Source organism: Streptomyces sp. NPDC058469 (assembly GCF_042721125.1).
Lineage (GTDB): Bacteria > Actinomycetota > Actinomycetes > Streptomycetales > Streptomycetaceae > Streptomyces.
In genome coordinates, this window is record NZ_JBHXME010000084.1 from 1 (window position 1) to 45476 (window position 45476).

Below are 45476 nucleotides of genomic sequence, written 5' to 3' on the forward strand. Positions count from 1 at the left end.
GGCGCCGCCGCCGCCGCGCCCCCCGGCGGCGGCGGGGGCCCCCCCGCCCGCGGGGGGGCGCCGGGGGGGCCCGGGCGGGGGGGGGGGGGCGGGGGGGGCGGGGCGGTCGGGGGGTTGTCCCTGCCGCCGTAGCGCTCCGCTGCGGTGGCGAGGATGCGGAGGCAGGCGGGGCCGTCCAGGGCGGTGTGGTTGACGGTGAGGATGAGGACGGTGCGGGTGGGGGTGCCTGTGGTTGTGCCGGTTTCTTGGGGGAGGGGGACTGCTTCCAGGCGGATCGGTGGGGATGCGGTCAGGGGTGGGGTGTGGGTCAGGGAGCGGGTGCGGGCTTGGGCGAGGGCGTCTCTTGTGGGGGGTGGGAAGGTCACTGCCTCTATGTCCGGGGTTTTGGTCAACTCCCATTCGTAGCGGCGGCGGTACCAGGGGCCGGGGGCCTCGCGCATGAGGATGCGGGGGTGGTGGTGGAGGGCTTCTGCGAATGCGGTGCGGAGCCGTTCCGGGTTTAGGGGGCCCGGGAGGTGGACCTCTATGTGGACGGTTTCCGGTTCGGCGGTCTGGCTGCAGTGGCGGGCGATTTCGTCGACCGTGGGGAAGGGGATGCGGGGGTTGTTTCCGGCGCGGGCGGGGTGGTCGAGTGCGGTCATTCTGGGTCGTCCCTTGGGTGCGGGTCGGTGGGGGCTGGTCGCGCAGTTCCCCGCGCCCCTGTCGGGTTGGCGCCGTACGGCGTCGGGGCGTTGCCGTCCTCCGGTCCGGTGGGGGTTGAGTGCGCCGTTCCCCGCGCCCCTGTCGGGTTGGCGCCGTGGGGCGTGGGGGCGTTGTCGGCCTTCGGTTCGGTGGGGGTTGAGTGCGCCGTTCCCCGCGCCCCTATGGGGTTGTCGCCGTGCGGCGTCTGGTTGTTGTCGGCCTCCGGGTCGGTGGGGGTTGAGCGCGCCGTTCCCCGTGGCCCTGTCGGGTTGGTGCTGTGGGGCGTCTGGTTGTTGTCGTCTGCGGGCTCGGTGGGGGCTGGTCGCGCCGTTTCCCGTGCTCCTTCGGGAGCGCCTTCTGGTGCCGGTGGCCGTGAGGCTCGCCTGTGGAACGGGGTGCGGGTGGTCGGAGTGTCGAGGTCCTGGTGGCCCGGGGCCCGGGCGGAGATCGTCGGGCCTGACTCCACTGCCTCTGGCCTCTCCTCGGCCCCCGTTCTTTCGCCCAGTGCGCTCGTCCCGCGCTCCCGCTGAGGCAGTTGGCCCGGCGACGGCGGTGGGGGCGCTTCCGTCGTCCTGAACGGTGGTAGTACCAGCGTTGAGTCCGGGGCGCCCGGCCCTGACCCTGGATCGCTCCCCTCCCGTACGCTCACCAGACCCGCGAACAAGCCGATCAGCGCGAGGAGTTGGGCCACGCGGCTGAATGGTCCCTCGCCTGCGCCTACCGGTTCCCCCGCTCCCGTCGCCGCCGCGATACCCGCCCCCGCCAGTGCCGCGAACGCGATCGGTACCAGGAGTGCGTGGCGGCGGTGGGCCAGGAGTGCCAGGGCCGGGATCAGAAGGGCGAACCAGCCCGCTATCACCACTCCGACCAGCGTCAGTGCCACCGTGCCCAGCCACACGCCGGGTAGTGGTGGGGGTGGTTGGACCTCGTCGGGGTTGGGTTCGTGGCGGCGCCAGATCACCAGGGACAGCAGGATGGCCAGTGCGGCTCCACTGCCGATCAGACCGGCCTCGTAGGTTGTCGCCGGTTCGTAGGAGAGTTTGATCGTGCCGCCTGCGCCTGACGGGATGCGCCAGCCCTGTTGCCAGCCGTCCAGGCGTACCGAGGACAACTCCTTGCCGTTCAGGGTGGCTTTCCAGCCGGTGTTGTAGTTCTCGTACGTGGTGAGGTACGAGGCTGCGCCTGAGGCGACCGCCGCCTCTCGGCGGTCGCCCAGCCAGTCCTGGATCGTCAACTCGCGGGACTGTGCGGTGGGTTCGGTGATCGTTCCCCGGGTCAGCGTCACGTCCGTGAGGGTCAGCGGGCCCGCGTCTCCCGCCTCCACCCTGTGTGCTCCCGACGTCAGCTCCAAGTCGGTGCCACCCCGGCCCTGTTGACAGAGTGTCACCTCCACCTCCCGCCGTTCCGTCAGGTCGCCCACCGTCCCCTTCACGCTTGTTCCGTACAACTCGCCGTCCACCGCCACCACCGGGCCCTTTCCGCAGGGCAGGGTGAAGGGGCGGGACGGGTTCGGTTGGGGGGTGCGGTACTGGTCCAGGGCCGGGATGTAGGCCTCCGTCAGGCCTACCGGTAGTTGGAGGCTGTCGTCCGCTATCGGGTTGTGGAGGGTCAGGGGGGCCGTCTTCGTGATCGTGATGTTCAGGTGGTCCGTGGTGATCGGGTCGAAGCGGGCCACGCCGTTCTCGTCCACGCCGGCGATCGTCGAACCGTCCGGTGACGTGATGTCCACCTCGGTCGGGCGGGTCGACAGGCCGCCCGCGGGGGCCAACACCACTTCGCCCACCGGCTGTTTGCCGGTCCAGGTGAGGTGGATCGTTGGGCGGTCGCCCGCGATCCAGCCCGTCGTCAGGTCGCCGTCCGTCAGGTTGCGGGCGGAGAGACCCGTGCCCAGTGCCGCCGTGGAGTCCGCCGTCGCCGTGATGCGGTGCTGTTGCGCGGGGGCCACCTCGTAGAGGAGTTTGTCCAACTCCTCGCCGGGCGTTGCCACCGCGCTCGCCTTCATCTCGTACGTTCCCGCCGTCGACGTCGAGAACGTGCGGTGCAGGCCCGCCTCCGTGCCCGTCGGGGAGAGGCCCGTCGGGTCGGCCGTGCGGTGCAGGGAGATGATCTCGGCGGACGCGTCGGTCGTGTTTGCGTCGGTGGGGAGCTTGAGGAGTCGGGTGACCTGGATGTGCGGGAGGGCGATCTCGGAGAAGCCCGCGCCGGTCAAGCCGGTGTGGCGGGCCACTGAGTCGACGATCGTCAGCTTCATCCAACCCGTCGCGCCCGGTGGGGATTTGATCGTCTGGGGCATGCCGCTCGGCTGGAGGTGGCTGGTTGCGGTTCCCTTCGCCGTCTCTACCCTCACCTCCGTCGCCGCCGCCCGCACGCTCTCCTGCGGAAGCGGTGTGACCTTGAACGAACCTGGCATGTCGTACGACCCGCCCGCGAAGGCGATGCGCAGCCACTGGCCGTTCGCTGAGCCCGCCGCGCCCTCCGCCCACGCGGTGTCGGGGTTGCCGTCGAAGGCGTTCACCGGGTCGAACTGAGGCAGGGAGAACAGCCAGTTGCCGCTGGAGGACGCCGTCACCGAGCGGGCGCCGCGCAGCTGCGCCACCGTCTGGTGGGCGATGCCCTTCGTCGGCAGGATCTGTTTCGGTTTCTTGCCGGCGTCCTGGACCGCGTCGGGCGCGTTGCGTTCGGCGGGGGTGTATGTGTACGACGTGTTGGCGTCCACCAAGCCGAATCTGGTGTCTGCTCGGCGTAGACCGTCGCCGAGTATCTGGAGGGAGGGGGAGCCCAGGCCCGGGTGGTTGTCACCCGTCAACACCGTTGCCCTTCCCCGGAGTTCGGTGGCGAGGGGGAGTAGGGACTCCGGGCCGCCCGAGACCACCGCCGTGTCGGCCACCGGCGTCAGGGCCGCCTGGCCGGGGCGTTGTACGTCCTTGCTCGTCGGTTCGTAGATCTCCACCGCCCGCTGGCGCGGGTACAGGCCCTCTACCTGGAGCGGGGTGTCGTTGGCGATCCGGCCGCCGGTCATGATCGGGCCCAGGCCCGTCACCCGTTGGTAGCCGGACTGCTCCAGGGTGCGTTTGACGGTGGTCGTCGGGACGTAGCCGATCTGGTCGGGGTCGAGGTCGTTGCGTACGACGACGTAGTAGATGCCCGCCCGGCTCAAGTAGTCGGCCAGGCCCGGGACTTCGCTGCCGCTGGCCAGGGCCTGTTCCACCGCGTCCATCGCTCGGCGGTTGCCGGGGGTGCCCATCGGGACGTAATCGCGTTCCGCCCAGCGGGAGTTGGCGAGGACGTCGAGGGGCTCGTCGATGGGGGAGCCCCAGGTGTAGATGCCGTGCGCGGTCGCCGGGACGACCAGGGCGCGGGAGTCGGGGGAGTACTTGTGCAGCCAGTCCGCCGTGGACTGCCAGTACTTGGGGAGCTGCTGGAACGAACCCGGGTTCAGGATCGACCCGTTGAGATACGGCCAGGCCAGGCCGGGGAGCACGAGGATCACCGCGATCAGCGGGGCGAGCCGGCGGCCCGGGACCTCGCGGGCTCCGCGTGGCTCGGCCGCCACGCCCACCAGGTGGGCCAGGCCGAGGACCAGTGCGAGGGCCAGGCCCGCCTGGAACTTGTAGATGTTGCGGAAGGGGACCAAAGGCCCGTTCAGCCAGTCCTGCACCAGCCCGTGGAAGGGCGCGCCGAACGCGCCGCCGTATCCGGCGAACAGGATCAGTGCGACCGTCACGGCGGTCAGTACCAGCCAGCGCCGTTCCGGCATGTCCCGTCTGGCCAGCCCGGCGAGGCCGAGTCCCGCCGCGAGTGCCGAGCAGACGATCACGATCACCGAGGAAGCGACCGTCCAGCCGGCCGGTATCCAGGCCTCCCCGAGGTGCAGATAGGCGACCCAGTCACCGGCTCCGCGCAGGCCCTCCGTCGCCGACATGGTGTCGGTCGTGGTCTGTGAAGTCTCCACGTAGGGAAGGAAGTTCTCGCCGTAGACGCCGAGCATGAGGAGCGGGATCCACCACCATGCCGTCGCCAGGATCACCCCCGGCACCCACCACGCGATCAGCTTGCGCTGCCTTGGACCCGATGGGCGGGAGAGCAGATACAGGCCGACGGGGAGGAGCGAGGCGAGCGTCGCCGCCGCGTTCACGCCGCCCATGAACGGGACGATCAACGCCGACCGCAGGGCCGCGATCCGGGCCGTGTAGCGCTCGTTGGTCAGCGGCAGCAGGACCCACGGGAGGAAGGCCCCCGGAAGCGCGGCTGCGGACGTCGAGCCCACGACGATCGTGAACACCGGCCACAACGCGTAGGTCACGGCGGCCAGGAGGCGGGACGCGGGACTGCCGACGCGCAGCCGTTCGGCCAGGCGCAGGGCGCCCCAGAAGGCGACCGAGATGATCAGGGACAGCCAGAGGCGTTCCGCCAGCCAGACCGGCAGATGTACGGCGTGGGCCAGCCAGTAGAACGGGAGCATCGGCCAGAGGTAGCCCGCGTACTGGTCCTGGATGCCGCCGAACGAACCCCGGTCGTGCCACAACTGGCCCAGGTCGGACAGGAATTGGCCGGGATCGACGGTGACGCCGAGCTTGGTGTCGAAGGTCTGCCGGCCCGGGTGCACGGCGAGGAACAGCACGAACACCACGGCCCAGAACCCCAGCAGCCAGCGCCATGACCTCGGGCCCTCCGGGGGGCCCGCGATGGTCGTGGTGGTGGGGTCGGCCGCCGGGGGCGGGGCCTGGACCGTGGTCGCCGTCATGGTGGACACCGCCGGAGGATGAGGAGGAGGTTCCAGGTGGCCAACTCCCTTATCCCGGGCGCCTTGACGACGGCTCGGTCCAGGAAGGGCCAGTAGCGGGAGCGCGCCGCGACGACCATGACGTCATCGCGGGCGCGGACCTGCCGCAGGGTGGCGCCGATGTGCACGGCGAACAGGTTCTCGCCGAGGGTGTGCTTGGCCGGCTTTCCGGTACGGCGCCGGTAGCGGGCGCGGGCCCGTTCGGCGCCGAGGTAGTGCCAGGGCGCCCACTCGTGACCGCCCCACGGGGACAGCCAGTTGGTGAACGACACATAGATCAGCCCACCGGGCCGGGTCACCCGAGTCAGCTCACTGAGAAACGTCTGCGGATCGGCCACATGCTCAAGGACGTTGGAGGAGAAGGTCACGTCCGCGACCCCGTCGGACAGAGGCAGCAGATAGCCGTCGGCGATCACGGTCCCGTCCGTCGGCTTACGCCCCAACTCCCTTACGTCCGGCTCGAAGAGATAGGCGTGGGCGCCGCGCCGCCGAAACTCCTCGGTGAAGTACCCGCTGCCGCCGCCGACATCCACGACGGTACGACCGACGACGGGACCGTCGTAGGCCTCGACTTGGTCGGCGGCATCACGGGCAAGCAGCGAGTAGCAGAACTCCGGGTCGTCCTGTTCATGCAGGAAGGCGCGAAACAGGGCGAGGGAGCGCCGGAGAGAGGGATCCTTGAAACCCCGGCGAGGTGAAGGGCCCCTCAAGGGGCGCGGGGCTGTATCGATATGCGGCTCCGCCGCGGGGCGCGACCAGCCACGACGGCCCTGCAGTCGCCCACGGAACTCACCGAAACGGCGCTTAGGCGTCACGACCCCCAGCCCCTCACCGCCTCAGCGGCAACCGCACGAAACTGTCTGACAGTTCGGTGCCACCGGTAGCGCGCCGCGAGGTCACGCGCCGCCTTGCCCATCACCTCACGCCGCTCCCCGGACAGAGCCAACGTGCACCAGGCGGCGGCGAAGGAGGACTCGCCTTGGGCCAGTACGCCGGTCTCGCCGTCAACGACCGAGTCCCGCAGCCCAGGCACGTCAAACGCGATCGCCGGCGTCTCGCGAGCCGCAGCCTCCGTCACCACCAGGCCCCACCCCTCCAACGCGGAAGGATGCAACAACAGCCAGGCCGCACAGAGCAGTTCGTGTTTCCGCGCCTCCGAGACGTGCCCGGTGAACTCCACACCCGGGCCCGCGAGTTGCTCAAGACGCCCGCGCTCAGGGCCGTCCCCGACGATCAGAAGCCGCCCGCCGGTAACGGGACGTACCCGCTCCCACAGCCGCAGCAGCAGATCGATCCGCTTGTACTCGACCAGTCGCCCCACCGCCACGAAGAGCGGCTCGATGGAACGGTCGGCACGCGGCCCCGGTTCCTCAACTCCGTTGTGCACGACCCGGATCCGGTCCCGCTCGACGCCGATCCCGCGCAGCGCGTGCGCGGTCGAGGGCGAGACCGCGACCAGCAGGCCACGATGCTGCGCCCCGGTGAGCGCCCAGTGTTCGAGTCTTCGGCCGATCCGCGCGGCCGGTGCCATCGGCCCGCCGAACCGCATCTTCCACAGGTCCGTGTGGACGTGGTTGACCAGGCACAGGGTCGGGCCGTGATGCCACACGGGCGCGAAGTACGGCATGCCGTTGCACACCTCGACCAACAGGTCGCAGTCGCCGATCTGTTGGGTGAAGGCGGTACGGGCGCGCAGGAAATGGCCGTAGGCACCGCCCGCCGAGATGACGCGGTAGTCGCGATAGGCGGCCGGGCCGCCGCACAACAGAGTTACCTGGTGGCCCAGTCGGGTCAGGCCGTCGGCGAGTCTGTCCACGAGGAGTTCGGAACCGCCGGCCTGGGGATTGTCGAGGTCCCGGTGGGCGAGGAAGACGATTCGGCGCGGTTGCGGCACCGGCGCCGGGGCATGCTGCGCGACCAGGGGAAGCGTGGTGCGGTGGGGGTCCCCCCGCCCGAGTGAATTCGAGGGTGGGGGAGAGTAGGGCACGTGCTGGGGCATGGGTGCTCCAACTCGTCTCAGGGTGCGGAACTCTGCGGGGTGAGGGCGGGAAGGGCGGGGCGCGGTGCGGAGTTCTGTGGGTGGGCTGTGCCGGGGTGGGGTGGACAGTTTTCGCCCCGGCGTTCCTGACGGCTACTCACCCGCATGACAATTTTCGGGGTTATTAGAACTGACGTCACGTCACATCGTGGGTGGATACTCGGGTGAAGTGGCGGATTCCGGGCGCCGGCGGCCTCGTAGCACCAAAACGCCACCCGCCACGGCGAGGACGAATCCGGCCACAGCGGTACCGATCGGCAACGACTGCCCCACCAGGCGCAGTTGGCCGCTCTCCTGCTTCGCCAGTCTGACCTGTTCCCGCTGCGTGGCCGTGGTGAACGCGAGCTTGTCGGCGTCCAGGAGGAGGACCGAGTCGTAGGCGTGGCCGGGGGCACGCAGGGTGCGGCGGGGGCCGGTCTGGGCGTAGATCACCCGGCCGGTGCGCTGGTCGACGATCAGCTCGATGCCGTGGTTGGAGTACCACTCCTCGGCCAGTATCTGGGGGGAGCCCGGCTGGTCGACGAGGCTGCCGGGGACCAGGCGGGTGCCGATCTTCGTGGCCGGGACCGTGCCCTTGAAGACGTAACCCGAGTAGCCCTGCACCTTCTTGGTCCCCGTGTAACGCAAAGTCACCGTCGCGCCAAGGGAGTTGTCCCACCACTGGTACGGCTGTTTCCGCACGTCGAAGGGGAACTTCAGGAAGGCGTCGCCCTCGAAGTACGGGTTCTCGTGGCAGCAGTGCACCGGCTTGTTGGTCTTACGGTCCGTGACCCAGCGGTTGGGGAAGAACTCCAGCGCGTCGTGCGGATCGGCGGCCGGCAGCGACTTGTCGGTGTCGACGGTCGTGGTGACGTCCCAGACCGCGTCCCCGCTCTTCTCGCTGTCCGCGACATCGCCGCGCACCTGCTGGGTGACGGTGATCCGCTGGTCGTCCACGGTCCGCAACTCGCCGGTGTCGAAGTAGCTGCCGGTGCCCCGGTAGACGGCGGTCGTGTCGATGTCGATCGGGGTCACGGCGGCCCGCGGCTCGACGTACCACGCCAGCATCGGCGCCAGGACCAGCAGAAACGTGCCAAGTCCCAGCAGGATCAAGGAAAATGGAGAGGTCGTACGGCGCATCCGGGCACTCCAGTGAAGGTTGGTGACGGAGTTCGGGCCGCTCTATGGGCCGGGAACCGTAGGCGCCCCTTGACGGAGTGTCAATGTCTGCCGACACTGGGCCGACGGGCAGGGGCGGGGCGCACGGACCTCAGGACAGAGAGGCTGACCCTGCGATGTCTAGACTGCTCGCCGCCGCACTCACCGTGGTTCTGGCCGCCGCCCTCGCCGTGGGCGCCGCGTTCGGCATCGTCGCGCTGCTCGACGCCAGACCCGAGCAGCCGAACACGCCCCTGGTCACGTACGAGCAAGCGGGCCAGGGGAGTTGACCCCGTGGCGGCGCGACCGGCGACCGCTCGTCCGGCGACCGCACCACCGCCGACCGTGACCGCGCGCTCGGCGTGGCACGACGTACCGCTCCTGAAGGTGCGGGAGTTCGCGGCGATCGCCATGGCCGAGGCACCAGCGCTCGCCGAGGAGATCCTGCGCGAGATCCGCCGTGAGCACCCCCAACTGCCCCTGGTTCTGGATGAATCGGGCGAATCCATGGCCCTGGTCGGCATCCGCCGTGCCATCGAGGTCTTCGTCCAGCACCTGGAGACCGCCGAGGGCCGGCCGACCGTACCGCCGGGCGTCTTCCAGGAGTTCGGGCGCGGTGAGGGCCTGCACGGCCGCAGCCTCGACTCGCTCCAGGCGATCTACCGGATGGGCGTACGGCTCGCCTGGCGCCGGCTGGCCGAGATCGGGCAGCGCGTGGAGATCCCGCCGCCCGCGATGTACGCACTCGTCGACGCGGGTTACGAGTACCTGGACGGGCTGGTCGACCAGTCCGTGCGGGGGTACGCGGAGGCCGCCGCACGGCAGGCGGGGGAGCGGCTGCGCCTTCAGCGGCGGCTCATGGAACTCCTCCTCGCCGAGCACCACCGCGGCGACCCGGGCGAGGCCCTCTCCGAACGCGCCGCCCGTATCGGCTGGCCGCTGCCCGACAAGGTCGCCGTGGGCGTCCTGCTGCGCCCGGCCCGCGAGGCCGTCGCCCCCGCCGTAGGGCAGGAGGTCCTGCTCGACATGGAGTACGAGCAGCCGCGCATGGTCGTGCCCGAGCCGGATGCCGCCGGCCGGCCCGAGCTGCTGCACCGGGCGCTGACCGGCTGGGCCGGCGCGATCGGGCCGCCGGTGCCGCTGGCCGACGCGGTGAAGTCGGCGCGCTGGGCCGAGGCGGCCGTAGGACTGATGGAGCGGGGGCTGTTGCCGGGCGGGGGTGTTCTGTACTGCACCGAGCACACCGAGGCGCTGGTCCTGCTGCAGCCGGAGGAGCTGATCGACGATCTCGCGCTGCGGTGTCTCGCGCCGCTTGAGCACTGTGGGCCGACGCACCGGCGGCGGCTCGCCGAGACCCTGCTGGCCTGGCTGGAGACGCGGGGCGGGGCGCCGGAGGTGGCCGCGCGGCTCGGGGTGCATCCGCAGACCGTGCGGTATCGCCTTCGGCAGATCCGCGAACTGTGGGGTGACGAGATCGACCACCCGGACCGCCGGTTCGAGCTCGAACTGGTGCTGCGCGCCCAGCGGTTGCGTGGTGAACTGGGCGATCCCAGGGCCGGTCGGTAGTCACATGGTCACGCGACCATTGCCCGTGCAACCCTCTATGGCTAGCCTGTGTTCGTCATGCCGATCGTCAGTTGAAATTTCGAACAGCCACCCATGCGCATCCACTCATAGACATCTAAGAAGGGGGCCGGTTGTGGGACGACTCGTACCTGCCGTGACCCGGGCTCTCGATATTCTCGAGCTCTTCCTCGACGGGGACGGGACGCTCTCCGCCCCCGACATCGTGCGCAAGCTGCAACTGCCGCGCACGACCGTGCACGAACTGGTCACCACCCTCGCCGCCCGGTCCTACATCGTGCCGGTGCCCGGACAACCGGGACGTTACCGGCTCGGAGTCCGTCCGTACCAGCTCGGGAGCCGATACGCCGAGCAGCTCGACCTCGCCGCCGAGGGCCAGCAGGTCGCCCGGTCCGTCGCCGAGACCTGCGACGAGACCGTGCATGTCGCCATCCTCGAAGGCACCGACGTCATCTACATCGCCAAGGTCGACTCCACGCACGCGGTGCGCATGGTGTCGGCGGCCGGCCGTCGGCTGCCCGCGCACTGCACGTCCGTGGGCAAGATGCTGCTGGCCTCGCTCCCCGAGCCGGAGCTGACCGCGCGCATCCCCGCCGGTGTGTCGCTGGTCGCGATGACGCCCAACAGCATCGTCGAGCCGGGTGCGCTGCGGGAGGCTCTCGCCGAGATCCGGGAGCGGGGGGTCGCTGTCGAGAGTCGTGAGTCGAATCCGGATGTGTCCTGTGTGGCCGCTCCGGTCCGGGACCGTGCCGGGCAGGTTGTCGCCGCGCTGTCCATCTCCGTTCCCATGATCCGGTGGAGCGACGAGCGTCGGGTCGAGCTGGAGCAGCTCGCCGCGAAGGGCGCGGCCGAACTGTCGGAGCGACTCGGGCACCGGAGCGTGGGATGACGTACGAGGTGGCGGTACGGGCCGAGGCGACGCTCGGTGAGGGGCCGACGTGGGATGCGGCGGCGGGGCGGCTGATCTGGATCGACATCCTCGGGTCCCGGGTGTACACGTACGACCCCGCGTCGGGCCGGCGGACGGTTCGGGTGACCGATCAGCATGTGGGTGCTGCCAAGCCTCGGGTCGGTGGGGGGCTGGTTCTCAATCTCCGGGACGGGGTCGGGCTTGTCGATCCCGATGGGGCGTTTCGGTGGTTGCATCGGGAGCCGGTTGCCGGGCGGCGGGCGAATGACGCGGCCGTCGCGCCCGACGGGGCGTTGTGGGTGGGGACGATGCGGTACGACGAGGCGGCTTGTGGGGGCACCTTGTCCCGTGTCACCGGGGACGGCTCCGTGCAGCTGATCCTTGACGACGTCGCGGTGAGCAACGGGACGGGGTGGAGTCCGGACGGGCGGTTGATGTACTACATCGACTCGCCCACGCGTCGGATCGATGTGTTCGAGTACGCGGACGGGCGCGTTACCAAGCGGCGGCGGTTCGCTGAGATCGAGGTCGGTGCCGGGTTCCCTGACGGGCTCACCGTTGACGCCGATGGGTGTGTGTGGGTGGCGTTGTGGGACGGGGGTGCGGTGCGGAGGTATACGCCGGACGGGGAGCTGGAGCGGGTGGTTGAGCTGCCGACCCCGCTGGTCACCGCGTGCGCGTTCGGGGGTGCGGATTTGACTGACCTGTACGTCACGACGGCTCGGGTGGGGCTCAACTCGCCGCATCCTGTTGCTGGTTCGCTGTTGGTTGTGCCGGGGGCCGGGAAAGGGGTGGCGCAGCCTGCTTTTGCGGGGTGAGGATCGGTTCTTTGACCGCGGGCGCGTCGTGGCTGGTCGCGCGGTTCCCCGCGCCCCTGGGGAACTTCAGTCGCCTGTGCTGTCCAAGGCCTCCAGCGTTTTGCTTTCCGCCGGTGCTGCAGCGAGACGTGATCGTGCCAGTGCCCGCGCCAGCTCGACCAGGCCCCCCGTGTCGGAGACCTCCGTGGCGTAGAGGCGGTAGGTGCTCGGGGTGATGAAGGGTTCCTCGCGGGCGGCGGCGCGGCGGGCGGCGTCGGCGACCATCGCCGCCTCGGCGGTCACCCGGGCCTCGTGGGCGGAGCGGCCTTGGTGGAGGGCGGCGTCACGGGTTCGCTCGCGGAGCCGGTCGTCGAAGTAGGGGGTGAGTGCCAACAGGCCGTCGTGGATGGAGACTTCGCGCCAGTGCAGCCGCATCCGGGGGAGCTGGCTGAGGGCGCTGGGCGGCTTCGGGGCGATGGACGCGAAGCGGACCTCCGACCACAACGGCCCCAGCCCGCGCAGGTCGTTGAGGTCGCGCCAGTGTGCGCGGGCCATGGGCAGCAGCCTCGGCAGGGCGAAGCCGGCGGAACAGGCCAGGGCGGCCAGCGAGGCCATCGGCGGGGCCACACCGGTGGACAGGAAGTCCAGGTCGTGACCGGACCAACGGGCCACCAGCGCCGTGTACTTGACGAGCTGGAAGCCGACCACGTCCAGCAGGGTGCCGAGGAGGATCAGCTGCAGACCGGTCCTGAGCAGGCCCGTCACCTCCCGGGCCCAGGTGACGCACACGGTGCACAGCGCCAGGGTGGCCGCGCTGTGCCCGAGCAGGTAGAGCACGATCATCTCGCGCATGTACGGCGTGTTGGCGTAGTACGTGTCGAGGTCGGTGAGCCGCTCGGTGCTCGGGTCGGCCAGCGTGAACAGCACGACGATGACCACGATCAGCGCGCCGTAGGCGGCCATGCTGCGCAGGACCATGCGGCGGATCCGGGCGGGGGAGCCACCCCGCCAGTGGATCAGCAGGACGAGCAGGGAGCAGCTGTACGCGGAGAGCATGCCGTAGGTCAGCGGGGCGCCGAAGTTGGCGATGCCGGTGAGGTGGTTGACCGTGCCCAGGGTCAGCGGTGCCGAGCAGACGAGGGCCAGGGCGCCGAGGACGATCGCCGCGCAGGTGGACACGGTCAGCGGGTCGCGCGGGACGCGCAGGGGACGGCGCAGCAGGACGGTGCAGGACAGCCCGAAGACGGCGGCGGCGAGGTACACCATGAGGCTCATGCCCGCGTGCTCCCCTCCGTCGTGCCGGTGCGGACCCGGGCGGCGGCGACGAGCGGGGAGCGGGTCAACTCGTCGGCGATGTGCGGGAGAAGGGCGATGCCGGGGGCCGGATCGGGGAGCCGGTCCGGTTCGTCGGCGGGCACGAGGCGCGGGTCGTGGCTGCGCTCCTCCACCACGGCCGCGGCGACGACCGCCGCCCACGCGGTCGCCTCGGCCTGTTCCGGGTCGCCCGTGGTGCGTGCCGCGGTCTCCAACGTCCGCTCGTACAGGGCCCGGTCGAAGAACGCGTCCAGGTGGCCGAGCGCGTTGTGGATGCTCGTCTGCCGCCACACCAGCCGGGTGTCGGGGGAGGACCAGCGCGGCCGGGGCAGCCGTAGCGCGCGGCGGGTGAGGAGTTCGGCCAGCTCGTGTTCCAGCGGTTCGAGACGGGCGTACGTCCGCCGGGCCTGGCGCCACTGGGTCAGCCGGGGCCCGGTCAGCGGGATCAGGACGCCGATGACGGTCAGGACCGCGCCCAGTCCGGCGGCGACCGGCGAGACGGTCGTGCCGAGCTTCGTCCAGTCCCGCCCGCACCAACGCGCGATCACCGCCGCGAACTTGGTCACGCTGTACCCGGCGCCGCACAGCGAGCCGACGCCCAGCGTGATCAGTCCCGTGCGGAGCCAGCCGTGCACCTGCCGCGCCCAGCGCAGCGCCGACACCGCCGTGACACTGACGGCGGCGAGATGGCCGGCCAGGTACAGCACGATCATCTCGGCGATGAACGGCGTGGTCGCGTAGTAGGTGTCCAGGTCGGTGCGGCGCTCCACGGGGGTGCGGCCCAGCGCGAACGTCACGGCGATGCCGACCAGGATGATGGCGTAGGCCACGATCCAGCGGCGGGCGGTGCGGTGGACGTGCGGTCCGCCCCGCCAGTAGACGATCAGGACCTGCGAGGAGGCGCCGTACGCGGTGACCGACGCGTAGGTCAGCGGCGCGGCGAGGTTCGGGATGCCGCTGAGGTGGTTGATCGCGCCGACGGTGGGCGGCGCCCCGAGGAAGAAGCAGGTCCCGGCCAGGCCGAGGAGTACGCAGATGACCCGGAGATAGGGATCGTGCCAGTGGCGTATCAGGTCCGGGGCCTTCACCAGCACGCCCAGCCACAGCAGGCCGCAGCTCAGGTAGTCGATCAGGCTGCTCATTTTCTGGTCCCGCGGTAGTTGAGGGCGGCGCCGATGCGCCCGGCGACACCCTGCTGTGTGCCGTCGTCGGCCACGGCGGAGTCGTGCGCGGAGTCCGGTCCGGACGGGGACTGGGCCGCGGCCTCCAGCCAGGGCCGCAGCCGTCCGCTCATCAACATGCCGAACCTGTCCGCCTCTTGTTCGTCGGCGAGGCTGAAGTCGGTACGGGCGGCGACGGGCCGGGGGCTGCCGTCGGCGGTCGGTCCGGGCGCGGGGTCGGCGGTCCGCTGGTGCATGTGCCACACCTCGTGGCAGAAGATCACGATCTGGTGCCAGGCGGCGGCCCGTTTGTCGATGACGATGACGTCGTAGGTGTCGCCCTCCAGCCACAGCCCGCTGGCCGTGTGCGGCGGGAACACCTCGCGGCGGACGACGACTTCACGCCCCCGCCAGCGCGTGACGGAGTCGACCAGCGCGTCGAACAGGGCCTCGGGGTCGGCGGGGACCGGGACGCGCATGGGATCGATGAGGGCACCGGCGAACCGGCGCATCTCCTTCTTCGTGCGCACCGCTGCAATATGCCAGGACATACGCCGACTCAGCCACCTCACCGTCGCCGCGGAAGCAGGAAGCGGGGCGCCTGCGCGGGATGGGCGGGGGGAGTGGGACGCGTGGAGCGGGCGGGGTCCGTGGAGCGGGCCGCCGCCCGCACCGCGTCGATCGCGTCGCGGTGGCGCAGGGCGCGGGAGATGGGCCCGATCTCCTGGAGGAGGTCGGCGGTGTCGGGGTGGCCGGTACTGGCGTCGCGGCCGGAGCCGATGGCGTCCAGGATCGCCACCGCCGCCGCGAGGGCCTTCGCGCGGGGCGGTGTGCAGCCGAGGTGGAGGGCGGCGCGGTGGGCGCGGGTGCGGAGGTCCTCGTCGAGGTGGCGGGCGAGGGGGAGGAGGACGTCGCGGATGTACGTCTCCCGCCGGATCAGGCGCAGTTCGGGCGCCGCGCACAGCAGGAAGGGGACGCCGTCGCCGTCGACGGTGCGCATCAGGACGTAGAGCGGCCGGAGTTGGTGATGGGCCAGGCGCACGCGCAGGCGGTCGTGCAGATATTGGCCGGTGTGCGGCAGGATGAAACCGACGGCGGTCAGGACGGCGGCGAGGCAGGCCGCGCACGGGGCGACGTCCGTGCTGAGCGCGTCGAGGTCGTGTCCCGTCCAACGGGCCGTCACCGCCGTGAGTTTGGCGAGATCGAAGACGAGGCTCAGCGCGTAACCGGCGCCCAGGAACGTCAGTCCCCAGCGCAGCCAGCCGTGCAGGCCGTCCGCGCGGACCCAGTTCCAGATGAGCCGTACGGTGATCAGTACGGCCACGGTGTGCGCGAGCAGATAGAGCAGGATCTCCTCGCGCATGAATGGCGTGTTCGCGTAGTACGTGTCCAGGTCCCGCACCCGCTCCACCGGCACGTCGGCGAGGGCGAACAGCACCCACAGCGCCACGATCACGCCCGAGTAGACGGAGATGACCCACCGTCTGGCGCGCCGGGTCACGTTCGAGTGGTCGGACAGTCCGTTGCGCCAGGTGACGATGAGCAGTAACCCGGCCCCGCTGAACGCCGTGAGCAGCGAATACGCCCACGGAGCCGAGAAGTTGGGCACACCGGTGACCCGGTTGGTCCAGACGATGACCGGCGGCGTCACGGACACGAACAGGGCGCAGGCGAACAGCAGCAGGCCGCCGACCGCCCGCAACAGCGGGTCCCGCCGCAGCCGGATGATCGCCGGCAGCTTCAGTGCGAGGGCGGTGCCGAGGACCGCGGTGGGGATCCACACGAAGGACGTGTACAGCTCGCCGAGGAAGGTCGTGACCACGTCGTACGCTCCCCCTTCCCGCCGTCCGCTGCACAAGCCGGTCCGAGGTTACGCGCCCACAACTGCCAACGTCATGTCATCCGGTGGCCGTTGTGGGACCGGGAACGACCGCTGTGTCCGGAAATCGCCCCCGCGAATGAACTGTGCACTGTGTTCAACCCATTGACGCGCAAGCGCTTCGATTTTACGGTCCCGTTCGAAGTTGCGAGCAGCATTCGGAATTTCGAACACGACAGGATCTCTACAGTAAGGGCAGGCAATGGGACGACCTGACCTGAATCGCAGGCACCTACTGGCCACGGCGGGCGGCCTCGCGGTCGCGGGCAGCTTCGCCTTCGCCGCTCTCGGCACCGGCGCCGACGCGCTCGCCTCCGGCGCGGACACCCGGGTGCGCTACTGGAACCTCTTCAGCGGCGGCGACGGCGCCAACATGATCGCGATGCTGGACGCCTTCCGCAAGGAACACCCCGGCATCGACGTCAAGGACTCCACCCTCCAGTGGGGCAACCCCTTCTACACCAAACTCGCCATGGCAGCCGCGGGCAACCACGCACCGGAACTGGGCGTCATGCACATGGGCCGGGTCGCGGGCTTCTCGCCGGGACGGCTCCTCGACCCGTGGGACGAGGCCCTCCTCGCCAAGTACGGCGTGAACAAGGCGGACTACAACCCGGCGCTGTGGAACCGCGGTGTCATCGGCGGCAGGCTCTACGCCCTGCCGCTCGACATCCACGTACAGCTCTGCTTCTACCGCAAGGACGTGCTGAAGAAGGCGGACCTGCTCGGCGACGACGGCCGGATGATCCCGGTCACCTCCACCGACGAGTGGTTCGACGTCCTGAAGAGGGCCAGGCAGGTCCAGAAGAAGGGCCTGCAGACCATCGGCCTGTGGACCAACGACCAGAACTTCCAGTGGTGGTTCTTCGTCGCCTTCTACACCCAGCTCGGCGGCAAGTGGTTCGACGACGGCAACACCGAGGTCCTCTTCGACGCCGACAAGGCGACCCAGGTCCTGGAGTTCTTCCGCCGGCACGTCACCGACGGGTACGTCATCCCGGGCGCGCCGACCGGTGAGCAGTTCATCAACGGCGCCCCCTTCACCTGGGAGGGCAACTGGTCCGTGCCGGTCTTCTCCGGCGCCGAGCTGGACTACGGCGCGACCCCGCTGCCGCCCGTCTTCGGCAGGCGGGCCACACACGCCGAGTCGCACTCCTTCGTCCTGCCGCACCAGGCGGGCCGCGGCGGCGCCACCAACGAGGCCGCGCACGAACTCGCCGCATACGTCGTCACACACGCCCTGCAGTGGGCGGCCGGCGGCCACATCCCCGCGTACACGCCGACGCTGTCCACGGCCGCGTACAAGAAGCTCACCCCGCAGAACGAGTACGTCTCCGCGATGAACCACCAGGCCACCGAGCCGAAGGTGTGGTTCGCGGGCTCCACCGGCGTCCTCGCCCAGGACCTCGGTCCCGTCGTCGTCTCCTCGACGATGGGCTCCGCCAAGCCGGCCGCCGCGGCACGGACGATGAAGAACCATCTCACCAAACTCCTCGCCTCGAAGAACCCGATGGACGGCAGGACCGCCGCGCAGGGAGGTGCAGCCGCATGACGACCAGTGCCCAGACCGTCATCGCACCGGCGCGGGCGAGGACCGCCACCGCCACCGCGACCGTCCGCCGCAAGCAGGGCTTCCAGCACGGGGGTTGGTTCGTCGCCCCGTTCCTGGCGCTCTTCACCCTGTTCGTCATCTGGCCGCTGCTGCGCGGCGTCTACCTCAGCCTCACGGACGCCAACATCTCCGGCGACGGCGCGAGCTTCGTCGGCCTCGACAACTACCGCGAGGCCCTGCACGACCGGGCGATGTGGGACGCGCTGGGCCACAGCGCGTACTTCACGCTGCTAGTCGTGCCGTGCATCACCGTCCTCGCCTTCCTGCTCGCGATGCTCGCGCACCACATCGAGCGCGGAAAGTGGCTGTGGCGGCTGTGCTTCTTCGCGCCGTTCCTGCTGCCGTCGACGGTCGCGGGCAACATGTGGCAGTGGCTGTTCACCCAGGGGATCGGCCTGTTCAACGAGACCTTCGGCCTCACCACACCCTGGCTGACCGACAAGTCCTACGCGATGCTCGCCATCGTCATCGAGACCCTGTGGTGGACGGTGGGCTTCAGCTTCCTGCTGTACCTCGCCGCGCTCCAGGGCATCCCCGACCACCTCTACGAGGCCGCCAAGCTCGACGGCGCGAACGCCTGGCACCGGACGGTCCACATCACGCTGCCGATGCTGCGCCACATCACCGGCCTGGTGATCGCGCTCCAGGCCCTCGCCTCGCTCCAGCTCTTCGACCAGGCCGTCGTGATGATGGACTTCGGACCGGGACCCGAGCTCAGCACCCGCTCCTTCGTCCAGTACACCCTCGAACAGGGCTTCACCAGCTATCGCGTGGGCTACGCCTCCGCGATGTCCATCATCTTCTTCGTGATCATCGCGGCCGTCGCCCTCGCGCGGATGGCACTGCTGCGCAACCGTGAGGAGGGCACCCGATGAGCAGCGCCCAGATACGGCTCAAGCCCCTACGGACCAAGCCCCGCAAGCCCTGGACGCCCAGCCAGATCGTCCTCACGCTGATCGGCGCCGCCGTCTCGGCCGTCTTCATGGCGCCGATCGCCGCGGCCCTGTTCACCTCGCTCAAGTCCGAGGCCGAGGCGGCCGAGATCCCGCCGCACTGGCTGCCGGAGGTCTGGACGGGCCAGGCCTGGAAGGCGCTCTGGAAGACCGGCAACATCACGGACTGGTTCGTCAACTCCCTTGTGGTGTCGGTCCTGGTGACGGCCATCGTGGTCGCCGTCGCCGCGCTCGCCGGATACGGTTTCGCCCGCACCGAGTTCAAGGGCAAGTCCGTCCTGATGGGCGTGGTGATGGCGGGCCTGATGATCTCCCCGGCGGTCCTCGGCGTCCCCCTCTTCACCACCGTCCAGCAGATGGGGATGGTCGACACCTACTGGGGCATGGTCCTGCCGCAGTGCGCGCCCGCCGCGATGGTCTACATCCTCTACAAGTTCTTCCAGGGCATCCCCCGCGAACTGGAGGAGGCCGCCTTCATCGACGGCGCGGGCCGCTGGCGGATCTTCTTCACCATCGTCGTCCCCCTGTCCCGCCCCTCCCTCGCGGCGGTGGGCATCTTCACCTTCATCGCTTCCTGGAACAACTTCCTGTGGCCGTACATGGTGACCAACAACCCCGACCTGATGACCATGCCGAACGGCATCGCGACCGTCATGAACTCCTACGGCATCCAGTGGGCCCAGCTCATGGCCGGCGGTCTCATGGCAGGCCTGCCGCTGATCATCGTCTTCGTCTTCTTCCAGCGCCAGATCGTGGCGGGCATAGCCCACACCGGCCTGGCCGGTCAGTAACTCACCCTTGGAGGTGCTGAGTTGAAGCGCTTCAGACTGGCGACCCTGCTGACCGCCGCAGCGATCGCGATCCTCCCCACCACAGCCGGGGCAGCCGTCACCTACCCCGACCCGCAGCCCGTCACCGGCCAGCAGATCATCCACGACCCCACCGTCATCCACCTCAAGTCCGGCGGATACGTGGCCTATTCGACCGGCGGGGTGATCGGCGCCCGCACCTCGAAGGACCGCGTCCAGTGGGACGACGCGGGCAACGCCTTCGCCGCGCCCCCGAGTTGGTGGTACGAGTACAACTCGACCGGCGACCCCTGGGCCCCCGACCTCTCCTACCGGGACGGCCGTTACTGGCTCTACTACGCGGTCTCCTCCTGGGGCACCAACCACTCCGCGATCGGCGTGGCCACCTCCCCGACCGGCCTCCCCGGCACCTGGACCGACCAGGGCAAGGCCTTCACCTCGGAGACCACGGACGAGTGGAACGCCATAGACCCGGCCCTCATCCAGGCCGACGGCAGACTCTGGATGGCGTTCGGCTCGTACTGGACGGGCATCCGCCTGGTCGAACTGAACCCCGGCACGGGCAAGGCGATCACCGGCGCACCGGTCGCCCACCTGGCGACCCGCCCGGACGCGCCGTACGCGGTGGAGGGCGCGTACATCGTCCACCACGGCAGCTACTACTACCTGTTCGCGTCCTACGACGCGTGCTGCGCGGGCGTCAACTCCACCTACAAGATCAGGGTGGGCCGAGCGACCTCGATAACGGGCCCGTACGCAGACAGCACGGGCAAGTCGATGCTGACGGGCGGCGGAGACCTACTCCTCGCAAGCCACGGCCGCTACATAGGCCCGGGCGGAGAATCCATCTTCCAAGACAAAGGTAAGGATGTCTTGGCATACCACTACTACGACGGCGACGATAACGGCACACCGAAGCTGGGGCTCAACACCCTGAGCTGGACAACCACCGGCTGGCCAGTCGCCCTTTAGGGGCGCGGGGAACGGCGCGACCAGCCCCCACAAGCCGCAGACAAAACTCAACCCGGAAAGGCCCGCATGCGCACCGCCCGCTTCACCCTCGACCCCGCCTTCACAGTCGGCGAAGTCAACCCCCGCCTCTTCGGCTCCTTCGTGGAACACCTCGGCCGCTGCGTCTACACCGGCATCTTCGAACCGGACCACCCCACCGCAGACGCAGAGGGCCTCCGCCAAGACGTCCTGGACCTGGTCAGAGAACTCGGCGTCACCACCATCCGCTACCCCGGCGGCAACTTCGTCTCCGGCTACAAGTGGGAGGACTCGGTAGGCCCCGCAGAGGACCGCCCCCGCCGCCTGGACCTGGCCTGGCGCTCGACGGAGTCCAACCGCTTCGGCCTCTCCGAATACATCGCGTTCCTGAAGAAGCTCGGCCCGCAGGCCGAGCCGATGATGGCGATCAACCTCGGCACGCGCGGAGTCGCCGAGGCCCTGGAACTCCAGGAGTACGCCAACCACCCTTCCGGCACGACCCTCTCCGAGCAGCGCATCACCCACGGCGACAAGACACCCTTCGGCATCAACCTCTGGTGCCTCGGCAACGAGATGGACGGCCCCTGGCAGACCGGCCACAAGACCGCCGAGGAGTACGGCAGGCTCGCCGCCGAGACCGCCCGCGCCATGCGCCAGATCGAGCCGGACCTCGAACTCGTCGCGTGCGGCTCCTCGGGGCAGGGCATGGAGACGTTCGCCGAGTGGGAGGCGACGGTCCTGAAGGAGACGTACGACCTCGTCGACTACGTTTCCCTGCACGCCTATTACGAGGAGTCCGACGGCGACCGGGACTCGTTCCTCGCCTCCGCCGTCGACACCGAGTCCTTCATCGAGAACGTGGTGGCGACCTGCGACCACGTGGGTGCCCGCCTGAAGTCGAAGAAGAAGATCAACCTCTCCTTCGACGAGTGGAACGTCTGGTACCAGAGTCGGCCCAACCCGCACCAGGTCGAGGACTGGCAGGAGGCCCCGCGCATCCTGGAGGACGTCTACTCCGTCACGGACGCCGTCGTCTTCGGCTCATTGCTCATCGCGCTGCTGCGGCACGCGGACCGGGTGACGGTCGCCTGTCTCGCCCAGCTCGTCAACGTGATCGCGCCGATCATGACGGAGCCGGGCGGCCCGGCCTGGCGGCAGACCACGTTCTTCCCGTTCGCGCAGGCGGCGAAGTACGGGCGCGGCGAGGTTCTCGACGTACGCGTCGACTCGCCGACCTACGAGACGAAGAAGTACGGCGAGGCGGACCTGCTGCACGCCACCGCCGTGCGCGCCGAGGACGGCTCGGTCACCGTCTTCGCCGTCAACCGCAGCCAGACCGAGGCGCTGCCGCTCGAAGTCGCCCTGAGCAGGCTGGAGTTGACGTCGGTCGTCGAGCACAGCGCGCTGGCCGACGCGGACCCGGAGGCCGTGAACACCGTGGACGAGCAGGAGCGCGTCACCCCGCACCAGGTCGAGGGCACCACCCTCCAGGACGGCACCCTTACCGCCGTACTGGAGCCGCTGTCCTGGAACGTGATCAGGCTGGCGTAGCCCCCGGAAAGAACTAGCGGCCGGGGGAGGCCACCGGCGACACCGGTACTCCTCCGGCCGCACTCCCCAGCAGCGTCAGCCGTACGTCCTTCGGGCCCGCCGGTGTGGTGCCGTCGGACAGGACGGCCAGGGCGAGTGTGTTGGTGCCACCTGTGCGGAGGATGCCGTTCGGCAGGGCGAAGGTGTGCTGCGGGCCCACGTCGTTGATGTACTGGCCCATGTTCCAGCCGTTGAGGAAGATCTGGACGCGGTAGGCGCGTGCCGGGTCGTCGTCGAGGACGAGGCCGATCGAGGCGTCGATGCCGGTGTCCACGGCGAGCTTGAAAGTGGTCCGGTACCAGGCCACGCCCTGCCGCATGTCGGCGCGGGGGAGCGTGACGGCCTCCCAGCCGGCGTCCCCGTAGTCCGGCAGATGCCAGCCCTCCCGCTCGCCGTACAGCCCGCCGTTGTTCTGCGGCCCGCGCACGGGATCGGGTGTCGTCTCGCCCTGAAGTCGCCAACTCACCTTCGGGGAGGCACCCTTGAAGGTCGCCGCGGTCAGACCGCGCGCCACCTTGTGGGTGTCGAGGGCCTTGCCGTCCTGGTCGTGCTGCATCCGCCGCACCAGCACGGACAGGACGTGCGGACCGGCCGCGCCCCCCGTCGTCTCCCTCGCGTTCTCCTTCTTCCTCAGCTTCTCCGGGACCGTGAAGGTCGCCTTCGCGGTCCAACTGCCCTGCCGGATACTGGTGTTGGTCGGCACCGGCATCCGGTGTGTGCCGAGCGGTTCCCCGTCGAGCCAGGCCATCAGGAGTCCCTGCGTGCCGGTGCTGTAGGCGAGGGTCACCGACTCCAGGTCGTCGGTCGTGGCCGTGGTGAAGCGGCCCCGGTACCAGACGTCCCCGTAGTGGAAGCCGTAGTCGTCCGCGAAGAGCACGGGCTGCCCGGAGGGGATGGCCGTCGTGCTGAACGTCGAAGTCCTGTCCGCCGCCGTCCACTTGGAGTCGTCGAAGGCGACCGCGGCCTCCTGGTTCTCCACCTTCCGCCGCCAGCCGTCGAGCGCGGGGAGCGGTACCGCGGGCACCCCCGGCAGCAGCGCGTCCGGGTTCGAGCGCAGGCTGCCCGCGTTGGTGACGGTCGAGGGCACCGGCTGCCCGTTCCAGGTGACCGCGGTGATGCCGCGCGGCCCCCACACCTCCACGCCCGTCTCGCCGATGGTGTCGCCGGTGAGATGGACGGTCGTGCCGCTGACGGTGGCCTCGCGGAGCAGCGCCGGCCCGTAGACCAGCGCGGTGCCCGAACCGGTCTCGTACGGCCACAGGCGTACGGAGGTGGCCTCGTCGGCGAAGACCAGCAGGAGGGAGTTGTCGACGCCGCCGGCCTGGACGAGGACCCGGGTCAGGCCGCCGATGCCGAGCGGGACGGTGACGTGCAGGAGACCGCGGTCCCAGACCCAGGCGGCCTGTGCGTCGAGCCGGGTCACCACCGGCTCCTCCGGGCAGTCGACCACGACGTGGGCCATCTCGCCGCGCTTCCCGGCGAACGCGGCGATGTCCTGCCGGCCGGTGGTGAGGGACATCATCGGCGTGATCGTCGAGTACCTCAACTTGCGTCCGCCGAGGGCGAGTTGGGTGACGAGGAGGCGGGCGTCCTGGGCCGGGACGGTGACCTCGATGTCGTCGCTCGCGGTGGGCAGCGTCGAAGTGACGTCCTCCGTACCGTCGTTGCGCAGGACGTAGACGTGGGAGCCGGTGTCGGCGTTGGTGAGGTGGTAGACCTTCAGGCCGTCCGCCTTGACGTCCGCCGCGCGGTCCAGCTTGGCGAAGTCGGGCACGGTCCGCAGCAGATGGCCGAGTTGGTGCATCGGGACGAGCTTCGCGGTCGCGTTGCGGCCCTCGTCGAAGGCGGCGCCGTAGTCGTACGACGTGTAGACGACCGGCGCGGGCAGCCAGCCCCACGAGGTGCCGCCGAAGGTCATGTAGACGTTGTGCAGGGTGAGTCCGTTGGCGAGGTTGGTGAGATAGAAGCGCCGCTCGTACGCCGCGTCACGCGTCCGGCGCGACTCCGCGTACCCCTTGCCGTCGAACCAGGACCCGCCCCACGGATCGAACCAGCCGCCGCCGAACTCCGGCACGAATCCGGGGGTCTTGGGGCTGGCGGTGGCCCCGCCCTTAGCCCCTCCGGTCCCGAAGTGCCCCCAGTCCGGCGGCAGTTGGGACGGCGAGGGATACCCGTCGAAGCCGTACAGCCAACCACCTTTGTCGCCACCGGTGTCGAACGAACCGGGGGTCCAATAGCCGTTGCGGCCCTTGTCGTTGTGGAACAGGGGGACGTCGATACCGTCGGCGCGCACCTTCTTGTACAGGTGGGACATGTAGTCGCGGCCGGACGGCTCGGTGACGTGGGCGTCGTACTCGTTCTCGATCTGGTAGAGCAGGACCGTGCCCGTGCCCGCGGTGAACAGGTGCTTGGAGACGATCGAGTTGACCTGGGTCAGCCACTCGTCGACGTGCGAGAGGTAGGTCGGGTCGGAGGTGCGGGCCGTGCCCTTCGTGGCGGTGAGCCAGCCGGGGAAGCCGCCCGCGTCGATCTCCGCGTTGATGTACGGGCCCGGGCGCAGGATGACGTAGAGGCCGGTCTCGGCGGCCATGCGCAGGAACAGGTCGAGGTCGCGGACGCCCGTGAAGTCGTAGTGGCCCTGGGCGGGGGAGTGGTAGTTCCACGAGACGTAGATGCTGACGGCGTTGTAGCCGAAGGCGCGCATCTTCTGCAGGACGTCGCGCCACAGGGACGGGCTCGGCAGCCGGAAGGGATGCATCTCGCCCGACCACAGGACCAGCCGCCTGCCGTCGACGATCAGGGAGTAGCGGTCGTACCCGATCGTGTGCGGCTGCCCGTCCGCGGCCGGTGGCGCGGGGGGCGGGCCGGTCGGCACGACATGCGCGGCGTACGCGTCACCGCTGCCGCCGCTGCCACCCCCCAGCGCGAATCCGAGCGCGGCCGTGCCCGCGAGGGTGCTGAAGGTACGCCTGCTCAGCTCCACTGGAAGCTCCTCCCGGGTCCGGTCCGTCGGCGGCACGTGCGAAGCCATTTTCCGTGGTCGTCCCAGGAGGCCGTCGTGCGGGGCCATTCTCTACGCCAGAACGGACCACAATGGACGCATGAGGATCTCGGCACGGGCGGATTACGCGGTACGGGCGGTACTGGAGCTCGCCGTACGGGGTGACGACGGCCCGTTGAAGGCCGAGACCATCGCCACCACGCAGGACATCCCGCACAAATTCCTGGAGGGAATTCTCGGCGACCTCCGGCGCGCCGGGATCGTCGACAGCCGGCGCGGCGGAGGCGGCGGCTACCGGCTGGCCCGCGCCGCCACCGCGATCACCGTCGCGGACGTCATACGCGCGGTGGACGGCCCGATCGTCTCGGTCCGCGGCGAACGCCCCACCGGCCTCGCCTACACCGGCACCGCCGAACCCCTCCTCCCCCTGTGGATCGCGCTGCGCGCCAACGTCCGCAAGATCCTGGAGGGCGTCACCGTCGCGGACATCGCGGCGGACGCGCTGCCGGAACCTGTCCGCGCGCTGGCGGCGGAACCGGCGGCCTGGGAGAACCCGTAGTGCCGGTGCGGTCCCGCTGTGAGGGGTCCTCATCGGGGTCTCAGGCTCCGCTCAGATTCACCCTTTAGCGTCACCTCCCGTTCATCCCTACCCAACCGGTGGGAAACCCAGGAATCGGGAACGACGGGACGCACGACATGCGCACGCTGATACTGCTCGCCCTCGCGGGCCTCGGGGCCCAGCTCGTGGACGGCAGCCTCGGCATGGCCTACGGGGTCACCTCCACGACGCTGCTGCTGGCCATGGGGACGAATCCGGCCGCCGCGTCCGCCACGGTCCACCTGTCCGAGATCGGTACGACGCTGATGTCCGGCGCCTCGCACTGGCGGTTCGGCAACGTGGACTGGAAGGTCGTCGCGAAGATCGGCGTGCCGGGCGCGGTCGGGTCGTTCCTGGGGGCCACCGTGCTGTCGAAGCTCTCGACGGGGGTCGCGGAGCCGGTGATGTCGCTGATCCTGCTCGGGCTCGGTGTGTACGTCATGTCGCGGTTCACCTTCAAGGGGCTGCCGAAGGGGCAGCTCGGCAAGCCGTTGCGGAAGCGGTTCCTGGCGCCGCTCGGGCTGGTCGCCGGGTTCCTGGACGCGACCGGCGGGGGCGGCTGGGGGCCCGTCGGTACGCCCGCGCTGCTGGCCAGCGGGCGGATGGAACCGCGCAAGGTGATCGGTTCGATCGACACGAGCGAGTTCCTGGTCGCGGTGGCGGCGAGCCTCGGGTTCCTCGTCTCGCTCGGGTCCCAGGGGCTCAAGTGGACCTGGGTGATCGCCTTTCTGCTCGGGGGAGTCGTGGCCGCGCCGGTCGCCGCGTGGCTGGTGCGGCTGGTGCCGCCGCGGGTGCTCGGTTCGGCGGTCGGCGGGATCATCGTCGTGACCAACGTCCGTACGCTCCTGAAGAGCGACTGGATCGGAGCGTCGGGCGCGGGTGCGCCGAGCGCGCTGAGTGTTCCGGTGTACGTCCTCCTGTACGTGATGTGGGCTGCCGCCCTGGCGTACTCGATCCGCGCCTATCGCCGGGACGAGGCGAGGGAGGCCGGGACCGAGTCCGAGTCCGCCGAAGGGCGGCAGCCGGTCGGGGTGTGAGACACCACTGAACCTAGGGCCGTACCTGAAGGATTCCTTGGTGTGCGGCTGTGAAGCACCTGGGGACGGATACGTCAACTCCCGTCTATTTCAACAGAGTTCGCTCACTGTGGAGATGGTGTGAAAGGCGCGTTTGTGAATGGCCTGAGTTCGCCCTGACCGTTTCCTGTGCTGCTACCTACGATGCGAGCGCGCCGTCGGTCTTCACAGGAACTTCATTGGTTCTTCAAAGACTTGGGGCGCAGCCACCCCCCAATCCCAAGGAGAAACCATGCCTGGTGGGCTCCTCTTGAGTGGTGCGGTCGCCGCGCTGCTCGCCACCGTGCTGCCGTCCGCGCAGCACTCGTCCTCGCCCGTGTTCGACGACCCGCCCCCGGACAAGATCGTCATCAACGTCGCCACGGTGAACGGCTCGGGCTGCCCGCAGGGCACGACCGCGATCGCCGTCTCCGAGGACAACACCGCCTTCACGGTGACCTACAGCGCGTATCTCGCCCAGGTCGGCGGCAACTCCGACCCCACGGCGCTCCGCAAGAACTGCCAGCTCAACCTGGTCGTCCACGTCCCGCAGGGCTTCACCTACGCCATCGCGAGCGCCGACTACCGGGGCTTCGCCTCGCTCCAGCGCGGCGCGAGCGGTGCGCAGAAGGCCTCGTACTACTTCCAGGGCTCGTCGAGCACCGTGGCCAAGAACCACCCGTTCAGCGGCCCCTACGGCGACAACTGGCAGGCCACCGACACCACGGACTGGGCCCAACTGGTCTGGGCGCCCTGTGGAGTTCAGCGCAACTTCAACATCAACACGGAGCTGCGGGTCGCCGCCGGTTCCTCGTCGTCCAGCGCGGTCAGCTTCATGACGATGGACTCGACGGACGGCGACATCAGCACGGTGTACCACATGGCGTGGGAGCACTGCCCGAGCTCATGACCTGAGGTGACATGAGGAAGGGGTGGCCCGTGTCGCACCGCGGGCCACCCCTTCCGTGGGGGAGTGCTCAGCTCTGCCGGACGCCGAGGGTCAGCGTGCCCGTGTAGCCCGAGGAGGTCGAACTGCCCAGCGCCGTAAGGGTCATGAGGCCGGACGCGGCGCCGCCGTCGTCGTAGACGGAGTCCTGCGCGAGGGTGGTGCGGGTGACCGTGTTGGTCGAGTACGGGGAGAGCTTGGCGACGGCCGTGGTGATGGTCTCGTCGATGAAGAGCTGACCCGTGTGGAGTTCGCTGCCGCCGGTGAACGATCCGTCGGAGGTGAGCGTGACGCCGGTGTGCACCTTCACGTGGATGTGCACGCAGCGGCCGCGGTACCAACCGGGGTAGATCGTGGTGATGTTGGCGAGACCGCTGGAGTTCGTCAGGACACCGCCGCGCAGGAAGGTGCGGTCGTCCGGTTCGCTGTGGCCGTTGTTGCCGACGTAGCCGGAGTACTCGCCCAGCGCGTCGCAGTGCCAGATCTCGACGAGCGCGTTGGGGATGACGGCGCAGGTGCTGTCGTTCACGACCGTGAGGGCGAGTTTGAGCGGGATGCCGGCCTTGCCCTCGGTGACGTCGGTGCGGACCAGGGCGCCGTCGAGGTAGTAGGGGCCTTCGGTCATCTCCGTGGTGAGGGTGCAGACTGCCGCCGCGGCTGCGGGAGTCGAGTCCGCCGTGGTGGCTGTTGTGGGGGTGTGGGGAGCGGCGGCGCCCACGGCCAGTACGGCGGCCGTGGTGCCGGTGGCGATCAGGACGGTACGGCGTCCGACCGGTGTGGGGGTGGCTCCGGCTGTGCCTTTCGTGGAGTCTGTCATGGACACGGCATCTTAGAAGCGGAAGCTGTTGCCCTGCTGTGCGAACGGCAAAGTGACGACCCGTCAAGTCAATTGCGAGCCAGGCGAGTTACGACAACTGCCGACTGCCGACTGGCGAGGTGGGCGTGCCGTTCCTTGACGTCCGGCCGACCAGCTCGACGGGAAGGCCCCGCAGCGCGTCGGTGAGTTCGAAGAACGCGTCCGCCCGCGCGGACGGACATCGGTGGAAAGCCGTCCGAAAGCGTGACCACGCGACCGGGCCCGACGACGCGAAATAGGCCTAGGCGTACGGGACTTGAGGCCGCCGCTATTCGGACAACTCCTGCCGCCTCCGGAACCGCCCGCCGTCGCCTGCCCGTCTGCCCCAACGGTATGTCCTGGGGGCGGACGTATCACGGGGAGCGTGGGGACATGCTGCGTATCGGCTTCGGCACGGACGACCTCAGCCGGCTGCGGGTGGCGGCGGGCAGCGACTTCATGTGGGAGGTGGTCCTCAGCCTCCACCTGCTCCAGAACCGGCACGCGGCCCTGGTCTTCGACCCCTGGCGCAGCCAGGTGCGCGAGGATCTCGCGCGAGCGGGGCTGATCCGGACGACCCGGGCGCTGATCGAGGTGAACCCGTGCGCCTCCTACTTCCCGGACTTCCTCACCCCCGGCCTCGGCAACCCCGACCCGGACACCGGACTGGACGCGGTGCTCTCCACTCCCCGCAGCCGCCTACGGTACGAACTCGCCCGGCTCTACCCGGACCGGCCGATGCCATCGGAAGCCCGACGGCTCGCGGAGGGCGGGAGCGAGGCACTGCACCGGCTGGGGAGGGCGGTGCGCGCCTATCACGCGGTGGCTGTGGCGCCGTACAGGACGGTCATCGACCGGGCCGTCGGCACGGACCTGGCCAGACGCGCCGACTCGGCGCTGGCGGCGGGGGCGGAAGGGCTGTTGGGCAGCTACCAGCCGGACCTGCTGTCCTGGCGGGACGGCCGGCTCGAGTGCGGCTACCCCTTCGACCGGGGCCTGGAGCTGAACGGCCGCCCGCTGACCCTGATCCCGTCCTTCTTCTGTGTCCGGCAGCCCGTCGCCCTCACCGCCCGCGAACTCTCTCCCGTACTGGTGTATCCGCTTCCGCTCGCGCCCGGCTGCCTCACGGTGGCCGAGTCCGGCGGCGCACCCGGCCTGCACCGGCTGCTGGGCCCCACCCGGGCCCGCGTGCTGGAGCTGCTCGGCCGCCCGATGTCCACCGGCGGTATCGCCGCCGCCCTCCACCTCTCACCGGCCAACGCCAGCCGCCACGCCACCGTGCTGCGGGAGGCGGGCCTGGTCGGCTCGTTCCGGGACGGGCACCGGATGCTGCACCGGCGCACAGGGCTGGGGGAGGCACTGCTGAACGGGAACTGGGGAGCGTGAGGGGCGTGAGGGGCGTGAGGGGCACGGGAGCGCCCGCCGCGGGCCGGCGTACGGCCGTGCGGCGGGCGCTGTGTGCGCTGTGCGGTGCGCGGTGTGTGGTGCGGTGTGTGGGTCAGCAGTTCTTGATCTTCCAGATCGGGCCCCAGTCCCACCCTGCGGGGGCCACGCTGTACGCGGTCGAGCTGTGGACGACTCCGCCGCTCTGGTTGTAGAACTGGGCCACCGTGCCGGTGGTCTGGTTGTTGTAGAAGCCGCCGTCGGTACCGTTCCAGTAGGACAGCGAGTAGGTGTGGCAGGCGTACAGGTCGAACACCTTGTACGAGCCGACGGTCGGGTCGTACACACGGGCGCACAGCCGCCCGTACGGGCAGTCGTAGGTGCCGCTGGATACGTACCGGACGCGTTCGGCGGCCGGTGAGATCCCCGGCGAGTTCGCCAGCGCACTCGCCTTCGCGTGCTGTGCGGTGGAACTGACCGCCGGGGAAGCCGAGTCGGGCGCCTGCGCCGCATGCGCCGGGGCCCCGCCCAGCAGCATGGTGAGCACCAGACCCGCCCCCGCGACGAGTCCCGCGAGCTTTCTGGGTATCAGATGTGTCCGGGGTAAGTGCATTGCTGTCCTCCGTGTCCTGGTTCCGTTCCGCGAGGCGAACGGCCGTCCGCCCGCGCCCCATGGTGGGGCGGTCGGCACCGGGCGGACGAAACATTCGACGGATACGCAATCAAGGCGGCGGACACGAGGTCGTCGAGGAGTGGCCGCACTCCGGCGTCGAGCCGGGGCCGGAGTCGCGTGACAGGTCGGGCAGGGACCGGGTCGAGTCGGGTCGAGTCGGGTCGGGAATGCGGCTGTGCACCGTGACCGGCGCGTTCCGGGAGGACCTGGACCTGGACGTGGCCCAGGCGATCGAGGACGGCTCGGAGTTCTCGCGCCCGTCGACCCGCGTGAGGGAGGCGGTCCTACGGGGCGAGCCGACGCTCGGCCGAGACGGAGTACGCGTGGCGGCGGAAGGCCAGCATCCTGTCGTCGGACGCTTCCACGCCGGGGGCGAGACGCGTCGGGTCGAACACCTGCTGCTGCCAGTGGTCCTCGCGCGGGGAGCGGGCCGTGACGTGCAGGTGGCCGGCCGGGATCAGTGGGCGCTGTTCCGGCCACGCCTGTGACGGGTCGTGGGTCGGGTCGTTCGGCTCCGCGAGCTGGTACACCACGGTGAAGGTGACGGGGCCGGTTTCGAGGCGGGAGTCGAGGTCGCCGACGAGGAAGTCCGGGGCGAGTGTCTCCGCGTACGCGGGATCGATCTCGACCTCGCCCAGTTGGGGCACGAGACGGTAGCGGAAGGGGCGGCGTACGCCCGACTCGTCGACCAGGACGAAGGCGTGCAGGCCGTCGTAGCGGGTCGTGGCGAAACTGGCGGGCGCCTGCTGCCCGGCGAACGATTTCAACGCGCCCCGGCTTTCGGGGTGTTGGGCCAGGACGGTGGCGAACTTCCCGGCTGCCGCGAGCTTTCCCTTGGCGCGGTCGGCGAAGCCACCCTCCGCACCCGCCTTGCCCAACGCCTCGACGAGGTCGATGAACCCCTCGGGATTGTGACTGGGGAACACCCGGAAGTTCGCGGCCACGAGGTCCATGACGGCCTTGGTGTCCTCGCTACTGCCGTCGCCATCAAGGAACTTGACCGCCATACCCCGTACGCCGCGTGCCCGGTCGTCGGCGGCGAAGTTGCCCGAGCCGTTCGAGAACCGGATCACTGCGTTGGCCTCGGCGGTCAGGCAGGTGGCCGTCGTCCACTTCGCGATCTGCCCGGTGGGCACGAACCGAGCGTCGTAGACAGCCCCGCGCGCGTGCAGGCGGCGATCGTGCGGGCGGGGATGCGCGGCGGCTTCGATCCGGTCGACGGCCTGGGCCGCGGTCATTCCGTCTTCGGTGACCGAGGAGTCCTGCGGTGACTGTGCCATGGCGGCATCATCGCATTCGTCCCCGGTCACAGAGCGACGATGAATCCGGTCCAGGTGGTGGGGGAGAGGGCGAGCTGCGGGCCCTGGGTGTGCTTGGAGTCGCGGATGTGGATGGTGGTGGGGCAGGTGGCGATCTCTACGCAGTCGCCGGAACCGCCGCTGCTGTAGCTGGACTTGTGCCAGGAGAGGGCGACATCCACGCAGTCGCCATCGCCGCTGCTGCTGTAGCTGCTCTTGAACCAGGCCAGGCCGGACGTGCTCATGGCGCTCCTCGGTCATAGGGTGACGATGAACTCGATCCAGGTGGTGGGGGCGAGGGTGAGTTGGGGGCCCTGGGTGTGCTTGGAGTCGCGGATGTGGATGGTGGAAGGGCAGGTCGCGATCTCTACGCAGTCGCCGGAGCTGCTGCTGCTGTAGCTGGACTTGTGCCAGGAGAGGGCGATCTCGACGCAGTTGTCCCCGGAGCCGCTGCTGTAGCTGCTCTTGAACCAGGCGAGTTTGGGCGTGCTCATAGGTCTCCTCGCATCCGTTGCAACAGGCTCATTGAGTCTTCGTGGGTGAGAGCCTGTGAACGCATCCTGGCATACCTGATCTGGAGCACGCTGATTGCTTTCGGGTCGGAGATGTACAGCCCGCTCTCCTGACCCTCGCTGTATCCGAACCACTTGTGCTTCGGAGTCTCCAACAAGGCGATGGGGCCGTGCAGTCCGGCGTGTGATTTCTGGACGAGTGGCACGATCTGGATCTCGACGTTCCGCAACTTCCCCATCTCCAGAAGGTGTTCGATGGCTCCGCGGGTGATCGCGGCCCCGCCGGTGCCGCGCAGGAACACCTGCTCCTCGATGATGAAGCTGAAGGTGGTGTTCGGCCGCTCCCGCAACAGCCGCTGACGCTCCGCCCGCGCGGCCCAGTTGGCCTCGATCTGCTTGTCGGTCAGCGGCGGCAGCTCGTCGGCGAACAGCTGACGTGCGTATGCCTCTGTCTGCAACAACCCCGGGATCATCCGGCATTCGTAGTTGAAGAGCGCGACTGCCGTTTTCTCCTGCCGGGCCCATCGCTGAAACCAAGTCGCCAGTCCCGGCTTCCGTTCCACGAACCCCGAGGCCTTCCGCACCGCGCCGGTGTTGCCGAGTACCGGTTCCGCTGCCTCGATGAAGTCCTCGTCCGCCATGCGCCGCCCCAACTCCACCGACGCCACGGTGTGTTTGGAGTACCCGATCCTCCTCCCGAACTCCTCCCGGCTCAGCCCGTAGAACTCACGCAGGCCTTGCACCATCGCCCCGAACGTCCGCAGACTGTCCGAACTCTCGGGCTCGCCACCATCCACCACGGTCACCCACCTCCGGCGCCCCATGATCACGGTACGTAATGTGTACTGTCCACCCCGTGACCGCGTACGCTCCCGCAGCGTACGCAGTGAGGTGCTGGTGAACTGCCCTCCCCGAACGCCACATTGGGCACATGACCACCCAATCCCCCGTCACCGTACGTACGTTCGCCCAGCGCCTCAGCCCCACCCCTCGCGGCGCCCGCCTCGCCCGTCACCTCGCCCTGCATCAACTCCACGCCTGGGGCATCCCGCACGGCAGCGACCCCTCCGACACCGTTGGCGCAATCGTCGCCGAACTCGCCGCCAACGCCGTCACCCACGGCCGCGTACCAGGGCGGGACTTCGAACTCCGGCTCTCCCTCGTCACGGGGAGTGTCCGCATCGAGGTCACCGACACCCGTACCGGACCGCGTCCGCCCGCACCCGGTGCCGTACGACAGCCGGACGTGCTCGACGAGAACGGGCGCGGGCTCGTGCTCGTCGAGGCGCTCGCGGACCGGTGGGAGGTGGTGGACCGGGTGCCGCCACCGGGCAAGACCGTAAGGGTGGAAATCGACGTGCCGAGGTGGTTGGCGCTGGTCAGGGGGCTGGACAGGGGGTTGGACGGGGCTTCAGGTTCGGCTCAGGTTGGTGCGGGAGGTTGGCCCGTATGCACGGACACCGCCCCCGCACCCCCGAAGCCGACCGCAGCCGCCGCTGGTTCATGAACAAGGCGCTGCTCGCCAAGGCGGACTCCTCGCAGGGCAACGGCAACGAGGACATGAAGGCGGGCGCGGGTTCGGACAACCTCAAGCTCGCCTACGCGGGAGTGCGCGGGTCCGAACTCACCTCCGCGCAGCGGGAGAAGCTGCTGGACGTGGCCCGCGTGTACATCGGCTACTTCAACGAGGGGCACGCCGAGGTCAAGACGACCGAGGTGGAGAAGCACCTCGACGACACGTACTTCTACCGGCGCGAGCGCCAACGGGCCTCCCGGCGGCGGCACGGGCATGGGAGGCGGCACGCCGTCCCAGGAGCACATCCACACCATCATCCGCACCCCCAACGGCGGCGACTACGGCGTGGACCTCCTGAAGCTGCGTCTGGAGAACGATCACTGACAGGTGAGCGTCCGGTTGGTGGCTCAGTCCGTCCGGTTGAGATCGATGAAGTCCTGGATCTCGGCGACGATGCCTCGGCCCTCCTCGTCGACCGGCTCCAGCCGGTCGACGATGGCGCGGCTTCTGGCGGTGTCCTCCGCGTTGATGCGGTGCACCATCTCGTCCAGTGTCGAGCGCAGGCGGGACCTGTGCCGGTGATGGTGCTCCTCGGCCGTGTCGATCAGGTGTCGCCCCTGGCTCCTCACCATCACCTCGAAACCGAGACGGGCCTGCTTCGCCTGCTCGTCGAGCATGGCCTTGCGTTCCTGGCGGGCCTGCTGGATCTTGGACTCCCGATCCTTGAGGACGTCCGTGATCCTGGCGATGCCGATGGCGGCCAGGATGGCAGCTCCGATCGGCATCGCGATGGTGGCGAGACTGAGGCTCGTCGTCAGCCAGACCGCTCCACCGGCGAGCGGGCTGGCGACGCCGAGGGCGTTCGCCGCGGACTGGACCATGTCGTACGCCCTGAAGGGGCGGCCTCCGTCTGTTTGCACCGGGATCACGTCGAGGTCGAGCGGCTCGGGTGCGACCAGCTGGGAGTCGGTGTCCATGCCGAGCTCCGACCGCAGGATCAGCCGGGCGCCGGCGTCGAGTTCCTCGCGTTCGTGCTCCCAGAGCGTGCCGGGCCCGTCCGCGGCGGTCATCCACTCGTTGAAGAGCTGGACATAGCGGACGTCGATCTCGTTGACGTGCTCGGCGCTCAGGTTGCCGCCGTCGATCAACTCGTCCAGTCCTCGGTGCAGCTCGTCCGCCAGGCCGCTGAACGGCCGTTGGGTGGTGCGGATCCTGCGGTCCAGGTCGTCGTTCAGCTCCGCGCGCATTCGTGCGAGGGAGTCGTCCATCTCCTCCAGACGGTCATGGAGGTCGTCTCGCTGCGCCTCGAGCTTGTCCACGGTCATGCGATGGGCGTCGAGCATGTCGGCGATGATGCGCCTTCTGCGTCGGACGAGCCAGCCCGCCTCCTCACCGACCTGCCTGAGGTGCTTGTGCCCGGCGCCGGACTCCAACAGGGCCTGGAGGCGGTCGCGCAGCTCGCCCATGTGGCTGCGTCGTCTGAGCGCGCTTCCGTCTCTTCCCTCCTTCTCCTCGAACTCGGCCTGGGCCTCAAAGGCTGCCGAGACGGGCAGGAAGCCTTCCCCGATGAACGCCTCGGATCTGGGATAACGGTCGTGTAGATACTGGTTGTTGGTGGCCAGCACGTTCTTCCAGGCAAACTGGCCGTGCTCGCGCTGCCTGGCCCGGTCGATCCCTGAGAGGACCCACAGAACCCGCTTCTTGGCCGGTACGGCGTGGGCGTAGAGATCCCGGATCAGGCCCAGCTCGTTGACGGTGAGGGCCTCGGTGGCCTGGCTCACGTAGATGAAGCAGTCGGCCTCCTTCCAGGCCTCGTACATGATCTCGTCGCGCTCTTCGTCCTCGGACTCCGAGCCGGGCAGGTCGAAGAGCTTGATCGGCAGGCGCGCCTCGGAGATGAGCAGCTCGATCCGCTCGACTGAGTGGTTGACGTGCTCGGGGCGACGGTCGGTGATGTTGCCGTCCGCCGCCGCGTAGGCGGCCACTTCGGCGCGGTGCCGGTTCGTGCCGATCTTCACCCAGCCCGCGATCCCCTTGAACTTCACCCGCAGCAGTCCCCGGCCGCTCGCGTCGACCGTGGGGTCGTCTCCCACGGGGATGACCGTCGACGGGCAGGGGGTGGTCGGGCTCGCCGACGACGGAAGGATGCCGAGGTATTCGTCCGACTGCTCGCCCTCCTCGTCGATGATCGGGAGGTATTTCAGGCCGCCTTGGAGGCCGCTGATCAGGAAGCTCTTGCCCGAGGACTGCCGCCCCAGCAGCGCCACCTTGAGCATGCTCGACAAGGCTCGGGTGCTCAGGGCCTGAATGCGTTCGATGTCCGACTGCACGCCGGCTGCCTCGGGAAAGAGGTCCGACACGCCGTCGACCTCGTGCAACCAGCGGTCACAACGGCCCAGTTGATACTTCAGCGCGTTCCGCGCTTCCTCCAACGGCATCATGCGTCGACATGTACCCCACGGGGCCTTCTCCGGCCGGGAAACAGCTCACGCTCCCCGGAATCCCCACACCTGCTCGACGTCCCGTTCGCGCGCGAGCCATTGACGCGCAAAGGGTTCGATTCTACGGTCCCGTCCGAAGTCGCGATCGGTGATCGATATGCCGAACGTTGAACTCCCCCCCACCCGCAAGGAGGTTCCAGATGAGCCGCACCTCCCGTACCTCCCGCACCAGAACCGCTCTCCTCGCCGTCCCCGCCGCCGTCCTGCTCGCTCTGATCCCGAGCACGGCATCGGCGTACCCCAACCCCGGCACGGTCACCGGTGCCGTCGTCGTGCACGACCCGACGATGATCCGTACGTCGGCCGGGCGTTACCTGCTCTACTCCACCGGCGGCGGGCTCGCGTACAAGACGTCCACCGACCGGACCGCCTTCACGGCCGGCGGCGACGCCTTCACCACCAAGCCGAGCTGGTGGTCGTCGTACGCGACCGAGGCCTGGGCGCCCGACATCTCGTACCACGGCGGGAAGTACCTGATGTACTACGCCGTCTCGACCTTCGGCTCCAACAAGTCCGCGATCGGGCTTGCCGGTTCGACCACGGGGCTGCCGGGCTCCTGGACGGACTACGGGGTCGTCTACACCTCCACCACGTCCAGCGACTACAACGCCATCGACCCGAACCTCTTCGTCGACGACGACGGCAAGTGGTGGCTGTCCTTCGGGAGTTGGTGGACCGGGATCAAGATGATCCAGATCGATCCGTCCGTCGGGAAGCAGCTGTCGTCCAACACCACCCGGTACGCGATCGCCCAACGACCCACCGGAACCAAGGCGGTTGAGGCCCCGTACATCGTCAAGCGCAACGGGTACTACTACCTCTTCGCCTCCTATGACGTCTGCTGCCAGGGCGCCGCCTCCACGTACAAGGTCAAGGTCGGACGGGCCACCAGCGTCACCGGGCCGTACTACGACAAGAGCGGGGTCGCCATGCTGAACAACGGCGGCACCGCCGTGCTGGAGACGCACGGCAGCGTCATCGGACCCGGTGGGCAGAGCATCATGAACGACACCGACGGCGACCTGATCGTCTACCACTACTACGACGGCAACGACAGCGGCACTCCCAAGCTCGGCATCAACTTGTTGAACTGGAGCAGCGGTTGGCCGGTGGCGTACTGAGACGGTCCGTCGGGGCGAGTCGCCCTTATGGCGTAATTGATCAACTTTGAGCAATACCGGCGCCTACTGGAGAAGGCAGGCTTCAAGGTGCAGGGATGCAACGCCTTGCCATGGGGGGCGTCACTACTCAACGCCGTTCGTTGTCAGGGGCGCGGGGGTCTGACATTGTGCGGCTCCGCCGCGTGGGCGCGACAAGCCACAACGCACCCGCACCCGGCAACGGAGATCAGCCCGCCTGCCCCATCCCCGCAGCATTGGGCCAACTCTGGGCCTGCGCCTGCGCATTGGGCCACCCAGTCGCAGGCGCAGGCGCCAGGTTCTGCATCCCGTTGGGACTCGTGGCCCCCCGAACCTGCGCCGCCGTAAGCCCATTACGCGCAGGCACGCCGGTAGGAGTCGGCCCCTGCGGCATCGGAGCCGGCGCGGGGGCGGGCGCGGGTACGCCGTAGGGCTGCTGTTGGGGCATCTGCTGAGGCATCTGTTGGGGCATCTGCTGAGGCACCGGTGCCATCTGCTGAGGCATCTGCGCGACGGCCTGCATCGGCATGCCGACCCCGTTCGACTGGTGGTCGGCCATCCCGGTCATCGGCATCTGCTGAACCTGCGCCGCGGCAACCATCGGCTGGAACTGCGGCTGCTGTTGAGGCTGAGGCCGAGGCTGCGGCGGGGCAGGAGCCTGCATGGGCACAGGTACGGGCTGCGGCTGCATCTGAGCCACCGCCGGCATCGGCATCGGCATGCCGACCCCCGACGTACCCGTACCAAGGGCCTGCGCGGCGAGGTTCTGCATGCCCGCCCCGTTCGTCGCCCCGACCAGGCGGTCCACGGCCGCCGTACCCGAGCTGTAGTTGGTCCCTGTACCCAGCTCGGGTACGGCGGCTCCCCTCCTGGTCCCGTAGAGCACCTGTTCCATGCCGGACACCAGGCGACGCACGTCCGTCTGGGGGCGCACCACGAGCCGCAGGAAGCGGCTGGACGAACCGATCTTGTTGCCGCACTCCCGGACGAGGATGCGGTGCTCGGTGAGCATCCGGTCCCGGACCACGGTGCCTTCGGCGCCGACGGGGAGGCGTACGAAGAGGAAGTTGCCCTGCGACGGATAGACCGTCAGGCCGGGCAGCGCGGAGAGATGGCTCGCCATGTCGAGCCGGTCGCGGCGCACCTGCTGGAGGCTCTGCGCGTACTCCGCGCCGTGCTCCTTGAGGATGAACACCACGTGCTCAGCGAAGGCGTTGAGGTTCCACTTGGGGAGCATCGTGCGTATGCGGCCGGCCAGGGCGGGGTTCGCGACGAGGTAGCCGAACCGTATGCCGTGCAGGCCGAAGTTCTTGCCGAGGCTGCGCAGCACGACGACGTTGGGGCGCAGCATCGCCTCTTGTACGACGCTCGGTTCGACCTCGGCGTCCGCGAACTCCAGGAACGACTCGTCGATGATGACGAGGTCCAGGTCGGCCATCGCGTCCATGAACTGGACGAGCGCCTGCTTGTGGATGAAGCCGCCGTCGGGGTTGTTCGGGTTGCAGATGACCGCGACCTTGGTGTTGCGCTTGCGGATGAACTCGGCGTACTGCGTGAGGTCGAGGGCGAAGCCGCTGGACTCCTGGAGCGGGAACATGTCGACCCGCTTGCCGGTCTCCATGGGCTGGTCGGTCCAGCGGCCGAACGTGGGGACGGGGATGGCGAGGGACTCGCGGACCATCAAGTGGTCGATCCAGGTGATCAGTTCGGTGGAACCGTTGCCCATCGCAACGCAGCTCGGCGGGAGTTGGAGCAGGTTGCAGAGCTCGGCCGTGATGGTGTCGGCGCTGCTCGGGTAGTACGTGATGATCTCGCGCAACCGGGCCGCCATGTCGTCGAACATGGCGGGGGTGGGGAAGTACGGGTTGCACGGAATACAGAAGTCCACGGGGCCGGTGCCGTCGCTCTCACGCGCCAGCGCTGCCATCGACGGGCTGTGCGCCGCCGTACTGCGGAACAGCGAGGTGACGTTGGAGTCGACCAATGGAACCTCCGTATGAAGGCGGGCCCGGTGGGGACGACCGGGCCCGTCGTCTTGGGTGGCCCGCGCGGGGGAGCACGGGCCACCCATGGATACGGAGACGGGAGTGGCGCTGTTCAACCTGTGTGAAATTCGTGTGAGTTCAGAAACCCCGCCCAGAGGTCGCGCCCCATAGGGGCGCGGGGAACTGCGCGCCCAGCCACGACGGACCCGCAGCTCCCCACGGCCTGCTGAACGGAGTGCTTACGCGCTGAAGGAGTGGATCGTGGTCGTGCGGTACGTCTGACTCGGGCGCAGCACTGTCGTCGGCCAGGACGGCTCGTTAGGAGAGTCCGGGAAGTGCTGGGTCTCCAGGGCCAGTCCGTCGCCCTGCCGGTACGTGCGACCGGACGTGCCGATCAGCGTGCCGTCCAGGAAGTTGCCCGAGTAGAACTGCAGGCCCGGCTGGTCGGTGGAGATCTTCAGGGTGCGGCCGGACGCCGGGTCCCGCAGCGTTGCGATGTGCTCCGGCTTCGCCGTGACCCCCTTGTCCAGCACCCAGTTGTGGTCGAAGCCCTTGGCGGTGACCTGCTGCGGGTGCCCGGCGCGGATGTCCCGCCCGATCGGCTTCGCCTTGCGGAAGTCGAAGGGGGTGCCCGCGATCTTCGCCAGCTCACCGGTGGGGATCAGACCCGTGTCCGTGGGCGTGTACCGGCTTGCGGCGATGGAGAGTTCGTGGTCGTAGATGCCGCCGCTGCCCTCGCCCGCGAGGTTGAAGTACGTGTGGTTGGTGAGGTTGACGACCGTCGGCTTGTCGGTGGTGGCCTCGTAGTCGATGCGCCAGTCGCCGTGCTTGGTGAGGGTGAAGGTCACCTTCGTCTTGAGGGTGCCGGGGTAGCCCATCTCGCCGTCCACGCTGGTGTAGTGGAGGTAGAGGCCGACGTCGGAACCCTTGGTGAAGGGCTCGATGTCCCAGACCTTCGTGTTGAAGCCCTTGGTACCGCCGTGCAGGCTGTTGACACCGTCGTTGACGGAGAGCTGGTAGGCCTTGCCGTCGAGGGTGAACTGGCCCTTGGCGATGCGGTTTCCGTACCGGCCGATGGTCGCGCCGAAGAACGTCGTGCCGGCGACGTACGCGGCGAGGTTGTCGTAGCCGAGCGACACGTTGGCGTACTTGCCGTGCCGGTCCGGGAGTTCGAGCGACTGGATGATGCCGCCGTAGGAGAGGACCTTCAGGCGGGTGCCGCCGTTGGCCAGGGACCAGCGGTAGACCTTCGTCCCGTCCGCGAGGGTGCCGAAGAGTTCCTTCACGGGCTTCTTGCCTCCCGAGGCTGCCTGTGCCGTACCCGTACTGAGTGTGCTCGCGGCGATACCCGCTGCCGCGGCGCCTGCAATGACCGTGCGTCTGTTCAGTTCCATCGAGCGGCTCCTGCACATGGAAGGGACCCCGTCGTGCTGTGCGTGTCTTGCGACAGCCGGACAACGGACGGGGCCCGGGCTGGACTTACGAACCGGACTTGCGTTTGTTCCACACATCGAAGCCGACCGCGGTCAGCAGGGCGAGGCCCTTGATGACCTGTTGCCAGTCGGTGCCGACGCTGAGGAGGTTCATGCCGTTGTTCAGCACGCCGAGGACCAGACCGCCGATGATGGCACCGAGAACCGTGCCGACACCGCCGCTCATGGACGCGCCACCGATGAACGAGGAGGCGATGGCCTCCAGTTCGAAGCCGTCGCCCGCCTTCGGCGAGGCCGCGTTGAGGCGGGAGGTGACCACCAGACCCGCCAGGGCCGCGAGCACGCCCATGTTCAGGAACACCTGGAACGTGACGCGCTTGTCCTTGACGCCGGACAGCTTCGCGGCCGGCAGATTGCCGCCGATCGCGTAGATGTGGCGGCCGAAGACGGTGTTGCGCATCACATAGCCGTAACCGGCCACCAGGACACCGAGGATGATCAGGATGATCGGCGCACCGTCGTAGCTGGCGAGCAGCATGGTGAGCCAGGCGATCGCGGCGATGATCGCGACGAGCTTGAGCAGGAACAGCTTGACGGGCGGCACGTCGAGCGAGAACTCCTGCTGCCGGCGCCGGTCGCGCACCTCCTGCCACACCACCGCGGCGATCATCACGAGGCCCAACAGCAGCGTGATGTTGTGGTAGTTGGTGTTCGGGCCGACCGCGGGCAGGAAGCCGTTGCCGATCTTCTGCAGGCCGTTGGGGAAGGGGCCGAGGGTCTGGCCCTGGAGGAGGATCTCGGTGAGGCCGCGGAAGAGCAGCATTCCCGCGAGGGTGACGATGAAGGACGGTATGCCCGCGTAGGCGATCAACAGGCCCTGTACCGAGCCCGCCACGGCGCCCATCAGCAGGCACAGCACCAACGCGACGGGCCACGCCACATGGTGATTGACCATCAGGACCGCCGCGAAGGCGCCCACGAACGCGGTCAGCGAACCGACCGACAGGTCGATGTGCCCGGCGATGATGACCAGCATCATGCCGATCGCGAGGATCAGGATGTAGCTGTTCTGCAGCACCAGGTTGGAGACGTTGCGCGGCAGCAGCAGGTCCCCGCCGGTCCAGACCTCGAAGAGGATCACGATCAGACCGAGGGCGATCAGCATGCCGTACTGCCGCATGTTGCGTCGCAGGCCGTTCAGTATCAGCTGCAACAGGCCGCCGCCCGCGGCCGATCCGCTCCCGCCCGGCGGCGCGGGGGCCGGGCTCTTGGCGGTCACGTCCGTGCTCATCGGGTTACCTCTTTGTCCTTCGTCATCTGGCGCATCAGCACTTCCTGCGTGGCCTCGGCCCGGGGCACCTCACCGGTGAGCCGGCCCGCCGCCATCGTGTAGATGCGGTCGCACATGCCGAGCAGTTCCGGCAGTTCGGAGGAGATGAAGACCACTGCCTTGCCCTCGGCGGCGAGTTGGTCGATGACCGTGTAGATCTCGTACTTGGCGCCCACGTCGATGCCGCGGGTCGGCTCGTCCAGGATCAGCACCTCGGGACCCGCGAAGATCCACTTGCTGAGGACGACCTTCTGCTGGTTGCCGCCGGACAGCTTGCCCACCGGCTCGAAGACCGTCGGCGCCTTGATGTTCATCGACTTGCGGAACCGCTCGGCGACCTGCCGCTCCTCCTGCTCGTCGACCACACCGCGCTTGGAGACCTTGTTCAGGGCGGCCAGCGAGATGTTCCGGTTGATCGTGTCGATGAGGTTGAGGCCGTAGTGCTTGCGGTCCTCGGTGACATAGGCGATGCCGTGTCCGACCGCCTCCGCGACGGACTTGGTACGGATCTCCCGGCCGTCCTTGAGGACCGTGCCGCGGGCGTAACGGCCGTAGGAGCGGCCGAAGACGCTCATCGCGAGTTCGGTGCGGCCGGCGCCCATGAGTCCGGCGATGCCGACGATCTCGCCCCTGCGCACATTTATCGAGACATCGTCAACTACCTTGCGCTGCTGGTCGATCGGGTGAAACACGGTCCAGCCGCGGATCTCCAGGGCGGGCGCCGCCTCCGCCTCGCCCTCGTGCGGGGTGCGCTCGGGGAAGCGGTGGTCGAGGTCGCGGCCGACCATGCCGGAGATGATCCGCTCCTCGGTCGTCTCCGGCGCCTTCACGTCCAGCGTCTCGATGGAGCGGCCGTCGCGCAGGATCGTCACCGAGTCGGCGACCTTGCGGATCTCGTTCAGCTTGTGCGAGATGATGATGCAGGTGATGCCCTGCTTCTTCAACTCCAGGATGAGATCGAGGAGTTTGCCGCTGTCCTCGTCGTTCAGGGCCGCCGTCGGCTCATCCAGGATGAGCAGTTTCACCTTCTTCGACAGCGCCTTCGCGATCTCCACGAGCTGCTGCTTGCCCACGCCGATGTCGGCGACGCGGGTCTCCGGGTGGTCGCTCAGGCCCACCCGGCGCAGCAGTTCGGTGCCGTGGCGCAGGGTCTCGTTCCAGTTGATGAGCCCGCGCGAGGCGTGCTCGTTGCCGAGGAAGATGTTCTCCGCGATGGAGAGGAACGGCACCAGCGCCAGCTCCTGGTGGATGATGACGATGCCGCGGTGCTCGCTCGCCCGGATGTCGCGGAAGCGGCACTCCTCTCCTTCGAAGAGGATGTCGCCCTCGTAACTGCCGTGCGGATGGACGCCGGAGAGCACCTTCATCAAGGTGGACTTCCCGGCGCCGTTCTCACCGCAGATGGCGTGGACCTCGCCCTGACGGACCGTCAACGTGACGTCCGACAGCGCTTTGACACCGGGAAAGGTCTTGACGATCGAGCGCATTTCCAGGACGGGTCCCGCCATGGTCGTGCCTTCCAATCAAGTGAAGTGGTCAAAGGGCGGCGGGATTACTTGAGTTGGGCATCCGTGTAGTAGCCGCCCTTGACCAGCACGTCCTCGTAGTTGGTCTTGTCGACGCTCACCGGCTGCAGCAGGTAGGCGGGGACGACCTTGGTGCCGTTGTCGTAGGTCTTGGTGTCGTTGGTCTGCGGCGTCTTCTTGTTGAGGACGTCGTCGATCATGGTGTCCGCGACCTTGGCGAGCTGGCGGGTGTCCTTGTAGACGGTCTGCGTCTGCTCACCGGCGATGATCGACTTCACCGAGGCCAGCTCGGCGTCCTGGCCGGTGATGACCGGCAGGGGCTTGCTGGAGGAGCCGTAGCCGTCCGACTTCAGCGCGGACAGGACGCCGATGGAGATGCCGTCGTAGGGCGACAGCACCGCGTCGACCCGGCCGCTCTTGTAGGAGCCGGTGAGGATGTCCTCCATGCGGTTCTGCGCCTTGGTGCCGTCCCAGCGCAGGGTGGTGACCTTGTTCAGCGCGGTCTGCCCGGACTTGACGACCAGTTCCTTCTTGTCGATGTACGGCTGGAGCACGCTCATCGCGCCGTTGAAGAAGTACTTGGTGTTGTTGTCGTCGTTCGAGCCGGCGAACAGCTCGATGTTGAACGGGCCCTTCTTGCCACTGTCCAGACCGAGCTTCTGGACGATGTAAGTGGCCTGGAGGACACCGACCTTGGTGTTGTCGAACGAGGCGTAGTAGTTGACGTTCTTGGTGCCGAGGATGAGGCGGTCGTAGGCGATGACCGGGATCTTCGCGGCGGCGGCTTCCTGGAGCACGTTGTTCAGGGACTTGTTGTCGATCGCCGCGATGATCAGTCCCTTGACGCCCTGGGTGATCATGTTCTCGATCTGGGAGACCTGGGTGTCCGGGTCGTCCTCGCCGTAGACCAGCTTGGTCTTGTAGCCCTTGGTCTTGAGGTCCTTGACCATGTTGTTGCCGTCGGAGATCCAGCGCGCGGACGACTTGGTCGGCATGGCGATGCCGATGGTGCCGCCCTTGGCACTGGTCTCCTTCTCCTTGCTGCCGCCCGAACCGCTCTGCCCGCACGCGGACAGGGTCAGCGCGAGGGTGGCGGCGCCGGCTATGAGGGGGAGGGCGCTTCTGCGGATGCGCATGTGAACTGGCCTCATTCTTCTCGTCGTTGAGAGGTGCAGCGAGTGTTGGGGGTGGTTCGGGGTGCGGTGTGCGGTTGTGCGGGGTGGTTCGGGATGCGGGGTGGCTCGGGTTGTGTTGTGTGGTGCGGCCCGGTGGGGGCTGGTCGCGCAGTTCCCCGCGCCCCTTCGAAAGCGGGCCTGCGTTGAAGAGGTGCGGGTTGTGCGGCTTCGGTGGTGCGGGTTGTGCGGTGTGGTGCCGGCCCGGTGGGGGCTGAGCGCGCAGTTCCCCGCGCCCCTGGAAACCCGGCCGGCGCTTAAGGGGCGCGGGGAACGGCGCGTCCCGCCACCCCCGGGCCGCGGCCCGCCACGCTCCAGCGGTGGCGGGCTCGGCGG

Annotated in this window: 35 protein-coding genes and 3 pseudogenes; 16 read left to right on the forward strand and 22 right to left on the reverse strand. The window is 68.9% G+C overall.

Annotation, left to right across the window (positions count from 1 at the left end; translation table 11 throughout):
* From ACFWP5_RS30320 to ACFWP5_RS30340, 5 genes and pseudogenes are all read right to left on the reverse strand, one after another.
* Positions 1-641, reverse strand: a pseudogene (locus tag ACFWP5_RS30320) (condensation protein); the annotation flags it as partial.
* Positions 638-5425: an alpha-(1->3)-arabinofuranosyltransferase family protein gene (locus ACFWP5_RS30325; RefSeq protein ID WP_384163507.1), complete on the reverse strand. Its 4788-nt coding sequence runs from the start codon at positions 5423-5425 to the stop codon at positions 638-640. The pseudogene ACFWP5_RS30320 and the gene ACFWP5_RS30325, both read right to left, overlap by 4 nt.
* On the reverse strand, positions 5422-6174 hold the full coding sequence (locus tag ACFWP5_RS30330; RefSeq protein WP_384163415.1) for a class I SAM-dependent methyltransferase: 753 nt from the start codon (positions 6172-6174) through the stop codon (positions 5422-5424). Before ACFWP5_RS30330 ends, ACFWP5_RS30325 begins: the two co-directional genes overlap by 4 nt.
* 101 nt (positions 6175-6275) lie before the next feature.
* The gene (locus ACFWP5_RS30335; RefSeq protein ID WP_384163418.1) at positions 6276-7463 is read right to left on the reverse strand and encodes a glycosyltransferase family 4 protein; all 1188 of its coding nucleotides are present in this window, start codon (positions 7461-7463) and stop codon (positions 6276-6278) included.
* 180 nt (positions 7464-7643) lie between these two features.
* Positions 7644-8621, reverse strand: a complete 978-nt coding sequence (locus ACFWP5_RS30340; protein WP_384163421.1) for a DUF3068 domain-containing protein — start codon at positions 8619-8621, stop codon at positions 7644-7646.
* 155 nt (positions 8622-8776) lie between these two features.
* Between ACFWP5_RS30340 and ACFWP5_RS30345 the strand changes: the two genes are divergently transcribed.
* From ACFWP5_RS30345 to ACFWP5_RS30360, 4 genes are all read left to right on the forward strand, one after another.
* Positions 8777-8929: a hypothetical protein gene (locus ACFWP5_RS30345; protein WP_384163423.1), complete on the forward strand. Its 153-nt coding sequence runs from the start codon at positions 8777-8779 to the stop codon at positions 8927-8929.
* 4 nt (positions 8930-8933) lie between these two features.
* A complete protein-coding gene (locus tag ACFWP5_RS30350; protein ID WP_384163426.1) occupies positions 8934-10205 on the forward strand; it encodes a helix-turn-helix domain-containing protein in 1272 nt (423 codons plus the stop codon).
* A gap of 133 nt (positions 10206-10338) precedes the next feature.
* Positions 10339-11112: an IclR family transcriptional regulator gene (locus ACFWP5_RS30355; RefSeq protein WP_384163429.1), complete on the forward strand. Its 774-nt coding sequence runs from the start codon at positions 10339-10341 to the stop codon at positions 11110-11112.
* Positions 11109-11951, forward strand: coding sequence for an SMP-30/gluconolactonase/LRE family protein (locus tag ACFWP5_RS30360; protein WP_384163432.1), 843 nt, complete (start codon positions 11109-11111; stop codon positions 11949-11951). The genes ACFWP5_RS30355 and ACFWP5_RS30360 overlap by 4 nt, the downstream gene beginning before the upstream one ends.
* A gap of 66 nt (positions 11952-12017) precedes the next feature.
* Here the strand turns inward: ACFWP5_RS30360 and ACFWP5_RS30365 are convergent, their stop codons facing one another.
* The 4 genes from ACFWP5_RS30365 to ACFWP5_RS30380 are packed head-to-tail and all read right to left on the reverse strand — an operon-like array spanning position 12018 to position 16226.
* Positions 12018-13205 carry an MAB_1171c family putative transporter gene (locus tag ACFWP5_RS30365; RefSeq protein ID WP_384163435.1) on the reverse strand — a complete coding sequence of 396 codons (1188 nt, stop codon included), beginning with the start codon at positions 13203-13205 and terminating at the stop codon, positions 12018-12020.
* A complete protein-coding gene (locus ACFWP5_RS30370; protein WP_384163438.1) occupies positions 13202-14386 on the reverse strand; it encodes an MAB_1171c family putative transporter in 1185 nt (394 codons plus the stop codon). Before ACFWP5_RS30370 ends, ACFWP5_RS30365 begins: the two co-directional genes overlap by 4 nt.
* A complete protein-coding gene (locus ACFWP5_RS30375) occupies positions 14383-14934 on the reverse strand; it encodes a toxin (RefSeq protein WP_384163441.1) in 552 nt (183 codons plus the stop codon). Before ACFWP5_RS30375 ends, ACFWP5_RS30370 begins: the two co-directional genes overlap by 4 nt.
* Positions 14935-14972: 38 nt before the next feature.
* A complete protein-coding gene (locus ACFWP5_RS30380; RefSeq protein ID WP_384163444.1) occupies positions 14973-16226 on the reverse strand; it encodes a DUF6545 domain-containing protein in 1254 nt (417 codons plus the stop codon).
* A 259-nt stretch (positions 16227-16485) separates the two neighbouring features.
* On the opposite strand from ACFWP5_RS30380, the gene ACFWP5_RS30385 reads away from it, so the two are divergent.
* The 5 genes from ACFWP5_RS30385 (at position 16486) to ACFWP5_RS30405 (ending at position 22198) form a co-directional block, all read left to right on the forward strand.
* Complete coding sequence (locus ACFWP5_RS30385; RefSeq protein ID WP_384163447.1) at positions 16486-17835, forward strand: extracellular solute-binding protein; 1350 nt, start codon at positions 16486-16488, stop codon at positions 17833-17835.
* Positions 17832-18770, forward strand: a complete 939-nt coding sequence (locus ACFWP5_RS30390; protein ID WP_384163450.1) for a carbohydrate ABC transporter permease — start codon at positions 17832-17834, stop codon at positions 18768-18770. The genes ACFWP5_RS30385 and ACFWP5_RS30390 overlap by 4 nt, the downstream gene beginning before the upstream one ends.
* The gene (locus ACFWP5_RS30395) at positions 18767-19639 is read left to right on the forward strand and encodes a carbohydrate ABC transporter permease (protein WP_384163453.1); all 873 of its coding nucleotides are present in this window, start codon (positions 18767-18769) and stop codon (positions 19637-19639) included. Before ACFWP5_RS30390 ends, ACFWP5_RS30395 begins: the two co-directional genes overlap by 4 nt.
* 21 nt (positions 19640-19660) lie before the next feature.
* Positions 19661-20629: an arabinan endo-1,5-alpha-L-arabinosidase gene (locus ACFWP5_RS30400; RefSeq protein ID WP_384163456.1), complete on the forward strand. Its 969-nt coding sequence runs from the start codon at positions 19661-19663 to the stop codon at positions 20627-20629.
* A gap of 66 nt (positions 20630-20695) precedes the next feature.
* Positions 20696-22198: an alpha-N-arabinofuranosidase gene (locus ACFWP5_RS30405; RefSeq protein WP_384163459.1), complete on the forward strand. Its 1503-nt coding sequence runs from the start codon at positions 20696-20698 to the stop codon at positions 22196-22198.
* A gap of 13 nt (positions 22199-22211) precedes the next feature.
* Here ACFWP5_RS30405 and ACFWP5_RS30410 read toward each other — a convergent pair whose 3' ends face one another.
* Entirely contained in the window at positions 22212-25220 is a 3009-nt protein-coding gene (locus ACFWP5_RS30410; RefSeq protein WP_384163462.1) for a beta-galactosidase, read from the reverse strand.
* 118 nt (positions 25221-25338) lie between these two features.
* On the opposite strand from ACFWP5_RS30410, the gene ACFWP5_RS30415 reads away from it, so the two are divergent.
* The 3 genes from ACFWP5_RS30415 (at position 25339) to ACFWP5_RS30425 (ending at position 27801) form a co-directional block, all read left to right on the forward strand.
* Positions 25339-25797, forward strand: coding sequence for an RrF2 family transcriptional regulator (locus ACFWP5_RS30415; RefSeq protein ID WP_384163465.1), 459 nt, complete (start codon positions 25339-25341; stop codon positions 25795-25797).
* Between the two features lie 137 nt (positions 25798-25934).
* The gene (locus ACFWP5_RS30420; RefSeq protein ID WP_384163468.1) at positions 25935-26873 is read left to right on the forward strand and encodes a sulfite exporter TauE/SafE family protein; all 939 of its coding nucleotides are present in this window, start codon (positions 25935-25937) and stop codon (positions 26871-26873) included.
* A 271-nt stretch (positions 26874-27144) separates the two neighbouring features.
* Positions 27145-27801 (forward strand): DUF4360 domain-containing protein, encoded by a 657-nt coding sequence (locus tag ACFWP5_RS30425; RefSeq protein ID WP_384163470.1) that lies wholly within the window; start codon positions 27145-27147, stop codon positions 27799-27801.
* A 67-nt stretch (positions 27802-27868) separates the two neighbouring features.
* Here the strand turns inward: ACFWP5_RS30425 and ACFWP5_RS30430 are convergent, their stop codons facing one another.
* A complete protein-coding gene (locus ACFWP5_RS30430; protein WP_384163473.1) occupies positions 27869-28654 on the reverse strand; it encodes an intradiol ring-cleavage dioxygenase in 786 nt (261 codons plus the stop codon).
* Between the two features lie 411 nt (positions 28655-29065).
* Between ACFWP5_RS30430 and ACFWP5_RS30435 the strand changes: the two genes are divergently transcribed.
* Positions 29066-30058 carry an ArsR/SmtB family transcription factor gene (locus ACFWP5_RS30435; RefSeq protein ID WP_384163476.1) on the forward strand — a complete coding sequence of 331 codons (993 nt, stop codon included), beginning with the start codon at positions 29066-29068 and terminating at the stop codon, positions 30056-30058.
* Positions 30059-30170: 112 nt separating this feature from the next.
* On the opposite strand, the gene ACFWP5_RS30440 is transcribed toward ACFWP5_RS30435, so the two are convergent.
* The 5 genes from ACFWP5_RS30440 to ACFWP5_RS30460 form a co-directional block, all read right to left on the reverse strand.
* Entirely contained in the window at positions 30171-30668 is a 498-nt protein-coding gene (locus tag ACFWP5_RS30440) for a hypothetical protein (protein WP_384163479.1), read from the reverse strand.
* 344 nt (positions 30669-31012) lie between these two features.
* A complete protein-coding gene (locus ACFWP5_RS30445) occupies positions 31013-32008 on the reverse strand; it encodes a catalase (RefSeq protein WP_384163482.1) in 996 nt (331 codons plus the stop codon).
* A gap of 26 nt (positions 32009-32034) precedes the next feature.
* Positions 32035-32271, reverse strand: a complete 237-nt coding sequence (locus ACFWP5_RS30450; protein WP_384163484.1) for a DUF397 domain-containing protein — start codon at positions 32269-32271, stop codon at positions 32035-32037.
* Between the two features lie 12 nt (positions 32272-32283).
* Positions 32284-32520, reverse strand: a complete 237-nt coding sequence (locus ACFWP5_RS30455; protein ID WP_384163487.1) for a DUF397 domain-containing protein — start codon at positions 32518-32520, stop codon at positions 32284-32286.
* A complete protein-coding gene (locus tag ACFWP5_RS30460; RefSeq protein ID WP_384163510.1) occupies positions 32517-33482 on the reverse strand; it encodes a Scr1 family TA system antitoxin-like transcriptional regulator in 966 nt (321 codons plus the stop codon). The genes ACFWP5_RS30455 and ACFWP5_RS30460 overlap by 4 nt, the downstream gene beginning before the upstream one ends.
* Between ACFWP5_RS30460 and ACFWP5_RS30465 the strand changes: the two are divergent.
* Positions 33470-33922 (forward strand): annotated as a pseudogene (locus ACFWP5_RS30465) (ATP-binding protein); the annotation flags it as partial. The gene ACFWP5_RS30460 and the pseudogene ACFWP5_RS30465 overlap by 13 nt on opposite strands.
* 176 nt (positions 33923-34098) lie before the next feature.
* Positions 34099-34227 (forward strand): annotated as a pseudogene (locus tag ACFWP5_RS30470) (hypothetical protein); the annotation flags it as partial.
* Between the two features lie 234 nt (positions 34228-34461).
* Here ACFWP5_RS30470 and ACFWP5_RS30475 read toward each other — a convergent pair.
* Positions 34462-36495, reverse strand: a complete 2034-nt coding sequence (locus ACFWP5_RS30475) for a hypothetical protein (protein WP_384163490.1) — start codon at positions 36493-36495, stop codon at positions 34462-34464.
* Positions 36496-36695: 200 nt separating this feature from the next.
* Between ACFWP5_RS30475 and ACFWP5_RS30480 the strand changes: the two genes are divergently transcribed.
* Entirely contained in the window at positions 36696-37676 is a 981-nt protein-coding gene (locus ACFWP5_RS30480) for an arabinan endo-1,5-alpha-L-arabinosidase (protein WP_384163493.1), read from the forward strand.
* Between the two features lie 226 nt (positions 37677-37902).
* On the opposite strand, the gene ACFWP5_RS30485 is transcribed toward ACFWP5_RS30480, so the two are convergent.
* The 5 genes from ACFWP5_RS30485 to chvE form a co-directional block, all read right to left on the reverse strand.
* Complete coding sequence (locus ACFWP5_RS30485) at positions 37903-39621, reverse strand: pyridoxal phosphate-dependent aminotransferase (protein WP_384163512.1); 1719 nt, start codon at positions 39619-39621, stop codon at positions 37903-37905.
* Positions 39622-39918: 297 nt separating this feature from the next.
* Positions 39919-41073 carry an aldose epimerase family protein gene (locus ACFWP5_RS30490; protein ID WP_384163496.1) on the reverse strand — a complete coding sequence of 385 codons (1155 nt, stop codon included), beginning with the start codon at positions 41071-41073 and terminating at the stop codon, positions 39919-39921.
* 85 nt (positions 41074-41158) lie between these two features.
* Positions 41159-42403 carry a multiple monosaccharide ABC transporter permease gene (mmsB, locus tag ACFWP5_RS30495; RefSeq protein WP_384163499.1) on the reverse strand — a complete coding sequence of 415 codons (1245 nt, stop codon included), beginning with the start codon at positions 42401-42403 and terminating at the stop codon, positions 41159-41161.
* The gene (mmsA, locus tag ACFWP5_RS30500) at positions 42400-43950 is read right to left on the reverse strand and encodes a multiple monosaccharide ABC transporter ATP-binding protein (protein ID WP_384163502.1); all 1551 of its coding nucleotides are present in this window, start codon (positions 43948-43950) and stop codon (positions 42400-42402) included. Before mmsA ends, mmsB begins: the two co-directional genes overlap by 4 nt.
* A gap of 44 nt (positions 43951-43994) precedes the next feature.
* Positions 43995-45104, reverse strand: coding sequence for a multiple monosaccharide ABC transporter substrate-binding protein (chvE, locus tag ACFWP5_RS30505; protein ID WP_384163504.1), 1110 nt, complete (start codon positions 45102-45104; stop codon positions 43995-43997).
* Positions 45105-45476: the final 372 nt, after the last annotated feature.

Coding starts and splice junctions, on each gene's coding strand:
- ACFWP5_RS30325 (WP_384163507.1), bottom strand. CDS start 5,425: ATGACGGCGACCACGGTCCAGGCCCCGCCCCCGGCGGCCGACCCCACC.
- ACFWP5_RS30335 (WP_384163418.1), bottom strand. CDS start 7,463: ATGCCCCAGCACGTGCCCTACTCTCCCCCACCCTCGAATTCACTCGGG.
- ACFWP5_RS30340 (WP_384163421.1), bottom strand. CDS start 8,621: ATGCGCCGTACGACCTCTCCATTTTCCTTGATCCTGCTGGGACTTGGC.
- ACFWP5_RS30345 (WP_384163423.1), top strand. CDS start 8,777: ATGTCTAGACTGCTCGCCGCCGCACTCACCGTGGTTCTGGCCGCCGCC.
- ACFWP5_RS30360 (WP_384163432.1), top strand. CDS start 11,109: ATGACGTACGAGGTGGCGGTACGGGCCGAGGCGACGCTCGGTGAGGGG.
- ACFWP5_RS30365 (WP_384163435.1), bottom strand. CDS start 13,205: ATGAGCCTCATGGTGTACCTCGCCGCCGCCGTCTTCGGGCTGTCCTGC.
- ACFWP5_RS30370 (WP_384163438.1), bottom strand. CDS start 14,386: ATGAGCAGCCTGATCGACTACCTGAGCTGCGGCCTGCTGTGGCTGGGC.
- ACFWP5_RS30385 (WP_384163447.1), top strand. CDS start 16,486: ATGGGACGACCTGACCTGAATCGCAGGCACCTACTGGCCACGGCGGGC.
- ACFWP5_RS30390 (WP_384163450.1), top strand. CDS start 17,832: ATGACGACCAGTGCCCAGACCGTCATCGCACCGGCGCGGGCGAGGACC.
- ACFWP5_RS30395 (WP_384163453.1), top strand. CDS start 18,767: ATGAGCAGCGCCCAGATACGGCTCAAGCCCCTACGGACCAAGCCCCGC.
- ACFWP5_RS30405 (WP_384163459.1), top strand. CDS start 20,696: ATGCGCACCGCCCGCTTCACCCTCGACCCCGCCTTCACAGTCGGCGAA.
- ACFWP5_RS30415 (WP_384163465.1), top strand. CDS start 25,339: ATGAGGATCTCGGCACGGGCGGATTACGCGGTACGGGCGGTACTGGAG.
- ACFWP5_RS30420 (WP_384163468.1), top strand. CDS start 25,935: ATGCGCACGCTGATACTGCTCGCCCTCGCGGGCCTCGGGGCCCAGCTC.
- ACFWP5_RS30425 (WP_384163470.1), top strand. CDS start 27,145: ATGCCTGGTGGGCTCCTCTTGAGTGGTGCGGTCGCCGCGCTGCTCGCC.
- ACFWP5_RS30430 (WP_384163473.1), bottom strand. CDS start 28,654: ATGACAGACTCCACGAAAGGCACAGCCGGAGCCACCCCCACACCGGTC.
- ACFWP5_RS30435 (WP_384163476.1), top strand. CDS start 29,066: ATGCTGCGTATCGGCTTCGGCACGGACGACCTCAGCCGGCTGCGGGTG.
- ACFWP5_RS30440 (WP_384163479.1), bottom strand. CDS start 30,668: ATGCACTTACCCCGGACACATCTGATACCCAGAAAGCTCGCGGGACTC.
- ACFWP5_RS30445 (WP_384163482.1), bottom strand. CDS start 32,008: ATGGCACAGTCACCGCAGGACTCCTCGGTCACCGAAGACGGAATGACC.
- ACFWP5_RS30450 (WP_384163484.1), bottom strand. CDS start 32,271: ATGAGCACGTCCGGCCTGGCCTGGTTCAAGAGCAGCTACAGCAGCAGC.
- ACFWP5_RS30455 (WP_384163487.1), bottom strand. CDS start 32,520: ATGAGCACGCCCAAACTCGCCTGGTTCAAGAGCAGCTACAGCAGCGGC.
- ACFWP5_RS30475 (WP_384163490.1), bottom strand. CDS start 36,495: ATGATGCCGTTGGAGGAAGCGCGGAACGCGCTGAAGTATCAACTGGGC.
- ACFWP5_RS30480 (WP_384163493.1), top strand. CDS start 36,696: ATGAGCCGCACCTCCCGTACCTCCCGCACCAGAACCGCTCTCCTCGCC.
- ACFWP5_RS30485 (WP_384163512.1), bottom strand. CDS start 39,621: ATGGCAGCGCTGGCGCGTGAGAGCGACGGCACCGGCCCCGTGGACTTC.
- ACFWP5_RS30490 (WP_384163496.1), bottom strand. CDS start 41,073: ATGGAACTGAACAGACGCACGGTCATTGCAGGCGCCGCGGCAGCGGGT.
- mmsB (WP_384163499.1), bottom strand. CDS start 42,403: ATGAGCACGGACGTGACCGCCAAGAGCCCGGCCCCCGCGCCGCCGGGC.
- mmsA (WP_384163502.1), bottom strand. CDS start 43,950: ATGGCGGGACCCGTCCTGGAAATGCGCTCGATCGTCAAGACCTTTCCC.
- chvE (WP_384163504.1), bottom strand. CDS start 45,104: ATGCGCATCCGCAGAAGCGCCCTCCCCCTCATAGCCGGCGCCGCCACC.